Origin of the sequence: Thermomonas fusca DSM 15424 (assembly GCF_000423885.1) — a bacterium.
Lineage (GTDB): Bacteria > Pseudomonadota > Gammaproteobacteria > Xanthomonadales > Xanthomonadaceae > Thermomonas > Thermomonas fusca.
Window position 1 is genome coordinate 1 of the sequence record NZ_AUIV01000022.1, and the last position, 55,254, is coordinate 55,254.

The 55,254-nt window shown below is 69.2% G+C and carries 52 protein-coding genes, 2 tRNA genes, 1 pseudogene and 2 riboswitches (1 of these 57 only partly in view); of the genes and pseudogenes, 26 read left to right on the plus strand and 29 right to left on the minus strand.

Translation table 11 applies throughout. The features are described from left to right. Positions 1 to 721: 721 nt before the first annotated feature. The gene (locus G582_RS0109925) at positions 722 to 958 is read left to right on the plus strand and encodes a hypothetical protein (protein ID WP_028839706.1); all 237 of its coding nucleotides are present in this window, start codon (positions 722 to 724) and stop codon (positions 956 to 958) included. A gap of 3 nt (positions 959 to 961) precedes the next feature. On the opposite strand, the gene pnuC is transcribed toward G582_RS0109925, so the two are convergent. From pnuC to G582_RS0109940, 3 genes are all read right to left on the minus strand, one after another. Next, positions 962 to 1,558, minus strand: coding sequence for a nicotinamide riboside transporter PnuC (gene pnuC / locus G582_RS0109930; protein ID WP_343122285.1), 597 nt, complete (start codon positions 1,556 to 1,558; stop codon positions 962 to 964). After that, positions 1,555 to 3,717 carry a TonB-dependent receptor gene (locus G582_RS0109935; protein WP_028839708.1) on the minus strand — a complete coding sequence of 721 codons (2,163 nt, stop codon included), beginning with the start codon at positions 3,715 to 3,717 and terminating at the stop codon, positions 1,555 to 1,557. Before G582_RS0109935 ends, pnuC begins: the two co-directional genes overlap by 4 nt. 57 nt (positions 3,718 to 3,774) lie before the next feature. Then, positions 3,775 to 3,870, minus strand: a riboswitch (TPP riboswitch). A 40-nt stretch (positions 3,871 to 3,910) separates the two neighbouring features. Beyond that, on the minus strand, positions 3,911 to 5,047 hold the full coding sequence (locus G582_RS0109940; RefSeq protein ID WP_028839709.1) for a phosphotransferase enzyme family protein: 1,137 nt from the start codon (positions 5,045 to 5,047) through the stop codon (positions 3,911 to 3,913). Between the two features lie 262 nt (positions 5,048 to 5,309). Between G582_RS0109940 and lexA the strand changes: the two genes are divergently transcribed. Genes lexA through G582_RS0109960 form a run of 4 tightly spaced genes read left to right on the plus strand, consistent with a single transcriptional unit; the run spans position 5,310 to position 11,062 of the window. Further along, positions 5,310 to 5,918 (plus strand): transcriptional repressor LexA, encoded by a 609-nt coding sequence (gene lexA, locus G582_RS0109945; protein WP_211219344.1) that lies wholly within the window; start codon positions 5,310 to 5,312, stop codon positions 5,916 to 5,918. Position 5,919: 1 nt separating this feature from the next. Continuing rightward, positions 5,920 to 6,534, plus strand: coding sequence for a translesion DNA synthesis-associated protein ImuA (gene imuA, locus G582_RS0109950; RefSeq protein WP_028839711.1), 615 nt, complete (start codon positions 5,920 to 5,922; stop codon positions 6,532 to 6,534). Positions 6,535 to 6,536: 2 nt separating this feature from the next. Next, positions 6,537 to 7,970: a Y-family DNA polymerase gene (locus G582_RS0109955; protein WP_028839712.1), complete on the plus strand. Its 1,434-nt coding sequence runs from the start codon at positions 6,537 to 6,539 to the stop codon at positions 7,968 to 7,970. Further along, positions 7,946 to 11,062, plus strand: coding sequence for an error-prone DNA polymerase (locus tag G582_RS0109960; protein ID WP_211219346.1), 3,117 nt, complete (start codon positions 7,946 to 7,948; stop codon positions 11,060 to 11,062). Before G582_RS0109955 ends, G582_RS0109960 begins: the two co-directional genes overlap by 25 nt. 106 nt (positions 11,063 to 11,168) lie before the next feature. Here the strand turns inward: G582_RS0109960 and G582_RS0109965 are convergent. Then, positions 11,169 to 11,253: transfer RNA gene (locus G582_RS0109965), tRNA-Leu, on the minus strand. A gap of 97 nt (positions 11,254 to 11,350) precedes the next feature. Between G582_RS0109965 and rnr the strand changes: the two genes are divergently transcribed. The 4 genes from rnr (at position 11,351) to G582_RS0109985 (ending at position 15,358) form a co-directional block, all read left to right on the plus strand. Then, positions 11,351 to 13,762: a ribonuclease R gene (rnr, locus tag G582_RS0109970; protein WP_028839714.1), complete on the plus strand. Its 2,412-nt coding sequence runs from the start codon at positions 11,351 to 11,353 to the stop codon at positions 13,760 to 13,762. 156 nt (positions 13,763 to 13,918) lie between these two features. Then, on the plus strand, positions 13,919 to 14,287 hold the full coding sequence (locus G582_RS0109975; protein WP_028839715.1) for a hypothetical protein: 369 nt from the start codon (positions 13,919 to 13,921) through the stop codon (positions 14,285 to 14,287). Between the two features lie 58 nt (positions 14,288 to 14,345). Continuing rightward, on the plus strand, positions 14,346 to 15,092 hold the full coding sequence (gene rlmB, locus G582_RS0109980; RefSeq protein ID WP_028839716.1) for a 23S rRNA (guanosine(2251)-2'-O)-methyltransferase RlmB: 747 nt from the start codon (positions 14,346 to 14,348) through the stop codon (positions 15,090 to 15,092). Then, positions 15,092 to 15,358 (plus strand): CBU_0592 family membrane protein, encoded by a 267-nt coding sequence (locus G582_RS0109985; protein WP_028839717.1) that lies wholly within the window; start codon positions 15,092 to 15,094, stop codon positions 15,356 to 15,358. The genes rlmB and G582_RS0109985 overlap by 1 nt, the downstream gene beginning before the upstream one ends. A 79-nt stretch (positions 15,359 to 15,437) precedes the next feature. On the opposite strand, the gene rnt is transcribed toward G582_RS0109985, so the two are convergent. From rnt to pstS (G582_RS0110035), 10 genes are all read right to left on the minus strand, one after another. After that, positions 15,438 to 16,106: a ribonuclease T gene (rnt, locus tag G582_RS0109990; RefSeq protein WP_051247113.1), complete on the minus strand. Its 669-nt coding sequence runs from the start codon at positions 16,104 to 16,106 to the stop codon at positions 15,438 to 15,440. A gap of 41 nt (positions 16,107 to 16,147) precedes the next feature. Next, positions 16,148 to 16,897: an HvfC family RiPP maturation protein gene (locus tag G582_RS0109995; RefSeq protein WP_028839719.1), complete on the minus strand. Its 750-nt coding sequence runs from the start codon at positions 16,895 to 16,897 to the stop codon at positions 16,148 to 16,150. After that, a complete protein-coding gene (locus G582_RS0110000; RefSeq protein WP_028839720.1) occupies positions 16,894 to 17,718 on the minus strand; it encodes an HvfB family MNIO-type RiPP peptide maturase in 825 nt (274 codons plus the stop codon). The genes G582_RS0109995 and G582_RS0110000 overlap by 4 nt, the downstream gene beginning before the upstream one ends. Positions 17,719 to 17,721: 3 nt before the next feature. Continuing rightward, positions 17,722 to 18,177 carry an EF-hand domain-containing protein gene (locus tag G582_RS16215; RefSeq protein ID WP_051247114.1) on the minus strand — a complete coding sequence of 152 codons (456 nt, stop codon included), beginning with the start codon at positions 18,175 to 18,177 and terminating at the stop codon, positions 17,722 to 17,724. 95 nt (positions 18,178 to 18,272) lie between these two features. After that, positions 18,273 to 18,977 (minus strand): phosphate signaling complex protein PhoU, encoded by a 705-nt coding sequence (gene phoU, locus G582_RS0110010; protein ID WP_028839721.1) that lies wholly within the window; start codon positions 18,975 to 18,977, stop codon positions 18,273 to 18,275. 83 nt (positions 18,978 to 19,060) lie between these two features. Next, a complete protein-coding gene (pstB, locus tag G582_RS0110015) occupies positions 19,061 to 19,873 on the minus strand; it encodes a phosphate ABC transporter ATP-binding protein PstB (protein WP_028839722.1) in 813 nt (270 codons plus the stop codon). A 16-nt stretch (positions 19,874 to 19,889) separates the two neighbouring features. Next, the gene (gene pstA / locus G582_RS0110020; protein ID WP_028839723.1) at positions 19,890 to 20,753 is read right to left on the minus strand and encodes a phosphate ABC transporter permease PstA; all 864 of its coding nucleotides are present in this window, start codon (positions 20,751 to 20,753) and stop codon (positions 19,890 to 19,892) included. Continuing rightward, positions 20,750 to 21,721, minus strand: a complete 972-nt coding sequence (pstC, locus tag G582_RS0110025; protein ID WP_028839724.1) for a phosphate ABC transporter permease subunit PstC — start codon at positions 21,719 to 21,721, stop codon at positions 20,750 to 20,752. Before pstC ends, pstA begins: the two co-directional genes overlap by 4 nt. 67 nt (positions 21,722 to 21,788) lie before the next feature. Next, positions 21,789 to 22,856: a phosphate ABC transporter substrate-binding protein PstS gene (pstS, locus tag G582_RS0110030; RefSeq protein WP_028839725.1), complete on the minus strand. Its 1,068-nt coding sequence runs from the start codon at positions 22,854 to 22,856 to the stop codon at positions 21,789 to 21,791. A gap of 146 nt (positions 22,857 to 23,002) precedes the next feature. Continuing rightward, complete coding sequence (pstS, locus tag G582_RS0110035) at positions 23,003 to 24,025, minus strand: phosphate ABC transporter substrate-binding protein PstS (RefSeq protein WP_028839726.1); 1,023 nt, start codon at positions 24,023 to 24,025, stop codon at positions 23,003 to 23,005. 273 nt (positions 24,026 to 24,298) lie between these two features. Here pstS (G582_RS0110035) and G582_RS16220 point away from each other — a divergent pair, with 273 nt between their 5' ends. Beyond that, positions 24,299 to 25,612 carry a porin gene (locus G582_RS16220; protein ID WP_051247116.1) on the plus strand — a complete coding sequence of 438 codons (1,314 nt, stop codon included), beginning with the start codon at positions 24,299 to 24,301 and terminating at the stop codon, positions 25,610 to 25,612. Between the two features lie 122 nt (positions 25,613 to 25,734). Here the strand turns inward: G582_RS16220 and nth are convergent, their stop codons facing one another. From nth to G582_RS0110055, 3 genes are read right to left on the minus strand one after another with little or no spacing between them, the layout of a single operon-like run. After that, positions 25,735 to 26,430: an endonuclease III gene (gene nth, locus G582_RS0110045; protein ID WP_028839727.1), complete on the minus strand. Its 696-nt coding sequence runs from the start codon at positions 26,428 to 26,430 to the stop codon at positions 25,735 to 25,737. Further along, positions 26,427 to 26,798, minus strand: a complete 372-nt coding sequence (locus tag G582_RS18620) for a hypothetical protein (protein ID WP_343122286.1) — start codon at positions 26,796 to 26,798, stop codon at positions 26,427 to 26,429. The genes nth and G582_RS18620 overlap by 4 nt, the downstream gene beginning before the upstream one ends. Positions 26,799 to 26,838: 40 nt before the next feature. After that, positions 26,839 to 27,621 (minus strand): enoyl-CoA hydratase/isomerase family protein, encoded by a 783-nt coding sequence (locus G582_RS0110055; protein WP_028839729.1) that lies wholly within the window; start codon positions 27,619 to 27,621, stop codon positions 26,839 to 26,841. A 209-nt stretch (positions 27,622 to 27,830) separates the two neighbouring features. On the opposite strand from G582_RS0110055, the gene G582_RS16225 reads away from it, so the two are divergent. The 4 genes and pseudogenes from G582_RS16225 to arsC all read left to right on the plus strand — a co-directional run bounded on the left by G582_RS16225 (position 27,831) and on the right by arsC (position 30,675). Further along, the gene (locus tag G582_RS16225) at positions 27,831 to 28,559 is read left to right on the plus strand and encodes an FKBP-type peptidyl-prolyl cis-trans isomerase N-terminal domain-containing protein (RefSeq protein ID WP_038053697.1); all 729 of its coding nucleotides are present in this window, start codon (positions 27,831 to 27,833) and stop codon (positions 28,557 to 28,559) included. Positions 28,560 to 28,653: 94 nt separating this feature from the next. Further along, a pseudogene (locus tag G582_RS16235) lies at positions 28,654 to 29,471 on the plus strand (CoA pyrophosphatase). Next, positions 29,459 to 30,316 carry a sulfurtransferase gene (locus G582_RS0110075; RefSeq protein ID WP_028839730.1) on the plus strand — a complete coding sequence of 286 codons (858 nt, stop codon included), beginning with the start codon at positions 29,459 to 29,461 and terminating at the stop codon, positions 30,314 to 30,316. The pseudogene G582_RS16235 and the gene G582_RS0110075 overlap by 13 nt, the downstream one beginning before the upstream one ends. 2 nt (positions 30,317 to 30,318) lie before the next feature. Next, positions 30,319 to 30,675, plus strand: a complete 357-nt coding sequence (arsC, locus tag G582_RS0110080; protein ID WP_038053703.1) for an arsenate reductase (glutaredoxin) — start codon at positions 30,319 to 30,321, stop codon at positions 30,673 to 30,675. A gap of 4 nt (positions 30,676 to 30,679) precedes the next feature. Here arsC and G582_RS0110085 read toward each other — a convergent pair whose 3' ends face one another. From G582_RS0110085 to G582_RS0110100, 4 genes are all read right to left on the minus strand, one after another. Then, positions 30,680 to 31,438 (minus strand): enoyl-CoA hydratase/isomerase family protein, encoded by a 759-nt coding sequence (locus G582_RS0110085; protein ID WP_028839732.1) that lies wholly within the window; start codon positions 31,436 to 31,438, stop codon positions 30,680 to 30,682. Positions 31,439 to 31,495: 57 nt separating this feature from the next. Further along, positions 31,496 to 31,915, minus strand: coding sequence for an acyl-CoA thioesterase (locus G582_RS18195; protein WP_038053707.1), 420 nt, complete (start codon positions 31,913 to 31,915; stop codon positions 31,496 to 31,498). Beyond that, positions 31,912 to 34,818 carry an excinuclease ABC subunit UvrA gene (gene uvrA, locus G582_RS18200; RefSeq protein ID WP_083961143.1) on the minus strand — a complete coding sequence of 969 codons (2,907 nt, stop codon included), beginning with the start codon at positions 34,816 to 34,818 and terminating at the stop codon, positions 31,912 to 31,914. The genes G582_RS18195 and uvrA overlap by 4 nt, the downstream gene beginning before the upstream one ends. 118 nt (positions 34,819 to 34,936) lie before the next feature. Continuing rightward, entirely contained in the window at positions 34,937 to 35,533 is a 597-nt protein-coding gene (locus G582_RS0110100) for a hypothetical protein (protein WP_156880423.1), read from the minus strand. 235 nt (positions 35,534 to 35,768) lie between these two features. Here G582_RS0110100 and rplU point away from each other — a divergent pair, with 235 nt between their 5' ends. From rplU to obgE, 3 genes are all read left to right on the plus strand, one after another. Next, a complete protein-coding gene (gene rplU, locus G582_RS0110105) occupies positions 35,769 to 36,077 on the plus strand; it encodes a 50S ribosomal protein L21 (protein ID WP_028839734.1) in 309 nt (102 codons plus the stop codon). Positions 36,078 to 36,100: 23 nt separating this feature from the next. Continuing rightward, a complete protein-coding gene (rpmA, locus tag G582_RS0110110; RefSeq protein ID WP_028839735.1) occupies positions 36,101 to 36,361 on the plus strand; it encodes a 50S ribosomal protein L27 in 261 nt (86 codons plus the stop codon). Positions 36,362 to 36,488: 127 nt separating this feature from the next. Continuing rightward, positions 36,489 to 37,547 carry a GTPase ObgE gene (obgE, locus tag G582_RS0110115; protein WP_028839736.1) on the plus strand — a complete coding sequence of 353 codons (1,059 nt, stop codon included), beginning with the start codon at positions 36,489 to 36,491 and terminating at the stop codon, positions 37,545 to 37,547. Positions 37,548 to 37,695: 148 nt separating this feature from the next. Here the strand turns inward: obgE and rpsT are convergent, their stop codons facing one another. Further along, complete coding sequence (rpsT, locus tag G582_RS0110120; protein ID WP_028839737.1) at positions 37,696 to 37,965, minus strand: 30S ribosomal protein S20; 270 nt, start codon at positions 37,963 to 37,965, stop codon at positions 37,696 to 37,698. A gap of 159 nt (positions 37,966 to 38,124) precedes the next feature. On the opposite strand from rpsT, the gene murJ reads away from it, so the two are divergent. From murJ to G582_RS0110150, 6 genes are all read left to right on the plus strand, one after another. Next, positions 38,125 to 39,687: a murein biosynthesis integral membrane protein MurJ gene (gene murJ / locus G582_RS0110125; protein WP_038053710.1), complete on the plus strand. Its 1,563-nt coding sequence runs from the start codon at positions 38,125 to 38,127 to the stop codon at positions 39,685 to 39,687. Positions 39,688 to 39,722: 35 nt separating this feature from the next. Next, positions 39,723 to 40,697: a bifunctional riboflavin kinase/FAD synthetase gene (locus tag G582_RS0110130; protein ID WP_083961145.1), complete on the plus strand. Its 975-nt coding sequence runs from the start codon at positions 39,723 to 39,725 to the stop codon at positions 40,695 to 40,697. A 101-nt stretch (positions 40,698 to 40,798) separates the two neighbouring features. Beyond that, a complete protein-coding gene (gene ileS, locus G582_RS0110135; protein ID WP_051247123.1) occupies positions 40,799 to 43,588 on the plus strand; it encodes an isoleucine--tRNA ligase in 2,790 nt (929 codons plus the stop codon). After that, complete coding sequence (lspA, locus tag G582_RS0110140) at positions 43,588 to 44,085, plus strand: signal peptidase II (RefSeq protein WP_038053717.1); 498 nt, start codon at positions 43,588 to 43,590, stop codon at positions 44,083 to 44,085. Before ileS ends, lspA begins: the two co-directional genes overlap by 1 nt. A gap of 9 nt (positions 44,086 to 44,094) precedes the next feature. Next, positions 44,095 to 45,045 carry a 4-hydroxy-3-methylbut-2-enyl diphosphate reductase gene (gene ispH, locus G582_RS0110145; protein ID WP_028839742.1) on the plus strand — a complete coding sequence of 317 codons (951 nt, stop codon included), beginning with the start codon at positions 44,095 to 44,097 and terminating at the stop codon, positions 45,043 to 45,045. A gap of 28 nt (positions 45,046 to 45,073) precedes the next feature. Then, a tRNA-Thr gene (locus G582_RS0110150) sits at positions 45,074 to 45,149 on the plus strand. Positions 45,150 to 45,213: 64 nt separating this feature from the next. Here the strand turns inward: G582_RS0110150 and G582_RS0110155 are convergent. Beyond that, a complete protein-coding gene (locus G582_RS0110155; protein WP_156880425.1) occupies positions 45,214 to 46,365 on the minus strand; it encodes a hypothetical protein in 1,152 nt (383 codons plus the stop codon). Positions 46,366 to 46,515: 150 nt separating this feature from the next. Here G582_RS0110155 and radA point away from each other — a divergent pair, with 150 nt between their 5' ends. Then, positions 46,516 to 47,922: a DNA repair protein RadA gene (gene radA / locus G582_RS0110160; protein ID WP_028839744.1), complete on the plus strand. Its 1,407-nt coding sequence runs from the start codon at positions 46,516 to 46,518 to the stop codon at positions 47,920 to 47,922. Between the two features lie 22 nt (positions 47,923 to 47,944). On the opposite strand, the gene G582_RS0110165 is transcribed toward radA, so the two are convergent. The 5 genes from G582_RS0110165 to G582_RS0110185 form a co-directional block, all read right to left on the minus strand. After that, the gene (locus tag G582_RS0110165) at positions 47,945 to 49,510 is read right to left on the minus strand and encodes a DHA2 family efflux MFS transporter permease subunit (RefSeq protein ID WP_038053738.1); all 1,566 of its coding nucleotides are present in this window, start codon (positions 49,508 to 49,510) and stop codon (positions 47,945 to 47,947) included. A 155-nt stretch (positions 49,511 to 49,665) separates the two neighbouring features. Continuing rightward, positions 49,666 to 50,886: an HlyD/EmrA/EmrK family protein gene (locus G582_RS0110170; protein WP_028839746.1), complete on the minus strand. Its 1,221-nt coding sequence runs from the start codon at positions 50,884 to 50,886 to the stop codon at positions 49,666 to 49,668. 9 nt (positions 50,887 to 50,895) lie between these two features. Beyond that, entirely contained in the window at positions 50,896 to 52,341 is a 1,446-nt protein-coding gene (locus G582_RS0110175) for an efflux transporter outer membrane subunit (RefSeq protein ID WP_028839747.1), read from the minus strand. Between the two features lie 4 nt (positions 52,342 to 52,345). Further along, entirely contained in the window at positions 52,346 to 52,801 is a 456-nt protein-coding gene (locus tag G582_RS0110180) for a MarR family winged helix-turn-helix transcriptional regulator (RefSeq protein ID WP_028839748.1), read from the minus strand. Positions 52,802 to 52,979: 178 nt separating this feature from the next. After that, on the minus strand, positions 52,980 to 53,774 hold the full coding sequence (locus tag G582_RS0110185) for a cytochrome C assembly family protein (RefSeq protein ID WP_028839749.1): 795 nt from the start codon (positions 53,772 to 53,774) through the stop codon (positions 52,980 to 52,982). A gap of 90 nt (positions 53,775 to 53,864) precedes the next feature. Here G582_RS0110185 and G582_RS0110190 point away from each other — a divergent pair, with 90 nt between their 5' ends. After that, a complete protein-coding gene (locus G582_RS0110190; protein WP_028839750.1) occupies positions 53,865 to 54,197 on the plus strand; it encodes a hypothetical protein in 333 nt (110 codons plus the stop codon). Positions 54,198 to 54,203: 6 nt separating this feature from the next. On the opposite strand, the gene G582_RS0110195 is transcribed toward G582_RS0110190, so the two are convergent. Further along, positions 54,204 to 54,608 carry a hypothetical protein gene (locus tag G582_RS0110195; RefSeq protein WP_028839751.1) on the minus strand — a complete coding sequence of 135 codons (405 nt, stop codon included), beginning with the start codon at positions 54,606 to 54,608 and terminating at the stop codon, positions 54,204 to 54,206. Between the two features lie 120 nt (positions 54,609 to 54,728). After that, positions 54,729 to 54,878: riboswitch (molybdenum cofactor riboswitch) on the plus strand. Here G582_RS0110195 and moaA point away from each other — a divergent pair. After that, positions 54,869 to 55,254 carry the 5' end (the start) of a GTP 3',8-cyclase MoaA gene (gene moaA / locus G582_RS0110200; protein ID WP_028839752.1) on the plus strand. 595 nt of this gene lie beyond the right edge of the window, so the window shows 386 of its 981 coding nt (coding positions 1-386); its start codon is at positions 54,869 to 54,871; its stop codon lies beyond the right edge, outside the window. (Overlaps the previous riboswitch by 10 nt.)

Sequence of the window (55,254 nt, forward strand, 5' to 3'; positions counted from 1 at the left end):
GCACGTGGATGACCTTTCGGCGTTGCACGTTGCCAGCCCGGACAGGTTGCACCTGAGAACAGGGCGAAACAGTCGGCGGATGCCGTGCGCTGGGGTAGGCATTCCCTGACACTGAGCGTGCCGCGCGAGGGCCGGCGGATTGAAAAAGAATCAAGGCAATCAAAGTGCCGGCGACCGTTTGCCGAACGCGGCCTTGTGCGATTCGTCCATGCGCGCGCTGGAGCTGGCAAGGCGGCTGGGGCTGCTACCCGGAGACAAGACGGGGACGCGCGCGCGCGAGGGGGGCGGCTCTGAAGTCTGGCCGATCCATTGGCCACCGCGCCCGTCACTTGCTTCCGCTTAATCCGTAACTTTTTCGGATGCTGCCCCAGCGGCGGCGACCTGTGCCGGGGTTGGGTTATCGGCTGGGACGCCCACGCGCGTGGCCCTATGACGCTACCCGACGGATGACGCCGGCAAGACGGCAACGCCTGGAGTTGTGAGAGCACTACGCACGCGCGCGCGAGGGGGTAGGGGCTACATTCTGGGGGTATCCGTGGGGGTACATGGATTAATGGATGTGGGAAAAACATCGCCTATTCAATTACATACGTCGCATATGCGAGTCCCCTCTTGGCACCAATCCGGAAAACCCCGCTTCGGCGGGGTTTTTTCTTGGGCGGCATTCAGCGCAGCGACCGGGCTAGACTGTCGCCGATCATTCCGGATGCGATAGCAGGCCATGCGCAGTTTCGAGGATTCCCACGGGCAGCACTGGCAGGCGGCGCTGCTGGATGGCTCCTACGGCAACATCATGCTGGTCTTCAGCCCGATGCAGTCGGGCATGATCCGGCGCCGCGCGTTGCAGGTATCGACCATGGCCGAAGCCATGGCCGTGCTGGCGGGGCTGGACGAGGACGGCCTGCGGGCGATGTTGCTCGAGGCCGATCCGTGGGAGCCGGGCGTGGACGGCTTTTGAAGCTCAGGCCGGCGTGGCCTGAGCGGTGGCGGAGCGTGCTTGCTGCCGCGCCGCCCGCCGCCAATCGCGCAGGCCCTTGACCGCCAAGCCCACGAAGCCGATGTAGAGCAGGGCGGTGACGAACAACTGCTTGTTCGCGAACATGCCGATGTAAATCACGTCGACCGCGATCCACATCCACCAGGCGGCGATATGGCGGCGGTTCTGCCAGAACTGCCCGACCAGGCTGAACGCGGTGAGCATGGCGTCCAGCCAGGGCAGGGCGGCGTTCGTGTAGGTATGCATGGTGTAGCCCAGCGCCAGCCCACCTGCCAGCCCGGCCAACAGGTGGATGCCGGCCGACCGCGCGTCCAGCGATGCCACGCGCACATGGCCGGTGGCATCCAGGTTGCGCAGCCAGCGCAGCCAACCCGCCACCAGCATCACCACCCAGAAGCACTGCAGCAGCACTTCCGAATACAGCCGCGCGCCGGCATACACCCAGATGTAGACCGACACCGACAGCAGCCCGACCGGGAAGCACCAGGGGCTGCGCCGCGTGGTCAGCCACACGGCGCTGGCGCTGAGGACGGCCGCGGCGGTTTCGTGGAAGGTGATCACAGGCCCATGCGCACCGTCAGGCGCGCCAGCCGCGGCGCGCCCGGGAACAGGTAGTTGTCGCCCAGCGAGCTGCCGGTGTCGCGCCAGTATTCGCGGTTGAACAGATTGTCGATCCCCAGCTGGACCACGAACGCACGCTCGCGCAGCTGCCCGGTGTAGCGCAGGCCTGCGTCGAACACGTCGTAGGCGGGCACCTCCACCGCGCCGTCCGGCGTGGCCGGGTTGGCGGCGGCGTGGCGCCAGCCTGCCAGCAGGGCCAGCCGCGGCAGCGCCGGCAGCGCGTAGTCGAGGTGCAGGCTGGCGCGCATGCGCGGCACGTTGACCACCTGCTGGCCGTTGAATGCGGCAGTGCCGGTGCCTTCCGCCTGTGCGCGGATCAGCGCCACGCTGGTGTTGATGCCCAGTGCCTCGGTCAGGCGGCCGTTGGCGGACAGCTCCAGGCCGTCGTGCACTTCATCGCCGCGCTGGACGAAGGTGAAGCCGGCGGCGGACGCATCCGGCTGCGCGTACTGGTAGGGCTGGCGGATGCGGAACAGGCTGGCATCAAGGTCGAGCCTCTCACCCAAGCGGTACTTCACGCCGGCTTCCAGCTGGCGGGTGATCCGCGGTGCCAGCATCGCGCCGTCGTTGCTGGTCCAGTAGGGGGCTTCCTTGCCCAGCGACAGTCCCTTGCTGAAACTTGCGTACACGCGCATCGCCGGGTCCGGCTGCCACAGCAGCGCGACCTGCGGCAGGGTCTGCGACAGCCGGGTTTCGCGTTCGATCATGCCGGCCTTGTTGCGCGCGCGCTCATGCAGGCGCACGAACTGCGCGCCCAGCAGCAGCTGCCAGCGGTCACCCAGCGCCAGCCGGTCCATCGCGAAGCCGCTGCGCTGCCAACTATCGAGGCGGCGCACCTTCGGGCCGATCTGTTCGGGCGAGGGGGCGAAGGCGGGCGGATCGCCGTCGGCGATGTTCCAGCTGCCCACGTATTCGTTGACGTTGCGGTGGCGGTCGATGCTGCGGTGGAAGGCGCTGGCGCCGATGCTCAAGGCGTGCCCGACGCTGCCGGTCCGGAAGCGGCCTTCCAGGCTGGCGCGGGCGTTGTCGCCGGTGCGGGTGTCGTCCGGGTTGCGGTAGTCGTAGATGTCGTAGCTGCCGTCCGGTGCGAAGTACCAGGGCGGATTGCCGTTCCAGCAGGCGTCCACGTACCAGCAGCCGTAGGCGAAGGCGACGTTGTCGTCGATCACGCTGCGGCTGCGGCCGGCGGCCACGCGCAGCGTCCAGTCCTCGCCGAGGGCGTGGCGCAGGCGCGCGCTGGTGTTGCTGGCGCGGATCGACACCGGCTGCTGCCAGGGCTGATAGCCCAGCATCAGGCCGGGATCGGGGTCCTGCGGCAGCGTGGTGCCGCCCAGCAGCTGGTAGCCGGAGACCGAGCGCTGCGCGCTGGTCTGGTAGTTGCTGTCCAGCTCCAGCGTGGTGCCGGGGGCGATCTTCCAGTCCGCGGCCAGCGCGTAGAAATTGCGCCGCCCATCGGCGTGATGCACATGCGACTGCATGTCTTCCCAGGCCACGTTGGCGCGCAGGCCGAAGCTGGGGCTGAGCCAGCCGCCCATGTCCAAGGCCACGTAGCGCGAGCCACGCGAATCGGTGCCCAGCACCAGGTCACGCACCTCGGCTGGGCGCTTGCTGACGAAATTCACCACCCCGCCGGGTTCCATCACCCCTGCGGTCAGGCCGGCCAGGCCCTTCAGCACCTCGACCTGCTGCTTGTCCTCCAGCGCGATGGCCTGCTCGCCGGTCATGGCCAGGTTGTTGACGCGGTAGCCGGTGCCGGCGTCCAGCGCGAAACCACGGATGGCGATGCTCTGGTAGTAGCCCACCGGTGCGTAGTTGTCGCCCAGCGAGGCGTCCTCGCGCGCCAGTTCGCTGAGGGTGCGGACCTGGCGGTCGTCCAGCTGCTGGCGACCCACCACGTGGATGGCGGCGGGGGTGTCGCGCGGCGTGGCATTGCCCCAGCCGTCGATGCCGGCATCGCGCGGTTTGTCGTCGCCCTCCACCGTGGCCTGCACCGCGGGCAGACGGGTGATCTTCGACTGGCCGTCGAGATCGTCGGCGGGGCCGGCGGTGGCCAGCAACGGCAGCAGGGCAAGCAGCAGGGGGGTGCGGGAGAATTTCATCGTCGTCGTCTCAGGGAGGAGAGCGAAGCGACGGCGGACAGCCGTCCGCGCGGGACATGACCGTCCAATCAAGCTCCCTACGCCGGTGCAAGCCGGATCAGGTTCCAAGGGACTCTCTCAGCCCGGCAACGCCGGGCACCCCCGCTTCTGTTGCAATTGAACCATGAACGGCCTGCGGCGGGCCAGCGCCGGCTCATTCCGGTTCGCGGATCGCTGTCAGCAAAGCCAGCCCCGGCGGGGTTTGGAACCATGCCGCATGGCCCAGCAGGAAGCCGTCCCAGGCCTGGTCCGCCTGTGCGCGCGCGCCGAATGCGGCCTGGTAATAGTCGATTTCCGACAGCGCGAAATCGATGTGCACCAGCGGCAGCAGGTCGGCGAGCAGGGCGCGTTCGGCGGTCGCCAACGGCAGCACTTCCGCATAGCCGGCGACCAGCGCCCGCGCGGTGTCCGGATGGATGGCCTGCATCCCGCGCTCCAGCTGCAGCCAGGCGATGGCATTGCGCTCGATGGCGGTGGCCAGGTCGTACAGGGCGAAGGTCGGCGCGCACAGGCCGAAATCGAGCACGGCGGCCACGTCGGCATTGTCGCCGGCGCCGGTCCAGCAGAGATTGGAGGCGTGCCAGTCGCCGTGCGTCCACAGCCGCGGCAGTGCCTCGAGGTGCGGCTGCAGGGCGCGGTGGCGCGCCGCCAGCGGGGCGAGTTCGTCGCGCCAGTCGCCGCGGCCGGCGAGGTAGGCCGCGAGCCCTGGGCGCCAGACCCATTGCGATTCGATGGCGGCCTGCAACTCGGGCGCGCGCAGGGCGTCGTCGCGGGCAACCAGCAAGGTGGCGCTGCGCTGGGTGGCATCGAAGTCCGCCGCGGCCCGGTGCAGCCGTGCCAGCATGCGGCCGGCGTGGCGGGCATGCGCGAGCTGGCGCAGCGGCGTCCACGAGGGCGTATCGCGATAAAGATCCAGCCCGGCGGCCGGCGCCTGGACTTCGTACACCCATTCGCCCATCGCGATGGCGGTCATGCCGTCGGCGTCGGCCAGTATCTGCGGAACCGGGATGTCGCGGCGGCGCAGATGGACGAGCAAAGCGTGTTCCTCCCCCAGCGCGACCGGCGTGCGCACGCGCAGGTGCTGGCGCTTGACGAAAACTTCGCCCGCCGCCGTGCCAACCCGCGCCACCGCCGAGAACGGGCGCGGGCTGCGCCAGAGGATCTGCATCGGCCCGCGCAGACCGGGAAAGCGTGCCAGCAGTGCATGCACATCCGCATCCTCCAGCTGCGGCCGATGCAGGGCGATCTGCTCGCTGTCCCAGCCGTGCAGGGGGTGGTTGCTGGCGGTCATGGCGGTCCTCGCTCCGGCGCGGAGCGCGGCCGGCAATGCTCACGAAACAAAACGCCCAACCTGTCCGAGGCTGGGCGTTGCGGATGGTGCCAGAGCTTTCTGCCAGCGAATGACTCTGTCGCCATGGGGTTCAGATCATAAGCGACAGGGGGGGTGTTCCCGGAAGTCGCTATCCAGCACGGCCAGATACTGCGGCCGGGGCGCTGGATGCGCGTCCGCCAGTACTTGGCTGTTCGAACGAAGTGGGATACAAATGTATCCTGTGTCCAGTCTTCCTCCCCGCCGCGCCGCCATCCTCGGTTTCATCCGTGACCGGGTGGCCGGCTACGGCCAGCCGCCGACCCTGGCCGAGATCGCCGCCGCCTGCGGGCTGGCGACGCGGGCGTCCGCGCGCAAGCACGTGCTGGCGCTGGCCGAGGCCGGGCTGGTGGAAGTCACCACCGGGCAGGCGCGTGGCATCCGCCCGGCCGGGATGCGGGCGCGCGCCGACCTGTTGCGGGTGCCGGTGCTGGGCCGGGTGGCGGCCGGTACGCCGATCGGTGCCGATGCCGGGCTGGCCGACACCCTGACCCTGGACGCGCGGCTGTTTTCGGCCATGCCCGACTACCTGCTGCGGGTGCAGGGCGATTCGATGATCGAAGACGGCATCCTCGATGGCGACCTGGTCGGGGTGAAGCGCACCCCGGAGGCCCGCGACGGGCAGGTGGTGGTGGCGCGGCTGGACGGCGAGCTGACCATCAAGCGGCTGGCGCGCGCCGCCGGCACGCTGCGCCTGCTGCCGCGCAATCCGGCCTATGCGCCGATCGAGGTCGAGGCGGGGCAGGACTTCGCGGTCGAAGGCGTGTTCTGCGGCCTGGTCCGGCGGGGATGACATGGGCGCGGTGGTTGCGATCGATGCACTGCTGCAACAGCGGCGCGTCTGGAAAGGCCAGCCGGCGGCATTGCCGCCGAGCACACAGCCCACCGGGCATGCCGCGCTGGACGCGGCGCTGCCCAGCGGCGGCTGGCCGGAGGCGGCGCTGAGCGAGTTGCTGATCCCGGTGGACGGAGTGGGTGAACTGCAGCTGCTGTGGCCGACGCTGGCGCGGCTGTCGCAAGCCGGCGAACGCATCGTGCTGGTGGCGCCGCACTATATCCCGTTCGCGCCGGCCTGGCAGGCGGCGGGCATTGAATTGCGCCAGCTGCAGGTGGTGGAAGCGGCGTCGCCCCGCGATGCGCTGTGGGCGGCCGAACAATGCCTGCGCTCGGGCAGCTGCGGCGCGGTGCTGTGCTGGCCGCTGGCCGCCGACGACCGCGCCCTGCGCCGGCTGCAAGTGGCCGCGGAATCCGGGCGCACGCTGGCATTCGCTACCCGGCCCCTCACTACTGCACGCAATCCCTCGCCGGCGGCGCTGCGTATCGCCATCGATGCGCGCCCGGCGCAGCTGCGCGTGCTCAAGTGCCGCGGCGGGTTGGCGCCGCCGCGGCCGATCGCGCTGGCAGGCTAGCCATGCGCTGGGCCTGCATCCTGCTGCCGCAGCTTGCGCTGGACGGCGCGCTGCGGCGTTGCGCCGAACCCGACGCCCCGCTGGCGCTGGTCGCCGGAGCGCAGCAGCGGCGCGTGCTGCATGCGGTCAATCCCGCCGCCCGCGCGCTGGGCCTGCGCCGCGGCATGGGCTTGGCCGCAGCGCAGGCGCTGGCAAGCAGCTTCGCCACCATCGAACATGATCCGCACGAGCAAGCCCGCTGGCACCACTTCCTTGCGGCCTGGGCCTACCGCTTCAGTTCGCAGGTCAGCAGCCAGTACGGGCATGCGCTGATCGTCGAGATCGAAGGCAGCCTGGGCCTGTTCGGGCCGTGGCCGCGCTTCGAGGCGCGGCTGCGGGAAGAGCTGGCACAGCTGGGATTTCGCCACCGCATCGTTGCCGCGCCGAACCCGGCCGCGGCGCGGGCGCTGGCCAATGTCCACGACGGGCTGGCGGTGGCGGGCGTCGAGCCGATGCGCCATGCCCTCGGGCAGCTGCCGGTGCAGCGCGCCGGCTTCGCGCCGGACGTCGCCACCGCCTTCCAGCGCATGGGCCTGCGCACGCTGCGCCAGGTCATGGCGCTGCCGCGCGCCGGGCTGGCGCGGCGCTTCCCGGCGGATGTCCTGCGGCATCTGGATGCGTTGCTGGGCGAGGACGAATTGGCGCTGGCCTGGTACCGCCCGCCGGACCGGTTCGCGATGCGGATCGAGCTCGGTTACGAAGTCGAATCCTCGCAGGCGCTGCTGTTCCCGTTGAAGCGGCTGACCGCGGATCTTGCCGCCTTCCTGGCCGGCCGCGATGGCGGCGTGCAGCGGTTCGCCCTGCAACTGGAACACGAGGGGGGCGCGGCGACCGAGGTGGCGGTCGGGCTGCTTGCGCCGGAACGCGATGCCGCGCTGCTGTTCGAGCTGGCGCGCGGCCGGCTGGAGCAGGCGCCGGTGGCCGCGCCGGTGCGTGCGCTGGCGCTGGTGGCCGAGGAGCTGCCGCCGTTCATGCCGGCGCATCGCGAGCTGTTCGATGCGCGCCCGCAGCAGGCGACTTCGTGGGAGCAGCTGCGCGAACGCCTGCGCGCACGGCTGGGCGAAACGGCCGTGCACGGTCTGTCCGCCCATGACGACCATCGCCCGGAAGCGGCGTGGCGCGATGTCGCGGCGCCTCCGACCCGTCGCGGCTCGGCGCGGCTTCCGGCCCAATCACTGCCGCCGCAGCGTCCCGGCTGGCTGCTGGCCAGGCCCATCCCGCTGCGCGGCCCGCCGCCGCGCCTGCTGGCCGGCCCCGAACGCATCGAGTCTGGCTGGTGGAACGGCGATATCCGCCGCGATTACGCCGTCGCCCAGCTGGCCACCGGCCAGCGCGCCTGGGTGTACCAACCTGTCGGCGGTGACGGCGGCTACTGGCTGCACGGCTGGTTCGCATGAGTCTGGCCCGAATGCACTACGCCGAACTGCACTGCCTGTCGAGCTTCTCGTTCCAGCGCGGCGCCTCCAGTGCGCGCGAGCTGTTCGAGCGCGCCCGCCAGCACGGCTACACGGCATTGGCGATCACCGACGAGTGCACGCTGGCCGGGATCGTGCGCGCCTGGCAGGCGGCGAAGGAAGTTGGCCTGCCGCTGATCGTCGGCAGCGAGATGCGCATCGAGGGCGGCCCGAAACTGGTGCTCCTGGTCGAGAACCTCGCCGGCTACCAGGCCCTGTGCCGGCTGATCACCACCGCCCGCCGACGCGCACCGAAGGGCGAATACCGGCTGCTGCGCGAGGATGTTTCCGGCTCGCTGGACGGGCTTTTCGCACTGTGGATTCCGGACGATCCGGCCGATCCGGCCGATTCCCGCGACGGGCACTGGTTGCGGGAAATTTTCCCGGCGCGGCTGTGGATCACGGCGGAACTGCACCGCGGCCAGCGCGATGCGGAGAAACTCGCGGCCCTGCAGGTGCTCGGCAGGACGCTGGACCTGCCGCTGGTCGCCGCCGGCGACGTGCACATGCACGCGCGCGGACGCCGCGCACTGCAGGACGTGATGACCGCGATCCGTCATCGCACCACGGTGGCGGAAGCCGGGCTGCGGCTGTTCCCGAACGGCGAGCGCCACCTGCGCCCACTGCACGCCCTGGCCGAGCTGTATCCGCCGGAACTGCTGGCCGAATCCGCGCGCATCGCCCGGCGCTGCCACTTCGACCTCGGCGAACTGCGCTACCACTATCCGCGCGAGCTGGTGCCCGACGGGCAGACGCCGGCAAGCTGGCTGCGCACGTTGACCGGACAGGGCCTGCGCTGGCGCTGGCCGGAAGCCATCCCGAAGAAAGCGCGGGATCTGGCCGAGAAGGAACTCGCGCTGATCGCCGAGTTGCAGTACGAGGGCTATTTCCTGACCGTGCACGACATCGTGCGCCACGCCCGCAGCCTCGGCATCCTCTGCCAGGGCCGCGGCTCGGCAGCGAACTCGGTGGTCTGCTATGCGCTGGGCATCACCGAGATCGACCCCGACCGGATCGGCATGCTGTTCGAGCGTTTCGTCTCGAAGGAGCGCGACGAGCCGCCGGACATCGACGTCGATTTCGAGCACGAGCGGCGCGAGGAGGTCATCCAGTACATCTTCCAGCGCTACGGCCGCGACCGCGCCGCGCTCACCGCGGTGGCCAGCAGCTACCACGGCGCCGGTGCGATCCGCGACGTGGCCAAGGCGCTGGGGTTGCCCCCGGACCAGGTCGACGCGCTGGCCGGCTGCGTCGGCCGCTGGAGCGATCCGTTGCCCCCGCCCGAGCGCCTGCGCGAAAAAGGCTTCGACCCCGACAGCCCGCTGTTGCGGCGGGTGCTGGTGCTGGCCGGGGAACTGGTGGGATTTCCGCGCCACCTGTCGCAGCATCCGGGCGGGTTCGTGATTTCCGAGCAGCCGCTGTCCACGCTGGTGCCGGTGGAGAACGCGGCGATGGACGGGCGCACCGTGGTGCAGTGGGACAAGGACGACCTCGACGCGGTCGGGTTGCTCAAGGTCGACATCCTCGCGCTGGGCATGCTCACCGCGCTGCGGCGCTGCCTCGACCTGCTGCGCGCCCATCACGGCCGCGACCTGGCGCTGGCGACGATCCCGGCCGAAGACCCGGCCACCTACGAGATGGTCTGCCGCGCCGACACCATCGGCGTGTTCCAGATCGAATCGCGCGCGCAGATGGCGATGCTGCCGCGGCTGCAGCCGCGCACCTTCTACGACCTGGTGATCGAGGTGGCGATCGTGCGCCCAGGGCCGATCCAGGGCGACATGGTGCATCCCTACCTGCGCCGGCGTACCGGCGAGGAGCCGGTACGCTATCCCTCGAAGGAACTGGAGAGGGTGTTCGAGCGCACGCTGGGCGTGCCGCTGTTCCAGGAGCAGGTGATGGAGCTGGCCATCGTCGCCGCCGGCTATACGCCCGGCGAGGCCGACGACCTGCGCCGTTCGATGGCGGCATGGAAGCGCCACGGCGGGCTGGAGCACCATCGGGACAAGCTGACCGCCGGCATGCTGGCGCGCGGCTACGGCGCCGGATTCGCGGCGCGCATCTTCGAGCAGATCAAAGGCTTCGGCAGCTACGGCTTCCCGGAGTCGCACGCGGCCAGCTTCGCCCTGCTCACCTATGCCAGCAGCTGGCTCAAATGCCACTATCCCGCGGCCTTTGCCTGCGCCCTGCTCAACAGCCAGCCGATGGGGTTCTACAGCCCCGACCAGCTGCTGCAGGACGCGCGTCGGCACGGGGTGGAAGTGCGCCCGGTGGACGTACGCCACAGCGACTGGGACTGCACGCTGGAGCCGGACCGACGCGGCGCGTTCGCGCTGCGGATGGGGCTGTGCATGGTGAAGGGTTTCAACGAGGACAGTGCGCGACGGATCGAACGGGCTAGGGCGGCGCAGGCCTTCACCGATGTTGCCGATCTGTCCGAACGCGCCGCGCTGGACAACCGGGCACGCGAAGCCCTGGCCGATGCCGGCGCGCTGCGCGGGTTGGCCGGTCATCGCCATCGCGCGCGCTGGGAAGTGGCCGGCGTGGAGGAGCAGCGTCCCTTGCTGGGCGCCGCGACGCAGCCGCGCGAGGGCCAGGTGGCGCTGCCGCTGCCGACGGCGGGCGAAGACCTGTTCGCCGATTACGCCACCGTGGGCACCACGCTGGGCCGGCACCCGCTGGCGCGGCTGCGCGCGCAGCTGCGGGCGCGCCGCTGCCGCAGCTCGCGGGAGCTGCCGCGGATTCCATCGGGCCGGCACATCGCCGCGGCCGGGCTGGTGGTGGGGCGGCAGCGCCCGCAGACCGCCAGCGGCGTCACCTTCGTGACCCTGGAGGACGAGCACGGGATGATCAACGTGGTGGTCTGGAAGCAGGTGGCCGACCAGCAGCGGCAGCCGTTCCTGGAGTCGAAGCTGATGATGGTGGAGGGGCGGCTGGAAGCCGAACACGGCGTGCGCCACCTGATCGCCAGGCGCCTGCATGACCTGACCCCGCTGCTCGGCAGCCTGGACGTGCGCAGCCGCGATTTCCACTGAGCCGGCCGCAACCCGCGACGCAATTTGGTGCCGCTGCCCGCACCCGCGATGCGGCTGCGCCAGGCAACAAAAAAGCCCGCTTGCGCGGGCTTCTTCAGAACCACTGTGGTGCCCAGGAGAGGACTCGAACCTCCACGGTTTTACCCGCTAGTACCTGAAACTAGTGCGTCTACCAATTCCGCCACCTGGGCCGGTGGTGAGCCGCGCATTCTCCAGAGATGCGCCGGGACTGTCAACAGTTATTTGCCGGCCTGCATGCGGTTCACTTTGGGCCTGTAACATCGCGGCATGAGCAAACCTCCCAGCAAGCGCGGCCAGGGCCGCGACAAGGGGGCCGGCACCACAAAAGGCGCCGGCAAGTCCAGTGGATCACCTGCCAAGGGTGCCGGCAAGCGGCCGGGTTGGATGCCCGAACCGCCGGCGGGCGGACCGGGCCGGCGCGCGCCGCGGCCGGCATCGGCGCCGGTCGCCGACCCGCATGCGCATCGCGAAGCGCAGCGCTACGAACACCCGATCGCCAGCCGCGAAATGATCCTGCAGATGCTGGCCGCGCAGGATGGGCCGATGGACGACCAGGCGCTGGCGCAGAAGCTGGCGCTGACCGAACCGGACCGTTTCGATGCCCTGCAGAAGCGCCTCGGCGCCATGCTGCGCGCCGGCCAGCTGCTGCAGAACCGTCGCGGCGGCTACGTGCCGGCGGCGCAGGCCGAACTGATCGCCGGCAGCGTGATCGCCAATCCCGACGGCTTTGGCTTCCTGCGCCCGGAGAAGGGCGGCGACGACCTGTTCCTGCCGCCGTATGAAATGCGCAAGGTCAGCCACGGCGACCGCGTGCTGGTCAGCATCACCGGCATGGACCGGCGCGGGCGCGGCGAGGCGACCATCGTCGAAGTATTGGAACGCCGCCTGACCCGGCTGCTGGGCCGTTATACGGAGGAGCTGGGCATCGCCTACGTGGTGCCGGACGACAAGCGCATCCAGCGCAACGTGCTGGTGCCGCAGGACGCGCGCGGCGAGGCGAAGGCGGGCCAGCTGGTGGTGGTGGAGATCACCACGCCGCAGGATGCCCACCGCCCGCCGATCGGCCGCGTGCTGGCGGTGCTGGGCGACAAGCTGACCGCCTCGCAGGCAGTCGAAGCGGCGATCCACGGCCACGACATCCCGCACGAATTCTCGCCGGAGGTGTTGGCGCAGGCCACCGCCGTTCCGTTGGAAGTGCAGCCCGCCGAGATCGCCGGCCGGGTCGACTTGCGCAGCGTGCCGCTGGTGACCATCGATGGCGAGGACGCCAAGGATTTCGACGACGCGGTGTGGTGCGAACCCAACGCCGACGGCTTCCGCCTGGTCGTCGCGATTGCCGATGTCTCGCATTACGTGCGTCCGGGCACGCCGCTGGACGACGAGGCGCAGCTGCGCGCCACCTCGGTCTATTTCCCCGGATTCGTGGTGCCGATGCTGCCGGAGACGCTGAGCAACGGCATCTGCTCGCTCAATCCGGCGGTGGACCGGCTGTGCTTCTGCTGCGACATGCAGGTGGGCCGCGACGGCATCGTGACCTCGAGCTGGTTCTACGAAGCGGTGATGCATTCGCATGCGCGCCTCACCTATACCGACGTGTGGAACGCGGTGGGCGAGGGCGTTCCCGAGGACGACCACGACGCCGCGCTGGCCAAGATCGGCGCGTTGCTGCCGCAGGTGCAGCGCCTGCACCAGCTCTACAAGGTGCTGGACAAGGCGCGCGCCCGGCGCGGCGCCATCGAGTTCGAGAGCAGCGAAGTCCGCTTCCTGCTGGACGCCAAGGGCGCGGTGTCCCAGGCGGGCATGCTCCAGCGCAACGACGCCCACAAGCTGATCGAGGAGTGCATGATCGCGGCCAACGTGCAGGCCGCGCTGCACCTGCTGGAAGCGCGCATCCCCGCCCCCTACCGAGACCACGACAAGCCGCCGGAATCGAAATACGCGGACCTGGAGGAGTTCCTCAAGGAGTTCGCACTGCGCCTGCCGCCGTGGAGCAAGGTGAAGCCGAAGGACTTCCGCAACCTGCTGGAGAAGATCCGCGAGCGGCCCGACGCCGCTCTGCTGGAGTCGGTGATCCTGCGCAGCCAGTCGCTGGCGGTGTACGCGCCGGACAACATCGGCCACTTCGGTCTCGCGCTGGAAGCGTACGCGCACTTCACCTCGCCGATCCGGCGCTACCCCGACCTGCTGGTGCACCGCGCGATCAAGCACGCGCTGGCCGGCGGCCGCCCGGAAGCCTACGAGTATTCGCCGCATGAGATGGCCGCGCTGTCACTGCAATGCTCGGAACGCTCGCGCCGTGCCGACGAGGCCCAGCGCGAGGTCGACGAGCGCTACCGCGCGGCGTGGATGGAAAGCCACGTCGGCAAGGAGTTCGACGGCACCATCAGCGGTGTCACCAGCTTCGGCCTGTTCATCGAGCTGGACGATTCCAAGGTCAACGGCCTGGTCCACGTCACCCAGCTGCCGCGCGACTTCTACCACTTCGACGCGGTACGCAAGACCCTCACCGGCGAGCGCCGCGGCCGCGAGTTCCGGCTTGGCGACCGCGTCCGCATCGTGGTGCTCAAGGCCAGCGTGGAAGAGCGCAAGATCGACTTCCGCCTGGCCGAGGAAGACGCCGGCCTGCCGCCGGTGCCGGAGCGGGGCAAGCCGGCGAAGCGGCAGAAGCGGAAGTACTGACTTGATTGGGAGCGCATCGTGACCGCCGCCATGTTCGCAGCGCTGCTTCTGATGGCACAGCCTGTCTCCGGAGGATCTGCGGGTTCCGGTCAGGCTGTCTCACTGCTTACGTCACGTCCCGCTCAATGCGTTTCGGTTTCCGGTTCCGCTGGACTTATGGTTGTTCTGGATCGGAATGATGTGGAGGACATGGCAACTCCACCACGTTCACGATGGACGACGGAGGCAGAGCGGTTGCGGTTGGTGCGGTTTCACCAGGCTCAGGAGCTCATCGCCGCCGTATCCGGTGGGAAGAACTCTCTGGGTTGCGATGTGGCCGGGAACATCGGCGGGGGCGTGTATGCCATGCTCGCGCTGATCCGAGAGGGGAAAGGGCGAGTCTGGAAGTCGGCAACGAATGCCTTCCTGCCCTCGGTGATAGTGTCGGCACACAATATCGATTGCAGCAGGGGCCCGGCCGGCCATTACACGCTGGTGGAACCCGGTGGCAAGGCCTTCTTCCTGATTCCCGCCTGCGTCGTCTAGACGATGTCACCTCTGCAGGCGTTGTGTCAGCCTCCTCGCATGCAGGCAAAATAGCCGCATGAGCAAACCCTCCCAATGGATCGTCGGCATCAACGCGGTGGCCTCTGCGCTGGAGCACGACGCCGAACACGTCCGCGAAGTGCTGCTGGAAGCCGGCGGCAAGAACCCGCGCATCATCGAGATCGAGCAGCAGGCGCGGCGCAAGGACATCGACGTGCGCCGGGTCGCCCAGCAGGCGCTGGATGGCGTGGCCGGCGGCGTGCGCCACCAGGGCGCGGCGGCACGCTACGCCGCGGCCAAGACCTGGGACGAGCACGAGTTGCCGGCATTGATCGAAGCCGCCGAAGGCCGCGCGCTGCTGCTGGTGCTGGACGGCGTGCAGGACCCGCACAACCTCGGCGCCTGCCTGCGCAGCGCCGCCGCGGCGGGCGCCACGGCGGTGGTGTTCCCGAAGGACAAGGCGGTGCAGGTCAACGCCACCGTGCGCAAGACCTCGGCCGGCGCGGCGGACACCCTGCCGATCTTCAGCGTGACCAACCTCTCGCGCACCCTGCGCGACCTGCAGAAGGCCGGCGTGTGGATCTACGGGCTGGCTGGCGAAGCCGACGCCTCGCTGTACGCCACCGACCTGAAGGGTAACGTGGCATTGGTGATGGGCAGCGAGGGCGAAGGGCTGCGCCGGCTGACCCGCGAAAACTGCGACGGGCTGGTGAAGATCCCGATGCCGGGCGGTTTCGAAAGCCTCAACGTGTCGGTGGCCAGCGGCGTGGCGCTGTTCGAAGCCGTGCGGCAAAGGAGCGCGTGATGGCGTTGAACCTGATGTGGTACGACTGGGTGGGCATCGCCGGGACACTGGCGGTGCTGGTGGCGTTTTTCCTGCTGCAGGCCGGGAAGCTGTCCGGCACCGGCATCGTCTATCAGCTGTTGAATCTGTTCGGCTCCGGCGGCGTGCTGGTGTCGCTGCTGGGCAAGTTCAACGTGTCGGTGTTCGTGCTGGAAGCCGTGTGGATGGCGATCAGCGCGTACGGGATCGTGCGCACGCTCAGGGCGAAGCGTCCCGAGGCGCAATGAGTCGCCGGGCGGCGTGCCTGCAGCGAGCCCAGGGACAATCGGCGCCATGGATGGCGCCGATTAGCCTACATGGACGTATTTACGGCGTGTCCCCAGCCGCTGCGGGTACGGCGTTCGGCGACGGGGCAGAACGAAGCCAGCTGTTGGCAATCGCACAGAACAGCTTCGCAGTCTGCTCGGTGTCGTATACCGCCGAATGCGCCTGGCTGGGATCCCAGCCAAGCCCGGCAGCCATCGCCGCGCGCGCCAGCACGGTCTGGCCGTAGGCCAGGCCGGCCATCGTCACAGTGTCGAACACGCTGAACGGGTGGAACGGGTTGCGCTTGTGCTGCACCCGCGCCACCGCGGCGTTGACGAAATTGAGGTCGAAGTGGGCGTTGTGGCCCACCAGGATGGCGCGCTGGCAGCCGTGCTTCTTCACCGCGGCGCGTACCGGCGCGAAGATCGCATCCAGCCCGCTGCGCTCGTCCACCTCGCCGCGCAGCGGGTGGCCGATCTTGATGCCGGTGACTTCCAGTGACTTCGGGTCGATGCTGGTGCCGGGCGCGGGGGCGATGTGCGCGTGCGCGACTTCGCCCGGCACGTAGTTGCCGGCCGCATCCAATTCGATCGGGATTGCCGCGATCTCCAGCAGGGCGTGCTTGTTCCAGTCGAAGCCGCCGGTTTCCACGTCCACCACCACCGGCAGGTAGCCGCGGAAGCGCTCGGCCATCGCCGCGAAGGCGGGTGCATCTTGCGTATCGGTCATCGGCAAAGCCTAGCAGAGCGGCGCGGTGGCCCACGTCGCTTTCAGCACGCGGCAGGCGCGGTGCCCACCAGCACGCCATCGGCGCGCAGCCGTTGCAGCATCGGCAACGCTTCGCCGAGGAATGCGTCGAAGTCCGGATGGCTGGCTTCCTCGGCCAGCTGGCGCAGCAGCGCGCGACCGCTGCGCCCGTCGTTGGCGCCGGCCAGCGCCAACAAGCGATACAGCAGCGGCGACAGCATCGAGAAATGGACGCGGCCGCCGGGATCGCGGCGCAGCAGCACCAGCGTGGGGGCGGGCGGTGGTTCGGTGGGCTGGCAGTCCGGGCCGAGCCGGTGCACCGGCCAACGGTAGGCCAGCGGCCACGCCAATGGCGACAGCAGCGGCACGCCGTCCAGCAGATCGCCTTCGGGATCGTGCGGCGGCGTTTCCGCATCGCTGAGCTGCAGGCCCAGCTCGGCCCATTCGTAGTGCGCCAGATCGGCCAGCCAGGGCCGCGCGGGATCTTCCGCGGCCTCGAGGAAGGCGATGAACTCCAGCCCCAGCCGGGTGAACAGCGGGGTTTCGCTGCGATGCCCGGCAAGGAAGCGGCGCAGCAGCGCCTGCCACTCCACATCGCCCAGGGTCCGGCGGATCACCGGGAAGGTGCCGGCCAGCAGGCCGTCGAGGTTGCTGGCCACCAGCTCGCGATAGACCGCCAGCCGCCGGTCTTCGATGCCGGGCGGGCCGGGGTGCGTGGCCGGATCGCGCACGTGCGCGGCCAGCGCGTGCAGTTGCGCGTGCAGCCCGCTCATGGCGCTGCCGCCTGCAGCGCGCGGATGCGCGCCACCTCGTCCACCAGCACCGGCAGCGGCGGGAAGTTGAAGTCGCGCTCCAGCAGGGTGGGGCGCACGCCGTGGCTGGCGTAGGCGAAGCCGAGCAGCGCCCACACCTCGTCCTTCACCGCGGTGCCGTGGGTGTCGATCTTGAGGTCGTCGGCCTCGTCGAAGTGACCGGCAACGTGGTAGCTGGCGATGCGCGCCGCTGGCATCGCATTGATGAAGGCGCGGGCGTCGTAGCCGTGGTTGATCGCGTTGACGTAGACGTTGTTGACGTCCAGCAGCAGGTCGCAGTCGGCCTCCGCCAGCACCGCATTGATGAAGTCGATTTCGGCGAGCTGCCGGAACGGCGCGGCGTAGTAGCTGACGTTCTCCACCGCGATCCGCCGGCCCAGCGCGTCCTGCGCCTGGCGGATGCGCGCGGCGACGTGCACCACCGCTTCCTCGGTGAACGGCAGTGGCAGCAGGTCGTAGAGGTGGCCGTTTGCTGCGCAGTAGCTCAGGTGCTCGCTGTACAGCGCCACTTGATGACGGTCGAGGAAATCGCGGGTCTGGCGCAGGAACGCGTGATCCAGCGGGTCCGGCCCGCCCAGCGACAGCGACAGGCCGTGGCAGCTCAGTGGGTGCCGCGCCGTCAGCGTTTCCAGCTGCTCGCCGAGCGCGCCGCCGACGCCGATCCAGTTGTCCGGCGCGCATTCCAGAAAATCGAAGGCGCCCGCAGGCGCCCCGATCAATTCGTCCAGCAGCGCGCGGCGCAGGCCAAGGCCGGCGCCGCGCGGGGGCAGGGCGTCAACCACGGCTCACATGCTGCCGCCGCACTTGCCCTCGCCGCATTTGCCTTCCCCGCACTTGCCTTCGCCGGCGGCCTTGCCGTCCTTGTTCATGGCGGCGTGGTGCGCATCCATTTCGGCCTGGCTGATGAAGCCGTCGCCGTCGGTGTCGATCTTCGGGAACATCGTGTCCTTGCCGCCGTGGGCGGCGGCGAACTCGGCGCGTGAAATGCGCCCGTCCTTGTCGGTGTCCTTCTGCGCCATGCCGCAGCTGCCTTCGTGCTTGGCCTTGGCGGGCTTGTCGGTGCCCATCATGCCGGCGCCGCACTTGCCTTCACCGCACTTGCCCTCGGCGGCGGCGGCCTTCGGCGGATCCTGCAGGTAGCCGTGCGCCATCGCGTCCATCGAGAACAGCGGGCCGGCGAGCGCGCCGGTGGCGACGGCGGCGCCAAGCACCAGCGCCAGGGGGTTACGGGACTGCGACATGGTCGACTCCTTGCGCGATAGCGCCTGATGGTGGGCCGATGCTACCGCTTGCGGCACGGGGCGGCCAGTCACCGGCCCGCGTTGTTCCGGGCGGTTCAGACGGCGGTGGTGTTGCTGTCGTCGCGCTTGTCGCGCTGCGGCAGCAGCTCTTCGCCGTGGATCAGGAACCAGGCGTTCTCGGCGATGTTGGTGGCGTGGTCGCCGATCCGCTCGATGTTCTTGGCCATGAACAGCAGGTGGGTGCAGGCGGTGATCGCGCGCGCGTCTTCCATCATGTAGGTCAGCAGCTCGCGGAACAGCCCGGTGTAGAGGGTGTCCAGCTCGGCGTCGCGGGCGCGCACGCGCAGTGCGGCCTCGCCGTCGCGTTCGCGGTAGGCCTCCAGCACGTCGCGCACCTGCTGCACCGCTATCCGCCCCAGCGTGCCCAGGCCGCGGGTGAGCGGCAGCGGCGGCAACTGGTTCAGCACCAGCGAGCGCTTGGCGATGTTGGCGGCGTAGTCGCCGATCCGCTCGATGTCCGAGGCCACCCGCAACGCGGCCAGGATCAGGCGCAGGTCGGTGGCCAGCGGGCCGCGCTGGATCAGGCGGATCACGTCGTGGTTGACCTGCTGTTCCAGCGTATCGATCGCTTCGTCGTTGGCGATCACGCGCTCGGCGGCGCCGTCGTCGCGGCGTTCCACCACGTCCAGCGCGGCCTCCAGCTGGGCGGCGGCCATCAGGCCCATGCGGATCAGCTCGCCCTGGAGCGCGCGCTGTTCGTCGTCTAAGCTCTTGACGATGTGGTTGTATTGCTCGTTCATCTTTTGCTCCTTCCGCCCGATGTCCGGGGAAGTGCCCCGCAAGGGGGGCGAGGGGTCGTCGCGTGTGCGTGGATCGGCCGTGGTCAGCCGAAGCGACCGGTGATGTAGTCCTCGGTCTGCTGCTTGGCCGGGTTGGAGAAAATCTGCGAAGTCGCGCCGTGCTCGACCAGGTCGCCCAGGTACATGAACGCGGTGTAGTCGGACACGCGCGCGGCCTGCTGCATGTTGTGGGTGACGATCATGATGGTGAACTCCTGCTTGAGTTCCTCCACCAGCTGCTCGATGCGGCCGGTGGAGATCGGGTCCAGCGCCGAGGTCGGCTCGTCCAGCAGCAGCACGTCGGGCTTGAGCGCCACCGCGCGGGCGATGCACAGGCGCTGCTGCTGGCCGCCGGACAGGCCCAGCCCGCTTTCCTTCAGCTTGTCCTTGACCTCGTCCCACAGCGCCGCTTGGCGCAGCGCCTGCTCGACGCGCACGTCCAGCTCGGCCTTGCTCAGGCGCTCGTGGTGGCGGATGCCGTAGGCCACGTTCTCGTGGATGGTCATCGGGAACGGCACCGGCTTCTGGAACACCATGCCCACCCGGCTGCGCAGGCGGTTCATCGGGTACTTCGGATCGAGGATGTTCTCCCCGTCCAGCAGCACCTCGCCTTCGGCGCGCAGCTTGGGATAGAGCGCGTAGATGCGGTTGAATACCCGCAGCAGGGTCGACTTGCCGCAGCCGGAAGGGCCGATCAGCGCGGTCACTCGCTTCTCGGGGACGTCGAGGTCGATGTTCCTCACCGCCAGCGACTTGTCGTACCAGAAGTTCAGCCCGCGGGCGGACAGCTTCACCGGCGGCGATTGGGGCAGGACGGCATCGTGCGGCGTTTGCGCGGCAGCGTGGGCGTAGGTCATCGGAATGGTCCGGAGGTCAGTCATGGGCAGCGCGCTTGCGCAGGAGGATGAAGCGGGCCAGCAGGCTGGTGGTCAGCACGAACAGGGTGACCAGCAGCGCGCCGGCCCAGGCCAGCTGCTCCCAGTTCTCGAAGCCGGAGCCGGCGAACTTGTACATGGTCAGCGGCACCGCGCTGATCGCGCCGCCGATGTCGAGGCTGAAGAATTCGTTGCCGAACGCGGTGAACAGCAGCGGCGCGGTCTCGCCGCTGATCCGCGCCAGTGCCAGCAGCACGCCGGTGACGATGCCGGGCAGGGCGCTGCGGTAGAGCACCTGCAGGGTCACCTTCCACTGCGGCACGCCCAGCGACAGCGCGGCTTCGCGCATCTGCACCGGCACCAGCCGCAGCATCTCGTCGGTGGTGCGCACCACCACCGGCAGCACGATGAAGGCCAGCGACAGCGCGCCGGCGAGAGCCGAGAAGTTGCCGCCGGTGTTCATCACGAAGGCCGCGTACACGAACAGACCCAGCACGATGGAGGGTGCCGACAGCAGGATGTCGTTGACGAAGCGCACAGCGGTGCCGAGCTTGCGGTGACCGCCGACCTCCGCCAGCCAGGTGCCGGCGGCGATGCCCAGCGGGGTGCCGATGGCCACGCCCATGCCGCACATCAGCAGGCTGCCGACGATGGCGTTGCGCAGGCCGCCGGCTTCCATCGGCGGCGGCTGGTCCTGGGTGAACAGCGCCAGGTTCAGGTGCGCCAGGCCTTTGGCCAGCAGGGTCCACAGGATCCAGCCGAGGAAGGCCAGTCCGAACACCGCGGCCACACAGGCCAGGCCGATGGCGACGGCGTTCTTGATCCGGCGGCGACGGTAAAGCGAAGCGGACGGGGCGTTCACCGGTTGCCCTCCTTGCGTTCGAGGTTGAGCAGCATCAGCCGGGCCAGAGCCAGCACGATGAAGGTGACGATGAACAGCACGAAGCCCAGCAGCAGCAGCGCGGCGCGATAGGTTTCGGTGGCCTCGCCGAAGTCGTTGGCGATCAGCGCGGCGATGGTGGTCGAGGGCTCCAGCAGCGACGCCGTGAACGACACGCTGTTGCCGATCACGAAGGCCACCGCCATGGTTTCGCCGAGCGCGCGGCCAAGGCCGAGGAACACGCCGCCGATCACCGCCGAGCGGGTGTAGGGCAGGACGATGTCCCAGCTCACCTCCCACTTGGTCGCGCCGAGCGCGTAGGCCGATTCCTTCAGCCGCGCCGGCACGGTCAGGAACACCTCGCGCATGGTCGAGGAGATGAACGGAATCACCATGATCGACAGCACCAGCCCGGAGGTCAGCATGCCGGCGCCGATCGGCGGGCCCTGGAACAGCGGGCCGATCACCGGCAGTGGCCCCAGGTGCGCGTCCATCCACGGGATCAGATGCTCGCGCATCACCGGCATCAGCACGAAGAAGCCCCACATGCCGTAGATGATCGAGGGAATGCCGGCCAGCAGTTCGATGGCGGTGCCCACCGGCGTGCGCAGCCAGCGCGGCGCCACCTCGGTGAGGAAGAAGGCGATGCCGAAGCTCACCGGCACCGCGATCAGCATCGCGATCAGCGCGGTGACCAGGGTGCCGTAGATCGGCACCAGCGCGCCGTACTTGTCCTCCACCGGATTCCAGTCGGTGGAGAAGAAAAAGCCCAGGCCTTCGTGCGCGAGCACGCTGCGGCCGCCCCAAAGCATCGACAGCGCGGCGCCGGCCAGGGTGACGAGGACGAACACCGCGGTGGCGGTCAGCAGCCAGCGGAACCAGCGGTCGTGGCGCGCATCGGCGGCGTCGCGGTGGCTGGCGATCGGACGGTCGGTGGTGGTGGCACTCATTCGGTCTGCTCGTCATGCCCGCGGGGCGGGCATCGGTTGGGGGCGGAAGGACCTGCCAGCGCCGGGGTCAGCCCGGTTGCCCGGCCCAGTACGCCTCGATCTGGCGCACCAGCTCCGGCGGCAACGGTACGTAATCCAGCGCCGACGCCTGCGCGCCGCCGTTGGTCCAGGCCCAGCGGAAGAACTCGCGTGCGGCATCGGCGCTGGCGGCGTCGCGCGGCTGGCGACGCATCAGGATGAAGTTGGTGGCGGCGATCGGCCATGCATCGGCGCCCGGCGCGTCGGTGATGACCAGCGCGAAGTCGCGCGCGTTCTTCCAGTCGGCGCTGGCGGCCGCTGCGGCGAAGCTGGCCGCGCCGGGCTGCACCCAGTTGCCGGCGGCATTGCGCATCGCGGTGTAGGCCATCCTGTTCTGCAGCGCGTAGGACAGCTCGACGTAGCCGATCGCGCCCTCCAGCTGCTTGACGTAGGAGGCCACGCCCTCGTTGCCCTTGCCGCCCACGCTGGTGGCGATCCAGTTGACGGTGGTGCCTTCGCCGACCTGCGCCTTCCAGTCCGCGCTGGCCTTGGAGAGGTAGTTGGTGAAGTTGAAGGTGGTGCCGGAACCGTCGGAGCGGCGCACCACGTTGATCCGTTCGGCCGGCAAGGCGACGCCGGGGTTGGCGGCGGCAATCGCGGCGTCATTCCACATCGTGATCTTGCCGAGGTAGATGTCGGCCAGCAGCGCGCCGGTCAGGCGCAGCTTGCCGGCCGCGATGCCGGGCAGGTTGACCACCGGCACCACCCCGCCGATCACCGACGGAAACTGCATCAGCCCGTCCTTGACCAGTTCCTCGGTCGGCAGCGGCTTGTCGGAGGAACCGAAGTCGACGGTGCCGGCCTTGATCTGGGCGATGCCGCCGCCGGAGCCGATGGACTGGTAGTTGATGCGCTTGCCGTTCAGCCTGGCGTAGTCCGACGACCACTTCGAGAACAACGGATAGACGAAGCTGGCGCCGGCGCCGGTAACCACGTCGGCGGTCGGCTCGGTGGTCTGGTTGCCGGCGGACGCGCGGTCGCTGCCGCCCGAGCAGGCAGCCAAGCCCGTCGCCAGGCACAGGCAGAGAGCGGCGAGATGGAAGGCGGAGCGGAACATGGCTATCTCCATGCGGAAAACTGGATGCGCACATCAAACGATGTTTTTGTGACAAACCGATGACGGCGAGAGGCGTTTTGTCATCATCCCGGCAAACAAAAAAAGCGGGCCCGAAGGCCCGCAACAGGGGGTATGCGGAATGCGGCTTATTTGACGTTCTGGGTCCAGTAGGTGTCGATCTGCTGGACCAGCGAGTCGGGGAGCGGGACGTAGCCCAGCGAAGCGGCGGACGCGTCGCCGTTGGCATAGACCCAGCGGAAGAACTCCAGCGCAGCCTTGGTGCCCGGCTTGCTGTTCTTGTGCACCAGCATGAAGTTGGTGGCGGTGATCGGCCAGGCGTTCTGGCCGGGGGCGTTGGTGACGATCAGGAAGAAGTCCTTGGTCGACTTCCAGTCGGCGCTGGCGGCGGCTTCGGCGAAGGTGTCGTCGCTCGGGTTGACGTAGTTGCCGGCGGCGTTCTTCAGGCGCGAATAGGCAACCTTGTTCTGGACCGCGTAGGCCAGCTCGACGTAGCCGATGCTGCCGCGGATCTGCTTGACGTAGGCGGACACGCCCTCGTTGCCCTTGCCGCCGATGCCGACCGGCCACTTCACCGCGGTGCCTTCGCCGACCTCGGTCTTCCACGACGGGCTGACCTTGGACAGGTAGTTTGTGAAGTTGAAGGTGGTGCCGGAACCATCGGAGCGGTGTACCACGGTGATCTTCTGCGCCGGCAGGGTCAGGCCGCGGTTGCTGGCGACGATGCGCGGGTCGTTCCACATCTTGATCTTGCCGAGGAAAATGTCAGCCAGCACGTCCGGGTCCAGCTTCATCGCCCCGGCGGCGATGCCGGGCAGGTTGAACGCCGGCACGATGCCGCCGATCACCGACGGGAACTGCGCCAGGCCCGAGCGCGACAGCTCGGCCGGCGGCAGCGGCTTGTCGGAGGAGCCGAAGTCCACGGTGCCGGCCTTGATCTGGGCAATGCCGCCGCCGGAGCCGATCGACTGGTAGTTCACTTCCTTGCCGGTCGCGGCCTTGTAGTCGGACGACCACTTGGACATCGCCGGATAGACGAAGGACGCGCCGGCGCCGGTGACGTCGGAAGCGAAGGCGCTGGCGGACAGGACGGCAGAGAGACTGGTTGCCAGCGCGAGCGCGGCGATGCGGAACTTGAAGGACTTGGACACGAAGAACTCCTGATGAGCGGATGCGACGGGGCGATACCCGGTTCGTGGCGCATTCCATCGCGCTTGCGTGACGCCAGTGGGTCAGTTCCATGACGGTCGCGTGACGACGGCGCGGCGGCCGCGCCGCCACGCGAATGCGGGCCGCGTGAAGAAAAACGCGCAAGGGAAATAAAACTGCAATCGATCGCGGGTCAAATGCGTGCTGCAGGTGACGCGAGGCGGAGACCCGCGCGCTGCCCACCAGACAGCTTTCATTCCCAACGGAGTTCCCACATGCGTCCCACCCGTCTGGCCGTCGCGATCGCCCTGATCGCCGGCACCGTCACTTTCAACGCCGCCGCGCAGAGCGCGCCGAGCGCCCAGGACATCGCCGAGCTGAAGGCGCAGATCGCCGCGCTGCAGGCCCAGATCCAGAACCTGGAAGAGCGCAACGATGCGCAGTCCGACGTCAACGTCGATACCGCCACCCAGCTCGACAACCTCACCAACAACAGCGTGAAGGTGGAGACCAAGGGTGGCCTGAAGGTGACCTCGGCCGACAAGAACTTCGAGGCGTCGCTGGGCGGCCGCATCCACTTCGACGCCTACAGCTTCGACAAGGACGTGGCGGCGACCACCGACACCACCGAATTCCGCCGCGCCCGCCTGACCCTGTCCGGCAAGGCCTACGGCTGGGAATACAAGATGGAGCAGGACTTCTCCGCCGGCACCAACCTGGACGGCATCCGCGACATGTACATCGCCCGCAACATGATGGGCGGCAAGCTCACCATCGGCCACTTCAAGCCGTACCGCTCGATGGAAGAGCTGACCAGCTCCAACGAGATCCTGATGATGGAGCGTCCCAGCACCTCCGCCACCGGCATCTACAGCGGCCGCCAGTTCCAGCAGGGCGTGGGCTACCTGCGCGCCGGCGACAGCTACACCTTCGGCGTCAGCGCGTTCAACATGCGCAGTGCGCCGACCGCCCGCACCGAGGGCCTGGGCTTCTCCGCGCGCGGCACCTGGTCGCCGATCGACACGGGCACCACCACCCTGCACCTGGGCGGTTCGTACAGCCACGAGAACCTCAACAAGGGCACCCCCAATATCTCGGCCGTTTCGCACTACGCCGGCCGCCGCGGCCCGTCGCAGACCATGGCCACCACCACCGCCGGCGTGGGCGGCAACGATTCGCAGATCGACACCTTCGGGCTGGAAGCCGCGTTCCGCAACGGCCCGCTGTTCCTGCAGTCGGAGTACGCGCGCGCCAGCTACGGCCAGGCCAACGGCACCTCGCAGGACGTGGACGCCTACTACGTGCAGGGCAGCTTCATGCTCAACGGTGGCCTGAAGGCGTACAAGGGCGCCACCGGCGTGTTCGGCTCGCCCAAGGTCGGCGAGTCCGGCCTGTGGGAGCTCACCGCACGCTATGACGTGATGGAGAACAAGGACATCACCGACATGAAGACCACCTCGGCGCTGATCGGCCTGAACTACTACATCAACCCGAACATGCGGGTGATGCTGAACTACACCAAGGGCAAGAACGACAAGACCGGCGACGAGCCGGGCCAGATCGCGCTGCGCACGCAGTTCGCGTTCTGATCGCCGCTTCCGGCATGCAGCAAACGACGCCCCGCATCCGCGGGGCGTCGTGTTTTGTGGCAGTCACCGGCGGGCGCCATCTTCCGGCGCGGCTTCGGGTCGTCGACGTCCCGCCGTGTTCTTCAGGGCGCAGCGGGCTGCGCCGACGGGCCCTTGTCCGGCCAGCGGCACAGGTCGTGGAGCACGCAGCGCGCGCAGTCCGGCTTGCGCGCCTTGCAGACATAGCGCCCGTGCAGGATCAGCCAGTGGTGCGCATCGCGCGCGAACTCGGCCGGCACCAGTCGCACCAGCTTGTCCTCGACCGTGCGCACATCCCTGCCCGGCGCCAGCCCGGTGCGGTTGGAGACGCGGAAGATGTGCGTGTCCACCGCGATGGTGGGCTCGCCGAACGCGGTGTTGAGCACCACGTTGGCGGTCTTGCGGCCCACGCCGGGCAGGGCTTCCAGCGCCTCGCGCGTGCGCGGCACCTCGCCGCCGTGGCGTTCCAGCAGCAGCCGGCACAGCGCGATCACGTTGGCCGCCTTCGCATTGAACAGGCCGATGGTGTTGATGTAACCCTTCAGGCCTTCTTCGCCCAGCGCCAGGATGGCGGCGGGCGTGTTGGCGGCCGGATACAGCCGGCGCGTGGCCTTGTTGACCCCGACGTCGGTGGCCTGCGCCGACAGCACCACCGCCACCAGCAGCTCGAAGGGGGTGGTGTATTCCAGCTCGGTGGTGGGGTGCGGGTCGCCCGCGCGCAGGCGGGTGAACAGCTCGGTGATTTCGGCGGGCGCGAGCTTGCTGCCGCGCGCGGCGCGCGGCTTGGGCGTTGCGTTCATGCGTGGCGTGCCTTGGCTTTCGCCAGCGCCCGCGCCAGCGCATCGGCGGCGGCCGCGGGCAGCGCGGGTGTGGCCTGCTGCGCCGTTGTCACAACGGTGGTGCGACGCGCGGCGTCGCGTTCGGTCTTGATCCGCGCCAGCCGTTCGGCGCGGGCGCGGTGGCGCTGCCGCGCGGCCAGCGCGAAGCGCCGCGCGTCGCGCGCTTCGGTCAACCGCGCGCTGCAGGCGGACGCGCAGGACGGGCAGGGTGCGGCGTCGAGCAGGCCCAGGGTCAGCGCGGCGTCCATGTCGCCATCGCCCAGCGCCGCCAGCACGGCGTGGGCCGGGTGCTTCGCGGCGCAGCTGCAGGTCGGGCAGGTGGTATCCATGTCTCGTTCGTCACTCCAGCGAAGGCGGGAGTGAGCGGCTTCATTTCCCGGCGAACGCCGGCTTGCGCTTTTCGAGGAACGCGGAGGTGCCTTCGCGCATGTCCTCGGTGGCGAACATCAGGCCGAACTGCGCCGACTCGTATTCCAGCCCTTCCTCGATGCCGCATTCGCCGCCGATGTTCACGCAGTCCAGCATCCCGCGCAGCGCCAGCGGCGCGGCGTTGGCCAGCTGCGCGGCCAGCTTCATGGTTTCCGCCTCCAGCTCCGCGGCCGGCACCACGCGATTGACGATGCCCAGCTGCAGCGCGCGCTCGGCGTTGACCGGGGCGCCGGTCAGGCACAGTTCCAGCGTTGCCGCGCGACCGCACAGGCGCAGCAGGCGCTGGCTGCCGCCGAAGCCGGGAATCAGGCCGAGATTGATTTCCGGCTGGCCCACCTTGGCGGTATCGGCGGCCACGCGCAGGTGGCAGCACATCGCCAGCTCCAGCCCGCCGCCCAGGGCGAAGCCGTTGATCATCGCGATGACCGGTTTGTTCAGCTTTTCCACCCGCCGCATCATCCGCGTGCCGCGCAGCGAGAAGTCGCGGCCCTGCACCGGCGTGAGCGCATTCATCTCGGCGATGTCGGCGCCCGCCACGAACGCCTTGGGGCCGGCGCCGGTCAGCACCACCACTCGCACTGCGTCGTCGGTGGCGGCCCCGGCAAAGGCCGCATCAAGGGCGTCGATTGTGGCGGCGTTCAGCGCGTTCAGCTTGTCCGGGCGGTTGATGCGGATGGTGCGCACGCCATCGGCGGTGTCGATCTGCAGCAGATTGTTGGTCATGCGGGGATCCAGTCGGATTTTCGTGTGCCGGGAGGGAACTTCGAGGGCCGGCCCGGGTCGCAGAGGTGTGCCGGTAGCCGTCAAGTGCCGGGGCCAGTATCCTAACGTGTCGCGCCGGGGCGTTCCGCCCGGCGTCGACGAATCCTTCCGGCCTGCGCCGGATTCCTGCGGGCCGCGTTGGCGGCCTCATTCGACATACGAGGTTGTGGATGAAGTTGCGTGCGATTGCTGCCAGTGCGGCGGCCCTGACCCTGACCGCCGGCATCGCCTCGGCGCAGACCAAGCCGGCCGCGGCCCCCGCCAAGCCCGCCACTGCTGCGCCCGCCGCCGCGCCGGTGGTCGACAAGACCCACGCCAGCTACGCCTTCGGCTGGCAGCTCGGCCAGGAACTGGTCAACACCGGCGAGCCGGTCGACATCGCCACCGTGGTGCGTGGCGTGCAGGATGCCTTCGCCAAGAAGCAGCCGGCCTACACCGAACAGCAGCTGGGCGCCGCCTATTCCGGCTTCCAGCAGCGCATGGAGCTGAAGGCGCAGGAAGCCTTCCGCAAGGCGCTGGCCGACAACCAGGCGCAGTCCGCCGCGTTCGTCACCAAGTTCAAGGCCGAACAGGGCGTGATCACCCTGCCCAGCGGCATCATGTACCGGATCGCCAAGGCCGGCACCGGCGCCAAGGCCACCGCCACCAGCGAAGTGCAGATCGCCTTCCGCAGCTTCCTGGCCGCCGTGGGCGTGCCGCTCAGCGGCGTGCAGACCCCGCCGGCGTTCAAGGTGGCTGATGCGCCGATCCCGGCGCTGAAGGAAACCCTGCCGCTGATGCAGCAGGGCGCGGTGTGGGAAGTGGTCATCCCGCCGGGCAAGGGCCTGGGCGGCAACCAGAACCAGCAGTTCGCGCAGCAGGCCGTGGCCATGCAGATCGAGCTGGGCGCGGTCAAGTAAACCGGTTGGCCGCGCCCCGGCGCGCCACCGCGGCAAGTCCCGATGCGCCGGCCATGTGCCGGCGCATCGCGTTTGCGGCGCTAACATATGCGGCATGAGTGACCTGTTCCGCGCCGTGCTCAGTCCCTGCACTGGTGTCTGCACGCTGGACGAAGCCGGGCTGTGCCGCGGGTGCCGCCGTACCGGCAATGAAATCGCCGCGTGGACCACGCTGGACGATGCCGCCCGCCTGCACCTGATGGACGTGATCCTGCCGGCGCGCCCGGCAGCGGCGGAGGACCCCTGATGGACGCCGCGGCGCTGGCCGACTGGCTGCGCGGTGCGCTGCATCCGCTGGATGCGCCACCCGCGGTGGCGCCGTGGAACCTGTCCGACCTGGCCGGCCTGGTGCAGCCGCTGGCGCCGCATCCGGCGGCGGTGCTGGTGGGGGTGATCCCGCGGGCGGCCGGCGCAGGGGTGCTGCTGACCCGCCGCACCGACGGCCTGCGCCACCACGGCGGCCAGGTCAGTTTCCCCGGTGGCCGCATCGAGCCTGATGACCCCAGCCCGGCCGCCGCGGCGCTGCGCGAAGCGCGCGAGGAAGTGGGCCTGCAGGCCGCGCAGGCGCGGATGCTGGGCTACCTCGATCCGCTGCTCACCATCACCGGCTTCCGCGTGCTGCCGACGGTGGTGCTGGTGGATCCCGGCTTCCAGCCGGTGCCGGAACCGGGGGAGGTGGCCGAAGTGTTCGAAGTGCCGCTGGAACTGCTGATGGACCCGGCGCAGCTGGACACCATCGAGCTGGAGTTCGGCGGGCGCGCCCGCCACGTGTTCCAATACCGCTACCAGCCGCAGCGGATCTGGGGCGCGACCGCCTCGATCCTGTACAACCTGCGCGAACGGCTGGCTGGCTCGAACCAATGGAGGGTGTGATGGCCGGATGGACTACCGTGGTGCAGGCGGACATCCTGTCGGTGGCGCTGGAGCGTCCCGACCTGGTGATCGTCGACTGTCGTTTTTCCCTGATCGATCCGAACCTGGGCGAACAGTCCTGGCGGCGTTCGCACATCCCCGGCGCCGCATACGCGCACCTGGAGCGCGACCTCTCCGACATGTCCCGCAAGGGCGAGGGGCGCCATCCCTGGCCCGATGCCGAAACCTTCTGCGCCAAGCTGACCCGCTGGGGCATCGCGCCCAGTTCGCAGGTAGTGGCGTACGACGATGCCGACGGTGCCTACGCCGCGCGGCTGTGGTTCCTGCTGCGCACGCTCGGCCACGAAAAGGTGGCGGTGCTGGACGGCGGCTGGACGCGCTGGACGTCGCTGGGCCTGCCCGTCTCGTCGCTGCCGCGTGACCCTGCCAGCCAGCGCTACGTCGCCAGCTTCGACGCCTCGCGCCTGCTCGATGCAGACGCCGTCGAAGCCCATCTTGCCGCTGGCGGGATGCTGGTCGATGCGCGCGCGGCGGCGCGCTTCCGCGGCGAGGAAGAGCCGCTGGACAAGGTCGCCGGGCACGTACCGGGTGCGGTCAACCGGCCCTACGCGAACAACATGGCCGACGGCCGCTTCAAATCGCCGATGCAGCTGGCCGACGAATACCGCGCGCTGCTGGCCGGGCGCGACCCTTCCGAGGTCGTGGCGATGTGCGGCTCCGGCGTCACCGCCTGCCACAACCTGCTGGCGATGGAGCGCGCCGGGCTGCGTGGCGCCAAGCTGTTCACCGGTTCCTGGAGCGGGTGGCTGGCCGACCAGCGGCGGCCGGTGGCAACCGGGGCATGAACATGGCGGCAAGCAAGGTGGAAATCTGGCATCGCCCCAGCTGCAGCAAATCCCGCGGCGCGCTGGAGATCCTGCGCGAGGCCGGCATCGAACCGGTGGTCGTGGACTACGTGGCCAACCCGCCCACCAAGGCGCGGCTGCATCAGGCCATTGCCGATGCCGGGCTCAGCGTGCGGCAGGCGATCCGCAGCAAGGAGGCCGAGTACGCCGCTCGCGGCCTGGCCGATCCGGCGCTGCCGGACGACGTGCTGCTGGAAGCGATGGTGGCCGCCCCGGTCCTCATCGAACGTCCGTTCGTGTTCACGCCCAAGGGCGTGCGCCTGTGCCGGCCGCCGGAGACGGTGCTGGAGCTGCTGTAGGCGCTTACTTCCCGATCCGCGCCAGCATCGCGCGCAGCGCGGCCTGCGTGTCCGGGTGCGACCACTGGGCGACGAAGCGCGGCAGGTCGATGCGTTCGTCGGCCAGCGCGGCGATGACGTCGCGGCGGGCAATGGCGCGGGTTTCCAGCATCGGCATGTGCGGCAGCTGCAGCAGCTCCTCCAGCCAGACCCGTGCGCGGGTGGCGACGTCGTCGATGTGCACCAGCTCGTCCACCAGCCCGATCTGCAGGGCCTGCTGGGCGTCCGGCATCGCCCCGGCCACCAGCAGGCGTTCGCCGCGATGCGGGCCGACCACGCGCGCCAGCAGCGCCTGGATGCCTTCCGGCGCGACCAGGCCCACCTGGGTTTCGTTCAGGCCGATCCGATAGGGGCCGTCGGCGAGGATGCGGTAGTCGCAGCACAGCGCCAGCACGCAGCCGCCGGCCGGCGCGTGGCCGGCCATCGCCGCAACCACCGGCACGGGGCATTCCGCCAGCGCGCGGGCGGCGGAGAAGAACACCGTCCACGCCCGCAGCAGCGCGTCCTGATCTTCGCCCAGCGACAGCAGATAGGGCACGTCCAGGCCTGCCGAAAACACCTTCGGCCCGCCCACCAGCACGATCCCGCGGGCGCCGCGCGCCGGCGCTTCGTGCAGCGCCTGCACCAGGTCGGCGCACAGCTCGGGATTCAACGCGTTGACCGGCGGCCGCGCCAGCCGCAGCTCGTGGACTTGGCCGTGGACGGTGGTTTCGATCAGCGACATGGGCGGGCTCCTGGGCGACGTGCGGCCATCATAGGCGTGCGCGTCGGCGATGCGGAATCAGGCGGCGGGCGCGGCCAGCAGCCGCTCCGAAGCGCGCCGCACGCAATCCGGCAGCGGCGTCGGCCGGCCGTCGCGGCGACCCACCCAGACCGCCACCACGTTGCCGTCGCAGTGCAGGGTGCCGTCAGCGGCGACGATGCGATGACCGATCACCACGCTGCTGTTGCCCAGCTTCTCGGTGAACAGTTCCACGGAAACTTCCGTCGGGTATTCGATCGGACGCTTGAAGTTGAGCGTGGCCGAAGCGACCACGGGCGCGGCGTCTTCGGTCACCCACGGCTCGCCGATGGATTCGAACCATTCGATGCGCGCCTGCTCCAGGAAGGTCAGATAGCGCGCGTTGTTGACGTGGTTGAACGCGTCCAGGTCGCTCCAGCGCAGCGGGATGGACATGCGGAACACGGGGCGGTCGGTCATGCGTCTGCCTTTTTCTTGCTCTTGCGCGGGGCGGCAGCGGAGCTTGCCGGATGTTTTTCGAGCAATGGCGCAAGGAAGCGGCCGGTATGCGAGGCCGGGTTCGCCGCCACTTCCTCGGGCGTGCCCACGGCGATGATCTGGCCGCCGCGATGGCCGCCTTCCGGGCCCAGGTCCACCACCCAGTCGGCGGTCTTGATCACGTCGAGGTTGTGCTCGATCACCACCACCGTGTTGCCGTCGTCGCGCAGCTTGTGCAGCACCGCCAGCAGCGCCTCGATGTCGTGGAAGTGCAGGCCGGTGGTGGGCTCGTCGAGGATGTACAGGGTGCGGCCGGTGTCGCGCCGCGACAGCTCCTTCGACAGCTTCACGCGCTGCGCCTCGCCGCCCGACAGCGTGGTCGCGCTCTGGCCCAGCTTGATGTAGGAAAGCCCCACGTCCACCAGCGTCTCCAGCTTGCGGGCGATGCTGGGCACCGGCTGGAACAGCTCCAGCGCGGCTTCCACGGTCATCTCCAGCACGTCGTGGATGCTGAAGCCCTTGTAGCGGATCTCCAGCGTCTCGCGGTTGTAGCGCTTGCCCTGGCAGACGTCGCAGGGCACGTACACGTCCGGCAGGAAGTGCATCTCGACCTTGATCAGGCCGTCGCCCTGGCATGCCTCGCAGCGCCCGCCGCGCACGTTGAAACTGAAGCGGCCCGGCGAATAGCCGCGCGCGCGCGCCTCCGGCACCTGCGCGAACAGCTCGCGCAGCGGCGTGAACAGGCCGGTATAGGTGGCCGGGTTGGAACGCGGGGTGCGGCCGATCGGCGACTGGTCGATGTCCACCACCTTGTCGAACAGGTCCAGCCCGATCACGTCCTTGTGCGCCGCCGGGGTGTGCGAAGCGCCGTTGATCTCGTTGGCGGCCAGCGCGTACAGGGTGTCGTTGATCAGGGTGGACTTGCCGGAACCGGACACGCCGGTCACGCAGGTCAGCAGCCCGGACGGGATCTCCAGGTCCACGTTCTTCAGGTTGTTGCCGCTGGCGCCCTTCAGCTTCAGCAGCAGCTTGCGGTTGGGCGGGTTGCGGTGCGCCGGCACCTCGATCCTGCGCTTGCCGGACAGGTACTGCCCGGTCAGCGAGCGCGGCGCCTTAAGCACGTCGGCCAGCTGGCCCTGCGCCACCACTTCGCCGCCGTGCACGCCGGCGCCGGGGCCGATGTCGACGATGTAGTCGGCCAGCCGGATCGCGTCCTCGTCGTGCTCCACCACCAGCACGGTGTTGCCAAGGTCGCGCAGGCGGGTCAGGGTGCCGAGCAGGCGCTCGTTGTCGCGCTGGTGCAGGCCGATGGAGGGCTCGTCCAGCACGTACATCACGCCGACAAGACCGGCGCCGATCTGGCTGGCCAGGCGGATGCGCTGTGCCTCGCCGCCGGACAGCGAATCGGCCTTGCGCTCCAGGGTCAGGTAATCAAGGCCGACGTCGACCAGGAAGCCGAGCCGCTCGCGGATCTCCTTGACGATCTTGGCGGCGATCTCGCCGCGCCAGCCGGGGAGGGTCAGGGTGTCGAAGAAGGCCAGGCAGGCGTCGATCGGCAGCACCGCGATTTCGGGCAGCGGACGGTCGGCCACGAACACGTTGCGGGCCTGACGGTTCAGCCGCGCGCCGCCGCATTCGGGGCAGGAATGCTCGCTGATGTACTTGGCCAGCTCCTCGCGTACCGCCGCACTTTCGGTTTCGCGGTAGCGCCGCTCGAGGTTGGGCAGGATGCCTTCGAAGGCGTGCCTGCGCTGATACTTGTTGCCGTTCTCGCCGACGTAGCTGAGGTTGATGACCTCGCCGCCGCTGCCGCGCAGGACGATCTCGCGGATGTGCTCGGGCAGCTGCTGCCAGGGCACGTCGACCTTGAAGCCGTAGTGCTTGGCCAGCGAGGCGATCATGGAAAAGTAATAGCTGTTGCGCCGGTCCCAGCCGCGCATCGCGCCGGCCGCCAGCGACAGCTCGGGATGCGCCACCACCTTGGCCGGATCGAAGAACTGCGCCACGCCCAGCCCGTCGCAGCCCGGGCAGGCGCCGGTGGGCGAGTTGAACGAGAACAGCCGCGGTTCCAGTTCCGGCAGCGAGTAGTCGCAGACCGGGCAGGAATAGCGCGAGGAGAACAGCAGCGGGTCGGCCGCGTCCTGCGCGGCATCCATCGACTGCACGATCGCCATGCCATCGCCCAGCTTCAGCGCGGTTTCGAACGACTCGGCCAGCCGCTGGCGGATGTCCGCGCGCGGCTTGAAGCGGTCGATCACCGCCTCGATGGTGTGCTTGACGCGGAGCGCCAGCGGCGGCACCGCGTCGATTTCGTGCAGCACGCCGTCCACCCGCACCCGCACGTAGCCCTGCGCGCGCAGCTGATCGATCACCTGCAGGTGCTCGCCCTTGCGTTCGCGCACTACCGGCGCCAGCAGCATCCAGCGCTGCTCGGCCAACGCCGGGTCGGCCTCCATCTCCAGCACCTGGTCGACCATCTGGCTGACCGTCTGCGCCTCCAGCGGGAAGTGGTGGTCGGGGCAGCGCGGGCTGCCCACGCGCGCGTACAGCAGGCGCATGTAGTCGTGGATTTCGGTGATCGTGCCGACCGTCGAGCGCGGGTTGTGGCTGGTCGATTTCTGCTCGATGGAAATCGCCGGCGACAGCCCTTCGATATGGTCGATGTCGGGCTTGTCCATCACGCTGAGGAACTGCCGCGCATAGGCCGACAGCGACTCGACGTAGCGGCGCTGGCCCTCGGCGTAGATGGTGTCGAAGGCCAGCGACGACTTGCCGGAACCGGACAGGCCGGTGATCACGATCAACTTGTCGCGCGGCAGGTCGAGGTCGATGTTCTTGAGGTTGTGCGTCCGTGCGCCGCGGATGCGGATGTAGTCCAGGGCCATCGGTGGGATCCTGCGGTGGGGGACGGCCGGCGGCATGCCGTCGGCCAATCAGGAAGCGTAGCGAGCCGCTGATTTGGGGGCAAATGCCGGCATCTCCAGCGCGCGGCAAGCCAACCGTTCAGGGGCTGCAGTACTGCCCCTGCTGCCGCACCACATCTTCCAGCAGCGCCTGTTTCCCCTTCGTGGAGGCGTCCCGGCGCAGTTCCTCCGCGGCTTCCGCAAGCCCGTCGCAGGGGTCGTCGGTATAGCCCGCCGGCCACAGCAGCATCTGCGACAGGGCGCGCACGTAATCGCCCAGGCTCGCCTCCCGCTGGCGCATGCGGAACCGCTCGGGCGGGGGCCGACGGATCGGATTGATGCTGGTCATCGGGCTCTTGCGCTCGAAACGGATGCCGTCGTCGCGCCGCTGCGCTGCCGGCATCGACCAGTCGTCGCTGGACACCGTCGGCACCGCGGCAGGGTCAACGTTGGTGCCGGCCGGGTCCGTCGCACGGGGGCCGGTGCTGGCCAGTGGGCGCGTGCTGCTCCTGCCACCAGTCCTGGCTGGTGGCGTGCGTGCCGCTGCAGGTGGCGGCAGCCGCCGCGGCAGGGTGATGTACACCAGCGTCATCGGCGGGCCGGCGGTGCCGGCATCCGCCTTGGGCCGGGTCAGTGTCCAGGCGGCCAGCAGGTGGAGCAGGGCGACCAGCAGCCACGCGCCGCCTTTCGCAGGCACGTCGATGGGCCAGGCCCGGGCAGGTCCGTTGCTATGCATCCCACTCCCTTGGGGTTCCGAATCCGCGGCAGCGCCTCGGACGCGGATCGCCGCGCGAAGTTCCTTTCAGCCGCGGGCGCCGGGCGAGTTGACCCTAAGCCGCTGAATCCCCTACAATTCCGCTCCTGTCCGCCCTCGATGGCGGCAGGCCCTGCTCAGGGCACCCAGAAGAACTACAGAACCGAGAGATACCAACATGTACGCAGTACTTGTCACCGGCGGTAAGCAATACCGCGTGATGCAGGGCGAAACGCTCCGCGTCGAACTGCTCGAAGCCGAAGCCGGCAGCGAGATCAAGCTGGACAACATCCTGATGTTGGGCGATGCCGACGGCATCAAGCTGGGCGACGCGCTGAAGGGCGCTTCCATCACCGCGACGGTTGTCGGCCACGGCCGCGCCGACAAGGTACGGATCGTCAAGTTCCGTCGTCGCAAGCACCACCGCAAGCAGATGGGTCACCGTCAGCACTACACCGAAATCCAGATCACCGGCATCAACGCCTGATCGTCAGCCTGGAGAACTAAGCAATGGCACACAAAAAGGCAGGCGGCAGTACCCGTAACGGCCGCGATTCCAACCCGAAGTACCTGGGCGTCAAGATCTACGGTGGCCAAGCCATCGAAGCGGGCAACATCATCGTTCGCCAGCGCGGCACCCAGTTCCATCCGGGCACCGGCGTCGGCCTCGGCCGCGACCACACCCTGTTCGCGCTGATCGATGGCAAGGTGGAATTCACCACCAAGGGCCCGAAGCAGCGCCGCACCGTCAACATCGTCGCCGCGCAGTAAGCGCAGGCGACGATGCGATGCGAAGGGCCCCGCCTCGGCGGGGTTTTTCGTTTGTGTTCCCGGCTGCGGCGCCCGCGCATGCTGGCCGGCGCGCCAAACTCCACCCCAACACTGCACAATCACGCCCATGAAACTCGTCGACGAAGCTGAAATCACCGTCACTGCCGGCAATGGCGGCAATGGCTGCATCGGCTTCCGCCGCGAGAAGTTCATCCCGCTGGGCGGGCCGGACGGTGGCGACGGCGGCGCCGGTGGCGACGTCTGGCTGCAGGCGGACGAGAACCTCAACACGCTGGTGGACTTCCGCCACCAGACCAGGTTCAAGGCCCAGCGCGGCGAGAACGGCATGGGCAGCCAGCGCTATGGCAAGGCCGGCGAGGACACCGTCATCACCGTGCCGATCGGCACCGTGATCCACAACGTCGATACCGACGAGGTGATCGGCGACCTCACCGAGCACGGCCAGCGCCTGCTGGTGGCCAAGGGTGGCCACGGCGGGCTCGGCAACATGCATTTCAAGAGCTCGGTCAACCGCTCGCCGCGCAAGGCGACGCCGGGCGGCGAGGGCGAGAGCCGGGCGCTGCGGCTGGAGCTGAAGCTGCTGGCGGATGTCGGCCTGCTGGGCTTCCCCAACGCCGGCAAGTCCACCTTCATCCGCGCGGTGTCGGCGGCCACCCCGAAGGTGGCCGACTATCCGTTCACCACGCTGTATCCCAACCTCGGCGTGGTCAGCGTGGAAACCGGCCGCAGCTTCGTGATCGCCGACATCCCCGGCCTGATCGAGGGCGCCGCCGACGGCGCGGGCCTCGGCAGCCTGTTCCTGCGCCACGTCCAGCGCACCCGCCTGCTGCTGCACCTGGTCGACATCGCGCCGATGGATTACGAAGGCAGCGCGGTGTCGCCGGTCGAGCAGGTGCGCGCGATCGAGCACGAGCTGCGCAAGTACGACCCGGCGATGCTGGAGAAGCCGCGCTGGCTGGTGCTGAACAAGGCCGACCTGATGTTCGAGGACGAAGCCCGCGAAGCCGCGGAGAAGATCGTCGCCGAGCTGGGCTGGACCGGGCCGTGGTACCTGGTCTCGGCGCTGGGTCGCGATGGCACCTGGCCGATCATGCTGGCCGTGCAGACCTTTTTCGACCGCCTGCGCGAGGCGGAACTCGAGGCCAAGGAACAGGGCGATGCCTGAGGCGGGACGCCGGGCGGCCGGGCAGGGCGTCCGGCCTCGTCGCGGGGCAGCCGTTTGGCGTGCCTGCGCCGGCAGCCACCGGGTCCGCCCGACGCAAACAAAAAGCCCCGCCGAAGCGGGGCTTTTTGCCGAATCCCGGCGCCGTGGTTCAGGCGGCCTTGAGCGCCTTGATGCGCGCGGTCAGGCGGGCCTTGTGGCGGGCGGCCTTGTTCTTGTGGATCAGGCCGCGGGCGGCGAAACGATCCAGCAGCGGCTGGGCGGTGGCGAAGGCTTCGGTGGCGCCGGCGGCGTCATTGGCGTCGAGCGCCTTGATCACCTTCTTGACGGCGGTGCGAAGCTGCGAGCGCTGGGCGACGTTGCGGGCATTGCGCACGACGGTCTGCTTGGCGCGCTTTTTGGCGGACTTGATGTTGGCCACGAGTGAGAATCCTGGAAAGTCTGAGGGTGGGGCTGTAAAAACCGCCCGCTGGCAGGCTTGCCCACGGACGAAGGAATACGGAAGACTGGAAATTATGGAGGATTCAATGGCTTGGGTCAATATGTCGGATTTTCGGGGACAGCCGGGGACGGCGAAAGCATGAGCGGGCTGTTGCGTTCCAGCGCGGTATTCAGCGCGATGACCCTGCTGTCGCGGATCGCCGGCTTCTTGCGCGATGCCCTGCAGTCGCGCCTGTTCGGCACCTCGGTGGCGATGGATGCCTTCGTCATCGCCTACCGGATCCCCAACTACCTGCGGCGGATCTTCGCCGAAGGTTCGATGCAGATGGCGTTCGTGCCGGTGCTCAACGAGCTGCGCGAGCGCGGCGACAAGGCCGCGCTGAAGGACTTCATCGACCACATGGCTGGCGCGCTGTTCGCGCTGGTGTTCGTGGTCGCCGGCATCGGCATGCTGGCGGCGCCGCTGCTGGCCGAGCTGTTCGCCCCCGGCGCGGTGGGCACGCCCGGTGGCGAGGAGAAGCTGGCGCTGATCGCGCAGATGCTGCAGATCACCTTCCCCTACCTGGTCGCCATTTCGATGATGGCGCTGGTGGCCTCGGTGCTCAACAGCTTCGGCAAATTCGCCCTGCCGGCGGCCACGCCTGTGCTGCACAACCTGACCATGATCGCGGCCATGCTGTGGCTGGCGCCGCGGTTCGCCGAGCCGGTCAAGGCGCTGGCCTGGGGCGTGCTGGCGGCGGGGGCGCTGCAACTGCTGGTGCTGTGGCCTGCGTTGGGCAAGCTGGGACTGCGGCCGCGGCTCAAGCCCGGGTTCTCGCACCCGGATGTGCGGCGGGTGGCCAAACTGATGTTGCCGACCTTGTTTTCGTCGTCGGTGGCCCAGCTCAACCTGCTGGTGGGCACGGTGTTCGCCTCGCTGCTGGCCACCGGTAGCCAGACCTGGCTGTACCTGTCCGACCGCCTGGTCGAACTGCCGCTGGGACTGTTCGGGGTAGCCATCGGTACCGTGATCCTGCCGCACCTGTCGCGCCGGCATGCCGCCACCGATGCCGACGGCTACGGCGCCGCGCTGGACTGGGGGCTGCGGCTGGCCCTGCTGGCCGGGGTGCCGGCGGCGCTGGGCCTGCTGCTGCTGGCCGAGCCGCTGACCGCGGTGGTCTACCAGGGCGGCAAGTTCACCGCCTTCGACACCCGCATGGCGGCGATCAGCCTGAGCGCGATGAGCCTGGGCATTCCCGCGTTCATGCTCAGCAAGGTGCTGTCACCGGCGTTCTACGCGCGTCAGGACAGCAAGACCCCGATGCGGGCGGCGATCTGGACGGTGGTCTGCAACGTGCTGCTGACTATCGTGCTGACTCTGCCACTGTGGCTGCACGATGTTCCGGGCGCGCACGGCGGTATCGCGTTGGCCACCGGCCTGTCCGGGATCATCAATGCGTGGTTGCTGTGGCGCTATCTCAAGCGCGCCGGGCTGATGCGGCCGCAGCCGGGCTGGGCGCGTTTCTGGATGCAGCTGGGCTTGGCCTGCGCGGTGATGAGTGCGGTGGTGCTGGGACTGCGCTGGCAGATCGGTGACTGGACTGCGATAGACAGCCTGCTGCACCGCGCGCTGCTGCTGCTGGCGGTGATCGCGGCCGGCGGGGTCAGCTATCTGCTGGTGCTGCTGGCGCTGGGCCTGCGTCCGCGCGACCTGCGCCACTGACCGTTGCTGCGGCGCGGCTATACTGGCGGATCATCATGACCTTCCTGTTCCGCGATGCCGCTGGCGGGGCGCTATGCCCCCACGGAAGCGTGGTCTGCATCGGTGCGTTTGATGGCCTGCATCAGGGCCATCGCGCACTGGTCGGCCACGCGGTGGCGCGCGCGCGCGCGCTGGGCGTGCCGGCGGTGGCGCTGTCGTTCGAGCCGCTGCCGCGCGAACTGTTCGCCAGGGGTGCGCCGCCGCCGCGGCTGATGCTGCCGCGGGCCAAGCTGGAAGGGTTGTGCGCGCTGGGCTGCGATGGCGTCGGCCTGCTGCGCTTCAACGCCACGCTGGCGGCGATGTCCGCGGAGGACTTCGTGCGCCAGGTGCTGGTGGCGCGACTTGGGGTGCGTGAAGTCTGGGTCGGCCCCGGTTTCCATTTCGGCCGCGGCCGCGCCGGCGACATCGCGCTGCTGCGCGCGTTGGGCGAGGCGTGCGGCTTCACTGCGCACGAGATCGCGCCGGTGCATGTCGACGGCGAGCGCGTCTCCAGCACCGCCATCCGCGCCGCACTGGCCAGCGGCGACTTCGCCCACGCCGCGCGCCTGCTCGGCCGGCCCTATGCAATTGGCGGACGGGTGGTACGCGGCCAGCAGCTGGGGCGCACCCTTGGCTATCCCACCGCCAACCTGCGCTACGGCGGCAAGACGCCGGCACTGCGCGGGATCTTTGCCACCTGGGTGCACGGGATCGGCGGGCGACCGTGGCCATCGGTGTCGAGCTTCGGCACCCGTCCTACGGTGGACGGGCAGGAGCCGCTGCTGGAAGCGCATCTGTTCGACTTCGAGGGCGACCTGTACGGGCGCCGGATCGAGGTCGAATTCGTCGCCCACCTGCGCGACGAAGAAAGATTCCCCGACCTGCCTTCGCTGGTGGCGCAGATGCACCACGACGACCAGCAGGCACGCACGATCCTCGTGGGAGCGCCTGCGGGCGCGACTGCTTTCCCCATTGCATCCTGTCGCGCCTGAAGGCGCTCCTACAGTTCGAGAAGCCGTCCGTGACCGACAAGACCGACAAGCAAGAAAACCCCTACAAGGCCACCATCCTGCTGCCGGAGACCGCGTTCCCGATGCGCGGCGACCTGCCCAAGCGCGAACCGGAGATGCTGGCGCGCTGGGAATCCGAAGGCCTGTACGCGCAGATCCGCGAGGCGGCCAAGGGCCGTCCGCAGTTCGTGCTGCACGACGGCCCGCCGTATGCCAACGGCGCGATCCACCTGGGCCATGCGGTCAACAAGATCCTCAAGGACATCATCGTCAAGTCGAAGACGCTGGCCGGCTTCGACGCGCCCTACATCCCCGGTTGGGACTGCCACGGGCTGCCGATCGAGATCGCCATCGAGAAGAAGTTCGGCAAGGTCGGCGTGAAGCTCGACGCCGCCGCGTTCCGCCAGAAGTGCCGCGAATACGCGACCGAGCAGATCGAGGTGCAGCGCCGCGACTTCAAGCGCCTGGGCGTGCTGGGCGACTGGGAACGGCCGTATCGCACGCTGGATTTCAAGTTCGAGGCCGATGAAATCCGCGCGCTGGCCAAGGTGGTGGACAACGGCCACCTGCTGCGCGGGGTGAAGCCGGTGTACTGGTGCTTCGACTGCGGCAGCGCGTTGGCCGAGGCGGAGATCGAATACCAGGACAAGACCTCGCCGGCGGTGGACGTGGCCTATGCCGCGCGCAACCCGCAGCAGGTCAGCCGCGCCTTCAGCAGCGAGTTGCCGGAAGGCGTGGAGGTGGCCATCCCGATCTGGACCACTACCCCGTGGACGCTGCCGGCCTCGCTGGCGATCTCGCTGGGGCCGGAGCTGGACTACGTGCTGGTGGAAGGCCCGGCCAAGGGCGACGGCACGCGCCGTTGGCTGGTGCTGGCCGAAGCGCTGGCGGAAAAAGCCTTGCAGCGCTATGGCGTGGAGGCGGTGAGCATCCTCGGTCGCGCCCAGGGCGAGAAGCTCGAGGGCCTGCTGTTCGCGCATCCGTTCTACGCCGGGCGCGATATCCCGGTGCTGCTGGGCGACCACGTCAGCGCCGAAGACGGCACCGGCGCCGTGCACACCGCGCCGGGCCATGGCCAGGAGGACTTCGTGGTCGGCCAGAAATACGGCCTGGTCGAGAAGTACACCGCGGCGCAGCTCAACCCGGTGGACGGCCGCGGCGTGTACCTGCCATCGACGCCGCCGGCCGGCGATGTCGACCTGACCCAGCTGCACGTGTGGAAGGCCAACGACGCCCTCGTCGACGTGCTGCGCGGCAATGGCGCGCTGCTGGCGTTCGCGCCGCTCAAGCACAGCTATCCGCACTGCTGGCGGCACAAGACCCCGATCGCGTTCCGCGCCACCCCGCAGTGGTTCATCTCGATGGAGCAGGCCCACCTGCGCCGCGACGCGCTGGCGGCCATCGAAACGGTGAAGTGGTATCCCGAATGGGGCCAGGCGCGCATCGCCGGCATGGTCGAGGGCCGCCCGGACTGGACGATTTCGCGCCAGCGCACCTGGGGCGTGCCGATCGCGCTGTTCGTGCATCGCGAGACCGGCGACATCCATCCGCGCAGCGTCGAGCTGATGCGGCAGGTGGCCGAGCGGGTGGAAGAAGCCGGCGTCGACGCCTGGTATTCGCTGGACGCCGCGGAGCTGCTGGGCAGCGATGCGAAGGACTACGACAGGATCACCGACATCCTCGACGTCTGGTTCGATTCCGGCGTCACCCACGAGGGCGTGCTGCTGGAGCGCGGCCTGGGCAAGCCGGCCGATCTGTACCTCGAGGGCTCCGACCAGCATCGCGGCTGGTTCCAGAGCTCGCTGCTGACCGGCGTTGCCATCGACAACGCTGCGCCGTACAGGCAGTGCCTGACCCACGGCTTCACCGTGGACGAGCACGGCCGCAAGATGTCGAAGTCGCTGGGCAACGGCATCGAGCCGCAGGAAATCATGAAGACGCTGGGCGCGGACATCCTGCGCCTGTGGATCGCCAGCGCCGACTACAGCAACGAGATGTCGCTGTCGAAGGAGATCCTCAAGCGCAACGCCGACGCCTATCGCCGCATCCGCAATACCGCGCGCTTCCTGCTGGGCAACCTGCACGGCTTCGACCCGGCGCGCGACCTGCTGGCGCCGGACGACATGGTGGCGCTGGACCGCTGGATCGTGCACCGGGCCTGGCAGGTGCAGGAGGAGATCGCCGCGGCCTATGCGAACTACGATTTCGCCGCGGTGGTGCAGGCGCTGATGAATTTCTGCAGCGTCGACCTGGGTTCGCTGTACCTGGACGTCACCAAGGATCGCCTGTACACCATGCGCAAGGACTCGCGCGGCCGGCGCAGCGCGCAGTCGGCGATGTACCGCATCGCCGAGGGCTTCGTGCGCTGGATCGCGCCGGTGCTCAGCTTCACCGCCGACGAAATGTGGGCGTACCTGCCCGGCGGGCATCCCGGCAACGTGCTGTTCACCACCTGGTACGACGGCCTGGCGCCGTTGCCGGACGATGCCGCGCTGTCCGCCAAGGACTTCGAGGGCTTGCTGGAGCTGCGCGAGCAGGTGACCCGCGCGCTGGAGCCGATGCGCGCCGCCGGGCAGATCGGCGCCGCGCTGGAAGCCGAGATCGAACTGCGCTGCAGCGTGGCCGACCAGAACTGGCTGTCGCCGCTGGCCGACGAGCTGCGCTTCCTGCTGATCAGCGGCGACGTGAAGGTGGTGCCGGACACGGAGGCGAAGGGCGTGATCGGCGTGTTCGCCCAGCCCACCACCAAGCCCAAGTGCGTGCGCTGCTGGCACCACCGCGAGGACGTCGGCGCGCACGCCGCGCATCCGCTTCTGTGCGGGCGCTGCGTGGCGAACGTGGACGGCCCGGGCGAAGAGAGGAAGTGGTTCTGATGGCGTCGGTCAAGCCCAACGCGCTTCCATGGCTGGCCGTTTCGGTCATCGTCCTCGTCCTCGACCAGTGGTCCAAGGCCTGGGTGCTGGCGTCGCTGCCGGAATACACCGCGGTGCCGGTGATCGACGGCTTCTGGAACTGGTATCGCACCTACAACACCGGCGCGGCATTCAGCTTCCTTGCCGACGCCGGCGGCTGGCAGAAGTACTTCTTCATGGTGCTGGCGTTCGCCATCAGCGGGCTGATGGCGTGGATGCTGGCGAAGACGCAGCGCGGCGACTGGAAGCAGGCGCTGCCGCTGTCGCTGGTGATCGGCGGCGCGATCGGCAACGTGATCGACCGCTTCCTGCATGGCCACGTGGTCGACTTCATCCAGTGGCATGTGGGCCAGCACTACTGGCCGGCGTTCAACATCGCCGACTGCGCGGTGGTGGGCGGGGCGATCGGCGTCGCGCTGTTCGGCCTGCTGGGCGGCAAGCCAAAGGCCGCAGGGTAGAATCGGCGCATGGATGTCCTGCTTGCCAACCCGCGCGGCTTCTGCGCCGGCGTCGACCGCGCCATCGAGATCGTCAAGCGCACGCTGGAAGTGTTCGGCGCGCCGATCTACGTGCGCCATGAAGTGGTCCACAACAAGTTCGTGGTCGATGACCTGAAGGCGCGCGGCGCTATCTTCGTCGAGGAGCTGGACGAGGTGCCGGATGGCGCCACCGTCATCTTCAGCGCCCATGGCGTGTCGCAGGCGGTGCGCACGGAGGCCGAGCGGCGCGGGCTGAAGGTGTTCGACGCCACCTGCCCGCTGGTGACCAAGGTGCATCTGGAAGTCAGCCGCACCAGCCGGCGCGGCCGCGACATGGTCCTGATCGGCCATGCCGGGCATCCCGAGGTCGAAGGCACGATGGGCCAGTGGCGCGAAGACGGTGAGGCGGGCCAGATCCACCTGGTCGAGGACATCGACGATGTGGCCGCGCTGGAGCTCAGGCAGCCCGACAACTGCGCCTACACCACCCAGACCACCCTGAGCGTGGACGACACCCGCGACATCATCGCCGCGCTCCGGGCCCGCCTCCCGAACATCCAGGGACCGAAGCACGACGACATCTGCTACGCCACCCAGAACCGCCAGGACGCGGTGCGCGACCTGGTGCGCGGCGGCTGCGACGCGGTGCTGGTGGTCGGCTCGCCCAACAGCTCCAATTCCAACCGCCTGCGCGAGCTGGCCCAGCGCGAAGGTGCGGCGTCGTGGCTGATCGACAATGCCGACCAGATCGACCCGGCCTGGGTCAGCGGCCACAAGCGCATCGGCGTGACCGCTGGCGCCTCCGCCCCGGAAGTGCTGGTGCAGGGCGTGCTGGCGCGCCTGCATGCGCTGGGCGCCGGCGACGTGCGCGAGCTGCGCGGCGAACCGGAAAGCATGGTGTTCGCGCTGCCCAAGGAACTGCGCCAGCTGGCGCCGTGACCCGGCAGCCGCTACAATCGCCGGCCACGCCGGAGTAGCTCAGTTGGTAGAGCACGTCATTCGTAATGATGGGGTCGTAGGTTCGATTCCTATCTCCGGCACCAGCAGCAACAAAAAAGCCGCCCTTCGGGGCGGCTTTTTTGTTCGTGGGCTTCCGGAACGTCGCGGCTACACCATCAGGTCGATCTGCTGCAGCGTGCCGGCGCCGCCGTCCTCGCGCAGGTACAGGCCGCTGGCCCGTACCGCGCCCTCCAGCGCGTTGGCGCCGTCCTTGAGTGCGAACGGGGTGTCCGCGTTGCCCAGGTAGATCGCACCGACGCCGTGCCGCAGCAGGCCCTGCAGGCTGTCCTTTCCGTCGCCGCCGCGGGTCCAGACCAGCAGCCGGTCGAACACCGCATCGTTCTGGTCGATCCAGCCGTTGCCGTCGCCGTCGTGCTGCGCCAGGTCGGCGAAGCCGTCGCTGCTCTGGGCGCCGAACAGTTCGCGGCCGTCGTTGATCCGGCCATCGCCGTTGTGGTCCAGCGCGATGAAGCCGCTGCCGGGGGCGACGAAGCGCATGGCGTCGGCGGTGCCATCGACATCCAGGTCGAACTTGAACGTGGTCTGGGCCAGTTGCGCGGCGGTGCCGTTGAAGTTGATCACCAGCGGGTCCTTCAGCGCGTCGCCGGCGCGCACCGACAGGCTGGTGTGGCTGAGGAACTCGCGGCTCATGTTCAACTCCAGCGCCAGCCGGATTTCCTTGCCGTCGGCGGTGCGCACGACCCCCTGCGCGGTGAATTGGCTGGCCTCGCTTTCGTAGTGGACTTCCTCCAGCGAGTAGGTCGCGCCCCAGCCGGCGCGGCCGTTGCCGACGGCGGCTTGCTGGGTTGCGCCCTGACGCGCGGCGGCGTCGGTCAGCGCCTGCGGCGGCGCCGTGTCGGCGCCCGCAGTGCCCAGTTCGCCGACGTCCACCACCTCGACCTTGCGCCCGGTGAGCTGCTCCACTAGCAGGCGCAGCAGGGTGACCTTGAGCTCGCCGATGTCTTCCGCGTCGGCATCCACCTCGCTGGCGGCCGCGGCGGCATCCACCGCGACCGGCGGCGACTGCGGCAGGCCCATCGGTGGCCCTATCGGCGGGCGCAGCGCCTCCTGGCTCAGGGTCAGGCGGGTGGTGCCGGCCTGCAGGCGCAGCGACTCGCTGGTGGATTCCAGCTGGACCTGCGTGCGGCCATTCGGCCCGTCACGCCAAGCATTGAGGGACTCATGGCGGCGCTGGTACTCCAGCGAGGCATGGCTGCCGGTGAGTTGCAGGTTGGAGCCGGTGATGATCATTGGCGTCACGGGGTGGGGGAGCCCACTGACGTTAGCGGCCGGGTGGCGGGGAAGTTGAGTGGCTTCCCGCAAGCCCGGATTTGAATCGCGAACGAGCGCGTCGCGGCCGGTGCGACCCGCGCCCGCTAAAGTGGCGGCATCCCGATTGCCGAGCCGCCGATGTCCAAGCCCGCCGCAAGCCCTTCCACCACCAAGCGCCGCAGCGCCTATGTCTGTGCCGAATGCGGCGCCGATTACGCCAAGTGGCAGGGCCAGTGCGAGGCCTGCGGGGCGTGGAACACGCTGGTCGAGATCGCCCTGGAAACCACGGCGCAGGCCAAATCGCCGGCGTCGCGCCGCAGCGGCTGGGCCGGTAAGGTGGACGCGCCGAAGATCATGGCGCTGGCGGACGTGCAGCTGGACGCGCGCGCGCGCGCCTCGACCGGCATCGGCGAATTCGACCGGGTGCTGGGCGGCGGGCTGGCCGAGGGCGCGGTGGTGCTGGTGGGCGGCGATCCCGGCATCGGCAAGTCCACCCTGCTGCTGCAGGCGTTGGCGCAGATGGCGCCTACCTGGCCCGGCCTGTATGTGACCGGCGAGGAATCGCTGGCGCAGGTGGCCGGGCGCGCGCAACGGTTGGGGCTGCCGCTGGAAGGCCTGAAGGCGCTGGCGGAAACCTGCGTGGAGCGCATTCTCGAACACGCCATTGCCGCCAAGCCGCGCTTGCTGATCGCCGACTCCATCCAGACCCTGTGGACGGACACCCTGACCGCCGCGCCCGGGTCGGTGTCGCAGGTGCGCGAGTCGGCCGCCCGGCTGGTGCGCTATGCCAAGGAAACCGGGACCGCGGTGTTCCTGGTCGGGCACGTCACCAAGGAGGGCGGCATCGCCGGTCCGCGCGTGCTGGAGCACATGGTGGATGCGGTGCTGTATTTCGAGGGCGATTCCGGCAGCCGCTTCCGGGTGCTGCGCGCGTTCAAGAACCGCTTTGGCGCAGTCAACGAGCTGGGCGTGTTCGCGATGTCCGACGGCGGCCTGCGCGAAGTCTCCAATCCCTCCGCGATCTTCCTGTCCGGCACCGGCGCGCCGCAGCCTGGCAGCTGCGTGATGGTCACGCGCGAGGGCACGCGGCCGCTGCTGGTGGAGGTGCAGGCGCTGGTGGATGCGTCGCCACTGTCCAATCCCCGCCGCGTCGTGGTGGGGCTCGAGGGCAACCGGCTGGCCATGCTGCTGGCGGTGCTGCACCGCCACGGCGGGGTGATGGTGGGCGACCAGGACGTGTTCGTGAACGTGGTCGGCGGCATCCGCGTGCAGGAAACCGCGGCCGACCTGCCGGTGCTGCTGGCGGTGCTGTCCTCGCTGCGCGATGCGCCGCTGGCCGACAAGACGATTGCCTTCGGCGAAGTAGGCCTGAGCGGCGAAATCCGGCCGGTACCCAATGGCGAGGAGCGGCTGAAGGAAGCGGCGACCCACGGTTTCAAGCGTGCCATCGTCCCCAAGGCGAATGCGCCCAAGTCGGGCAACTACAAGGGCATGCAGGTGGTGGCGGTGGAACGGCTGGCGGATGCGCTGGAAGTAGCCGGGTAAACAGGCGGCCGGGGCTGGATGCTCAGTGGCCGCCACCGGCGGGCGCGCCGCCGGTCTTGGCCCCGAACGGCGGCTTGGCCAACCACACGAACAGGATCACCGCCAGGAAGATGATCCCCAGCAGGTGGAAGATCTCGTTGAAGCCCAACTGCGCGGCCTGGTTGGAAATCATCCGTTCCAGCACCGCCGCACCGCGCTGGAGATCGCCGCCGCCGTACTGCGTCACCGCCTCCATCGCCGTGGGATCGAGCGTGGAGACGCGCTCGGTCATGTGCGCATGGTGCACCGCGCCGCGTTCGCTCCAGGCATAGGTGGTGAGCGAGGCGGCGAAGCTGCCGCCCAGGGTGCGCACGAAGGTGGCAAGGCCGGAGCCCGCGGCGATCTCGTGCGGCTCCAGGTCGGACAGCAGGATCTGCAGCACCGGCATGAAGAACAGCGCCACGCCCAGGCCCTGGAACAGCTGCACCAGCGCCACGTGCTGGAAGTCCACGTCGAGGTTGAAGTGCGAGCGCGCGAAGCTGGTCAGCGACATCGCGATGAAGGCGAAGCTGGCGAGGATGCGCAGGTCGAAGCGGTTGGCGTACTTGCCCACCAGCGGCGTCAGCAGCACCGGCAGGATGCCGATCGGCGCGGTGGCGAACCCCGCCCAGATGGCGGTGTAACCCAGGTTGCGCTGCAGCCACAGCGGCACCAGGATGCCGACGCTGAAGAACGCGCCGTAGGCCACGGTCATGGCGATGGTGCCGGAACGGAAATTGCGGTGGCGGAACAGGCGCAGGTTGACGATGGGGTCACTGTCGGTCAGCTCCCAGATCACGAACACCGCCAGCGCGATGGCCGAGGTGATCGCCAGCGCCACGATGGTGGGCGAAGAAAACCAGTCCTCGTCGTTGCCCAGGTCCAGCAGCACCTGCAGCGCGCCCACGCCCACCACCAGCGTGGCCAGGCCGATGTAGTCCATCTTCGGCTTTTCCAGCCGTTCCGGCCGGCCCTTCAGCTGCCGCCCGACCACCGTGCTGGCGAAAATGCCGATTGGGATGTTGATGAAGAAAATCCATTCCCAGCTGTAGTTGTCGGTGATCCAGCCGCCCAGGATCGGCCCGGCGATGGGCGCCACCACCGTCACCATCGCCAGCAGCGCGATCGCCTGGCCGCGCTTGGCGGGTGGGTAGATCGACAGCAGCAGCGCCTGCGTCACCGGATACATCGGCCCGGCCACGAAACCCTGCAGGGCGCGGGCGACCACCAGCAGGCCCATGCTGTGGGCGATGCCGCACAGGAACGAGGCGAACACGAACGCCAGCGTCGACCACATGAACAGCTTGCGCTCGCCGAACTTGCGGGTCAGCCAGCCGGTCAGTGGCAAGGCGATGGCGGTGCTGACCGCGAACGAAGTGATCACCCACGTGGCCTGGTTGGCGCTGCCGCCGAGGTTGCCGGAGATGGCCGGCAACGAGACGTTCGCGATCGTGGTGTCCAGCACCTGCATGAAGCTGGCCAGCGCCAGCCCCAGCGTGGTCAGCGCCACGTTCGGCGGGCGGAAATCGGAAGGCTTCGCCGTGGCCTCGCGGCCGGGCGGCAGGCCCATCGATTCTTCTTCCTGGGCGAGGGTCGTGGCCATGGGGGATCGCTATCGGGAAAGGTGCAGGAGCGGCAGCGCGCTGGCTGCCGGCGTGGCGGGATCCGTTGCCCGGGGGGAGGGGAGGAAACGGAGCGCCGCCAGCGCAACTCCTGCGGAAGGGGTCAGGAGGCGCGGGCCTTCGGCAGGTTGCCGGCGATGATGCGTTCGATCAGCGCGTCGGCATCGTGCAGCTGGCGGGCGTAGGCGTTGGTGGTCAGCACCGGCTTGTCGGCCGGCGCGGCCGGCAGCACCGCGCCGCCTTGGTCGTGGACATCGACATCCACCGCCATGCTCATGCCGAGGCGCAGCGGGTGGTCGCGCAGTTGCTTGGGATCCAGCTGGATGCGCACCGGGATGCGCTGCACGATCTTGATCCAGTTGCCGCTGGCGTTCTGCGCCGGCAGCAGGGCGAACGCGCTGCCGGTGCCCAGGCCCAGGCTGACCAGCTTGCCGTCGAATTCCACGTCACTGCCGTAGAGGTCGGCGGTGAGTTTCACCGGCTGGCCCAGGCGCATGTTGTGCAGCTGGGTTTCCTTGAAGTTGGCGTCCACCCACACGTCGTGCAGGGGAATCACCGCCATCAGCGCGCCGCCGGGCTGCACGCGCTGGCCCAGCTGCACGCTGCGCTTGGCGATGAAGCCGTCGACCGGCGCCACGATGGCGGCGCGCTGCAGGTCCAGGTAGGCCTGGCGCAGCTGCGCGGCGGCCGCCTGCACCTGCGGCTGGCTGGCCACGGTGGTGGCATCGACCAGCGCGCGGTTGCGCGAGAGCTGCCCGCGCGAGCCCGAAAGTGCGGCTTCGGCGGCCTGCAGCTGCGCCTGCGCATGCGCCAGCTCCTCGGCGGAGACCGCGCCGCTGGCGACCAGCCCGCTGCGGCGCGCGACGTCGGCGCGGGCCTGTTGCAGCGCCACCTCACGGGCGGCGATGTCGGCCTGCGCGCTGTCCACGCTGCTGAACAGGCCGCGTACCTGGCGCACGGTGGCGGCCAGGTTGGCCTCGGCATGCGCCAATGCCACCTGTGCATCGTTGGGATCCAGCTGCACCAGCACCTGGCCGGCCTTCACCCGCATGCCGTCGTCCGCGTTGATGGACACCACCGTGCCCGGCGTCTGCGCGGTGACGCTGACGATGTTGCCCTGCACATAGGCATCGTCGGTGTCCTGGTGCCAGCGGGCGACCAGCAGGTAGTAGGCCAGCCAGGCGGCGGTGGCGACCAGCACGAGGATCAGCAGCGCCAGCAGCGCGCGGCGGCGCTTGCCCTGCGCGGGCGTGCGGGTTGGCTGCGACGGCGGCAGCGGGGCGGCCGGGCCGGTGGAGGTGTTCGGCGTGGTTTCGGTGGTCATGGGCGCGCGTCAGTGGGAGGCGATGGGGGCGGGTGCTTCGACGGTGGTGCCACCGCCAAGCGCCTGGTCGAGGTCGATGGCGGCCGCGTAGCGCTGGCTGCGCACGGCCGCCAGCTGTTGCTCCGCCTGCAGCAGCGGCTTGCGTGCCGCCAGCAGGTCGAGCCGGTTGGCCAGTCCGGCGCGCTGGCGCTGCTCCACCACCTGCGCGGTGGCAGCGGCGGCGCTGCGGGCCTGTTCCAGCGCGGCCGCCTGGGCGTCCAGCGCGCGGATGGCCTGCACGGCGTCGGTCACCTGGCGCAGGCCGTCGATGACGGTGCGGTTGTAGTCGGCCACGGCGAGGTCGTAGTCGGCATCTCGTGCGGACAGATTGCTGCGCAGCTGCCCGCCATCGAAGATCGGGAGGCTCAGCGCCGGCCCGCCGAAACCGAGGAAGGCATCGCTGTCGAACAGGCCGCTGAAGCCGGTGGCGGCAAGCCCCACCAGCCCGCTCAGGTCAATGCTGGGACGGAACCGCGCCTTGGCCGAGGTGATGCCTTGCGCGGCGGCTTCCACCCGCCAGCGGGCGGCGACGACATCCGGACGATGGCCCAGCAGCTCGCTGGGCAGCACCGACGGCAGCGCCGGCGCGGGCGTGTTCAGCAGTTGCGGGGGCTGGATCGCCAGCCCGCGATCCGGGCCTTGCCCCACCAGGGCTGCCAGCGCGTTGCGCAGGGCAGCGATGCGCTGCCGTGCGGCTTCCTGTTGGGCCTTGGCAGCCGCCGCGATGGCCTCGCTGCCGCGCAATGCGGACTGGTTGTCGAGTCCGGCGGCAATGCGCTGCCGCCCCAGCGTGACCAGCTCGTCGGCGCGCACCTGTTCGCGACGCGCCAGCTCAAGGTCGTCGAAGGCTTGCGCCAGCGCCGTGTAGCTGCGCGCGACGTTGGCCGCGAGTGCCAGCCGGGTCGCCTGTGCATCGACCTCGCTGGCGCGGGCCTGGCCCAGCGCGGCCAGATAGTCGGCGCGCTTGCCGCCCCAGACATCCAGCGGCCAGTCGAACTTCAGCATGAGCACGGCGTTGTGCAGCGGCTGGCCACCCAGTTCTTCGCCGGCGAGGCCAGCGGGCAGTTGGGCCGCCGCGTATTGCGCGCTGGCGCCCACGCTGGGCCTGCGTGCGGCGTCGGCCAGCCCGGCCTGCGCTTGGGCCTTGCGGACACGCGCCGCAGCGGCATCCAGCGTGGGACTTCCGGCAAGCGCTTCATCGACCAGCGCGTCCAGCTGGCGGTCGCCAAAGGCTGTCCACCAGCGGTCGGTCGGCCACGCGGCAGCCGGCAGCGCAGCGGCGGCGAGGGCGCGCTCAGCGTGCAGGTCTGCCGGCTGGCGCGTGGTTGTCTGCGGGGCGAGACCAGCGGTACTGGCACAGCCGGCCACCAGCAAGGCTCCGCCCAGGGCGGTGGCGAGGATCGGAAATGGGCGCATGGGATCAGTCCGGGGAAAGCAGGTTGTCGCGGGCTTGTTCAAGCAGCGCGGTCAGTTGCGCGCGGGTGGCGTCGTCCATGCCGTGGAAGGCGCGTTCGCGGACGCGTGCCCCGCACTGGTCGACATCACGCCACATGTCGCGGCCGGCATCCGTCAGGTCGATATGCAGGGCGCGGCGATCCCGTGGATCGGCCACCCGCGTCAGGATCCCGCGTGCTTCCAGGCGGTCCAGCAGGCGGGTCATCGCGCCGGGATTGAGGTCGGCGGCGCGGGCCAGGTCGGTGACGCTGGCGGTGCCGCAGGCCAGCTTTTTCAAGGTGACATATTGGCTGAAGGTCAGCGCATGCCCGGCCGAGGCGAGCTCGCGTTCCATGCGCGCCCACATGGCATCGCGCAGCTGGCGGAACAGCAGGCCCAGCGAAGAACTGCAGGCGCTGGCAGAGGGGTGCGGGGTGTTCATGGGCAATATTTTGTTTTGATGCGCAATAGTTGTCAATGCAAATATTGGCACTGCAAACGTTTTCGCCCGGCCGGAGCAGGGTGATACGTGGTCAGGAATGGAGTTACCTGGAATTTTCGGCGGTGCTGCAAACCGGCTGGAGTGGCGGCGATGACCTCAGGCCCGCTGGTGGGTCGCCTCAGGCAGTGCGGTGCAACACCAGTTCCAGCACGAACTTGCTGCCGAAGAACGCCAGCACCAGCAACGCCATCGCCGCCAGCGTCCAGCGCACCGCGGTGGCGCCGCGCCAGCCGCGCCGCCAGCGGCCCAGCAGCAGTGCGCCGAAGGCCAGCCACGACAGCACGCTGAGCACGGTCTTGTGCACCAGGTGCTGGGCCAGCAGGTTTTCCACGAACAGCACCCCGGTCAGCAGGGTGGCGGTCAGCAGCACGAAGCCGACGGCGATCGTGCGGAACAACAGGGTTTCCAGCTCGGTCAGCGGCGGCAGCGCGCGCAGCCAGGCGTGGAATTCACGCCGGCGCAGGGCGCGTTCCTGTGCCCACAGGAACACCGCCAGCACCGCCGCCAGCGCCAACGTGGCGTAGGCCAGCAGGGCCAGCCAGGCGTGCAGCAGCATCCGCCAATCCAGCGGATCTGGTGCCGCGGCGTGGCCATAGAAGCGGTAAGCCAGCAGCACCAGTGCGGCCAGCGGGAACACCACCACGCCCAGCGCGCGCATGCGCCCGGTGGCGGCAACCAGTGCGGTCAGTGCGGCCATGCCCAGCCCCACCAGCGACAGCGCGGCGAAGAAGTGCAGGTCGGTGGCGCCGCTGTCGCGCCAGGCCAGGTAATGGGCCAGTCCGTGCAGCAGCACCGCGGCATCGGCCGGCAGCAACCAGCCGCGCCCGCCGCTGCCCTGACCGCGGCGGGCGTCCAACGCCAGCCAGACGGCGGCTGCAAGGTACAGAACGACGGCGGACAGGACGATCAACATCCGGCAAGTGTCGCACAGCGACACGCCATCCCAGAACGCCCGGACACGGTGCTATTCTGGCGGCAACACCACCACCACTGGGGAGTTCCGATGCACGCTTCGCATGCCATCCATCTGCCCGAACGCAGCCCACTGTGGAAGGTGTTCTGGCTGTACGGCGTCCTGCCCAGCAACCTGCTGTGGCTGGCCGTGGCCTGGCTGGTCGATCACAACCAGCTTCCGGGCGCCACCCTCGGCCTGCTGGTGTTCCTGCTGGGCTATACCGCCTGGATCGTCGCCGCGGTCTGGAAGGCGGCGCCGAATGCGAAAGACCCGCGCTATGGCGTGATGGCGCAGGCGCTGACCGTGGCCTGGGCGATCAACACCGTGCTGATCGCGTTCTTCCTCGGCCTGCAGATGGTGCGCGCGTTGGTCGGCGGCTGAGCCGGCTCAACCGAACTGCACCACCTCGCCCCGGCGGTCGAAGGTTGCGAACTGCGCCACTCGGCCGTCGTTGATCGCGTTCACCATGAAGCGCAGCGGCTGCGCGGCTTCGTCCGCGCTCGGGGCGATGCCGGCGCGACCCGCCAGCCCACCGACGAACAGCAGGTCCCAATCCTGACCGGTGGCCTTGGACTCCTCGGCCAGCGCCTCGAAGCTGGCGATCTCTTCCGGCGTCTTGTCCACGCACAGGCAGGGCGAGAGCGTGCCGCCTTCGCGCCGCTCGAAGCGTTCGCGCTGCTCGGCGGTGGCGTTCTGCGGCAACTCGACCTTGGCGAACACCAGCAGCAGGCGCTGCGGTTCCGGCTGCTGGCGGGCGGCGTCGAGGAGATCCTGAAAGCTGGCAAGGCTCATGGCGGTGCAGGGGCTGTGTAGGGAGGCGCGAAGCTAACACGCCCTCGCGCCCGTGGCGGCGCCGACGCCCGCGAATATTGATCGCAGTCAAGCGCGCAGCCTGCGCCGGGGCTAAGCTGTCGCCGTACTACCTCCAAGCCCCCTTGCCTGGGTTCGTTCGCGAATACGGCAAAGGGGCCGTGGCATCGGCCGGAAGGCCGCCGCCACCGGGTCGAATCCGGAAACGGACCGGCCTCCCGCGTTTGGACTGGAGCGACAACATGGCAACCCTCGTGGACGGCTTCGGCCGCACGTTCCCCTATCTGCGGCTCTCGCTCACCGAGGCCTGCAACTATCGTTGCAGCTACTGCCTGCCGAATGGCTATCAGGCCGACGGGCGGCCCGGCTTCCTGACACTGGAAGAAGTCCGGCGGCTGGTGCGCGGCTTCGCGGCGGTGGGCATGCGCAAGATCCGCCTGACCGGCGGCGAGCCCAGCCTGCGCAAGGACCTGGCGTCGATCATCGCCGCCGTCTCGGCCACGCCGGGCGTGCAGAAGATCGCCCTGACCACCAATGGCTGCCTGCTGCCCCGGCACGTGCGGCTGTGGCGCGAAGCCGGGCTGACAGCGCTCAACGTCAGCCTCGACAGCCTGCAATCGGCGCGCTT

What these genes read in the sequence shown, in the direction of transcription:
- G582_RS0110185 (WP_028839749.1), bottom strand. Translation starts at nt 53,774, where the DNA reads ATGTTGATCGTCCTGTCCGCCGTCGTTCTGTACCTTGCAGCCGCCGTC.
- G582_RS18620 (WP_343122286.1), bottom strand. Translation starts at nt 26,798, where the DNA reads ATGGATACCACCTGCCCGACCTGCAGCTGCGCCGCGAAGCACCCGGCC.
- rlmB (WP_028839716.1), top strand. Translation starts at nt 14,346, where the DNA reads ATGAGCAAACCCTCCCAATGGATCGTCGGCATCAACGCGGTGGCCTCT.
- G582_RS0109955 (WP_028839712.1), top strand. Translation starts at nt 6,537, where the DNA reads ATGCGCTGGGCCTGCATCCTGCTGCCGCAGCTTGCGCTGGACGGCGCG.
- G582_RS0110165 (WP_038053738.1), bottom strand. Translation starts at nt 49,510, where the DNA reads ATGGGCCTGCCGCCCGGCCGCGAGGCCACGGCGAAGCCTTCCGATTTC.
- G582_RS0110195 (WP_028839751.1), bottom strand. Translation starts at nt 54,608, where the DNA reads ATGAGCCTTGCCAGCTTTCAGGATCTCCTCGACGCCGCCCGCCAGCAG.
- G582_RS0109940 (WP_028839709.1), bottom strand. Translation starts at nt 5,047, where the DNA reads ATGACCGCCAGCAACCACCCCCTGCACGGCTGGGACAGCGAGCAGATC.
- murJ (WP_038053710.1), top strand. Translation starts at nt 38,125, where the DNA reads ATGAGCGGGCTGTTGCGTTCCAGCGCGGTATTCAGCGCGATGACCCTG.
- lspA (WP_038053717.1), top strand. Translation starts at nt 43,588, where the DNA reads ATGGCGTCGGTCAAGCCCAACGCGCTTCCATGGCTGGCCGTTTCGGTC.
- pstS (WP_028839725.1), bottom strand. Translation starts at nt 22,856, where the DNA reads ATGTTCCGCTCCGCCTTCCATCTCGCCGCTCTCTGCCTGTGCCTGGCG.
- G582_RS0110055 (WP_028839729.1), bottom strand. Translation starts at nt 27,621, where the DNA reads ATGACCAACAATCTGCTGCAGATCGACACCGCCGATGGCGTGCGCACC.
- radA (WP_028839744.1), top strand. Translation starts at nt 46,516, where the DNA reads ATGTCCAAGCCCGCCGCAAGCCCTTCCACCACCAAGCGCCGCAGCGCC.
- G582_RS0110130 (WP_083961145.1), top strand. Translation starts at nt 39,723, where the DNA reads ATGACCTTCCTGTTCCGCGATGCCGCTGGCGGGGCGCTATGCCCCCAC.
- pstC (WP_028839724.1), bottom strand. Translation starts at nt 21,721, where the DNA reads ATGAGTGCCACCACCACCGACCGTCCGATCGCCAGCCACCGCGACGCC.
- G582_RS0110180 (WP_028839748.1), bottom strand. Translation starts at nt 52,801, where the DNA reads ATGAACACCCCGCACCCCTCTGCCAGCGCCTGCAGTTCTTCGCTGGGC.
- rnr (WP_028839714.1), top strand. Translation starts at nt 11,351, where the DNA reads ATGAGCAAACCTCCCAGCAAGCGCGGCCAGGGCCGCGACAAGGGGGCC.
- rplU (WP_028839734.1), top strand. Translation starts at nt 35,769, where the DNA reads ATGTACGCAGTACTTGTCACCGGCGGTAAGCAATACCGCGTGATGCAG.
- G582_RS0110170 (WP_028839746.1), bottom strand. Translation starts at nt 50,886, where the DNA reads ATGACCACCGAAACCACGCCGAACACCTCCACCGGCCCGGCCGCCCCG.
- G582_RS16215 (WP_051247114.1), bottom strand. Translation starts at nt 18,177, where the DNA reads ATGTCGCAGTCCCGTAACCCCCTGGCGCTGGTGCTTGGCGCCGCCGTC.
- G582_RS0110075 (WP_028839730.1), top strand. Translation starts at nt 29,459, where the DNA reads ATGGAGGGTGTGATGGCCGGATGGACTACCGTGGTGCAGGCGGACATC.
- rpmA (WP_028839735.1), top strand. Translation starts at nt 36,101, where the DNA reads ATGGCACACAAAAAGGCAGGCGGCAGTACCCGTAACGGCCGCGATTCC.
- G582_RS0109935 (WP_028839708.1), bottom strand. Translation starts at nt 3,717, where the DNA reads ATGAAATTCTCCCGCACCCCCCTGCTGCTTGCCCTGCTGCCGTTGCTG.
- nth (WP_028839727.1), bottom strand. Translation starts at nt 26,430, where the DNA reads ATGAACGCAACGCCCAAGCCGCGCGCCGCGCGCGGCAGCAAGCTCGCG.
- obgE (WP_028839736.1), top strand. Translation starts at nt 36,489, where the DNA reads ATGAAACTCGTCGACGAAGCTGAAATCACCGTCACTGCCGGCAATGGC.
- G582_RS0110085 (WP_028839732.1), bottom strand. Translation starts at nt 31,438, where the DNA reads ATGTCGCTGATCGAAACCACCGTCCACGGCCAAGTCCACGAGCTGCGG.
- G582_RS18195 (WP_038053707.1), bottom strand. Translation starts at nt 31,915, where the DNA reads ATGACCGACCGCCCCGTGTTCCGCATGTCCATCCCGCTGCGCTGGAGC.
- uvrA (WP_083961143.1), bottom strand. Translation starts at nt 34,818, where the DNA reads ATGGCCCTGGACTACATCCGCATCCGCGGCGCACGGACGCACAACCTC.
- phoU (WP_028839721.1), bottom strand. Translation starts at nt 18,977, where the DNA reads ATGAACGAGCAATACAACCACATCGTCAAGAGCTTAGACGACGAACAG.
- G582_RS0109985 (WP_028839717.1), top strand. Translation starts at nt 15,092, where the DNA reads ATGGCGTTGAACCTGATGTGGTACGACTGGGTGGGCATCGCCGGGACA.
- imuA (WP_028839711.1), top strand. Translation starts at nt 5,920, where the DNA reads ATGGGCGCGGTGGTTGCGATCGATGCACTGCTGCAACAGCGGCGCGTC.
- arsC (WP_038053703.1), top strand. Translation starts at nt 30,319, where the DNA reads ATGGCGGCAAGCAAGGTGGAAATCTGGCATCGCCCCAGCTGCAGCAAA.
- G582_RS16225 (WP_038053697.1), top strand. Translation starts at nt 27,831, where the DNA reads ATGAAGTTGCGTGCGATTGCTGCCAGTGCGGCGGCCCTGACCCTGACC.
- G582_RS0110175 (WP_028839747.1), bottom strand. Translation starts at nt 52,341, where the DNA reads ATGCGCCCATTTCCGATCCTCGCCACCGCCCTGGGCGGAGCCTTGCTG.
- G582_RS16220 (WP_051247116.1), top strand. Translation starts at nt 24,299, where the DNA reads ATGCGTCCCACCCGTCTGGCCGTCGCGATCGCCCTGATCGCCGGCACC.
- ispH (WP_028839742.1), top strand. Translation starts at nt 44,095, where the DNA reads ATGGATGTCCTGCTTGCCAACCCGCGCGGCTTCTGCGCCGGCGTCGAC.
- pstB (WP_028839722.1), bottom strand. Translation starts at nt 19,873, where the DNA reads ATGACCTACGCCCACGCTGCCGCGCAAACGCCGCACGATGCCGTCCTG.
- ileS (WP_051247123.1), top strand. Translation starts at nt 40,799, where the DNA reads ATGCGCGGCGACCTGCCCAAGCGCGAACCGGAGATGCTGGCGCGCTGG.
- G582_RS0109925 (WP_028839706.1), top strand. Translation starts at nt 722, where the DNA reads ATGCGCAGTTTCGAGGATTCCCACGGGCAGCACTGGCAGGCGGCGCTG.
- G582_RS0109995 (WP_028839719.1), bottom strand. Translation starts at nt 16,897, where the DNA reads ATGAGCGGGCTGCACGCGCAACTGCACGCGCTGGCCGCGCACGTGCGC.
- rnt (WP_051247113.1), bottom strand. Translation starts at nt 16,106, where the DNA reads ATGACCGATACGCAAGATGCACCCGCCTTCGCGGCGATGGCCGAGCGC.
- G582_RS0110190 (WP_028839750.1), top strand. Translation starts at nt 53,865, where the DNA reads ATGCACGCTTCGCATGCCATCCATCTGCCCGAACGCAGCCCACTGTGG.
- G582_RS0109975 (WP_028839715.1), top strand. Translation starts at nt 13,919, where the DNA reads ATGGTTGTTCTGGATCGGAATGATGTGGAGGACATGGCAACTCCACCA.